The sequence below is a fragment of the Embleya sp. NPDC020630 genome, assembly GCF_044334985.1.
Classification (GTDB): Bacteria; Actinomycetota; Actinomycetes; order Streptomycetales; family Streptomycetaceae; genus Embleya.
In genome coordinates, this window is the sequence record NZ_JBIRUB010000005.1 from 309,001 (window position 1) to 366,671 (window position 57,671).

Annotated in this window: 49 protein-coding genes (2 of these 49 only partly in view); 29 read left to right on the forward strand and 20 right to left on the reverse strand. The window is 71.0% G+C overall.

Annotated features, from left to right (window positions below; translation table 11 throughout):
* Positions 1–918 carry the 3' portion of a RimK family alpha-L-glutamate ligase gene (locus tag ACH4XV_RS20175; protein ID WP_395791582.1) on the forward strand. The gene continues 36 nt to the left of window position 1, outside the view, so 918 of the gene's 954 nt are visible here — the last part of the coding sequence; its start codon lies beyond the left edge, outside the window; it ends in the stop codon at positions 916–918.
* 16 nt (positions 919–934) lie between these two features.
* Positions 935–1,801 (forward strand): RimK family alpha-L-glutamate ligase, encoded by an 867-nt coding sequence (locus tag ACH4XV_RS20180; protein WP_395791584.1) that lies wholly within the window; start codon positions 935–937, stop codon positions 1,799–1,801.
* Between the two features lie 159 nt (positions 1,802–1,960).
* On the opposite strand, the gene ACH4XV_RS20185 is transcribed toward ACH4XV_RS20180, so the two are convergent.
* The 4 genes from ACH4XV_RS20185 to ACH4XV_RS20200 form a co-directional block, all read right to left on the reverse strand.
* The gene (locus ACH4XV_RS20185) at positions 1,961–2,917 is read right to left on the reverse strand and encodes an ABC transporter substrate-binding protein (RefSeq protein ID WP_395791586.1); all 957 of its coding nucleotides are present in this window, start codon (positions 2,915–2,917) and stop codon (positions 1,961–1,963) included.
* A gap of 77 nt (positions 2,918–2,994) precedes the next feature.
* Complete coding sequence (locus ACH4XV_RS20190) at positions 2,995–3,792, reverse strand: ABC transporter ATP-binding protein (RefSeq protein ID WP_395791588.1); 798 nt, start codon at positions 3,790–3,792, stop codon at positions 2,995–2,997.
* Positions 3,789–4,925, reverse strand: a complete 1,137-nt coding sequence (locus ACH4XV_RS20195) for a FecCD family ABC transporter permease (protein ID WP_395791590.1) — start codon at positions 4,923–4,925, stop codon at positions 3,789–3,791. The genes ACH4XV_RS20190 and ACH4XV_RS20195 overlap by 4 nt, the downstream gene beginning before the upstream one ends.
* On the reverse strand, positions 4,922–5,893 hold the full coding sequence (locus tag ACH4XV_RS20200; RefSeq protein ID WP_395792004.1) for a FecCD family ABC transporter permease: 972 nt from the start codon (positions 5,891–5,893) through the stop codon (positions 4,922–4,924). The genes ACH4XV_RS20195 and ACH4XV_RS20200 overlap by 4 nt, the downstream gene beginning before the upstream one ends.
* 210 nt (positions 5,894–6,103) lie before the next feature.
* Between ACH4XV_RS20200 and ACH4XV_RS20205 the strand changes: the two genes are divergently transcribed.
* Positions 6,104–7,786 carry an amidohydrolase gene (locus tag ACH4XV_RS20205; protein WP_395791592.1) on the forward strand — a complete coding sequence of 561 codons (1,683 nt, stop codon included), beginning with the start codon at positions 6,104–6,106 and terminating at the stop codon, positions 7,784–7,786.
* Positions 7,787–8,121: 335 nt separating this feature from the next.
* Here ACH4XV_RS20205 and ACH4XV_RS20210 read toward each other — a convergent pair whose 3' ends face one another.
* Entirely contained in the window at positions 8,122–8,619 is a 498-nt protein-coding gene (locus tag ACH4XV_RS20210) for a hypothetical protein (RefSeq protein WP_395791594.1), read from the reverse strand.
* Between the two features lie 163 nt (positions 8,620–8,782).
* Here ACH4XV_RS20210 and ACH4XV_RS20215 point away from each other — a divergent pair, with 163 nt between their 5' ends.
* Positions 8,783–9,544 carry a DUF4239 domain-containing protein gene (locus ACH4XV_RS20215; protein ID WP_395791596.1) on the forward strand — a complete coding sequence of 254 codons (762 nt, stop codon included), beginning with the start codon at positions 8,783–8,785 and terminating at the stop codon, positions 9,542–9,544.
* Positions 9,545–9,685: 141 nt separating this feature from the next.
* On the opposite strand, the gene ACH4XV_RS20220 is transcribed toward ACH4XV_RS20215, so the two are convergent.
* The 7 genes from ACH4XV_RS20220 to ACH4XV_RS20250 form a co-directional block, all read right to left on the reverse strand.
* Positions 9,686–10,495: an ABC transporter permease gene (locus ACH4XV_RS20220; protein ID WP_395791598.1), complete on the reverse strand. Its 810-nt coding sequence runs from the start codon at positions 10,493–10,495 to the stop codon at positions 9,686–9,688.
* Positions 10,492–11,403, reverse strand: a complete 912-nt coding sequence (locus ACH4XV_RS20225) for an ABC transporter ATP-binding protein (protein WP_395791600.1) — start codon at positions 11,401–11,403, stop codon at positions 10,492–10,494. Before ACH4XV_RS20225 ends, ACH4XV_RS20220 begins: the two co-directional genes overlap by 4 nt.
* 1,797 nt (positions 11,404–13,200) lie before the next feature.
* Entirely contained in the window at positions 13,201–13,872 is a 672-nt protein-coding gene (locus ACH4XV_RS20230) for a response regulator (RefSeq protein ID WP_395791602.1), read from the reverse strand.
* Complete coding sequence (locus ACH4XV_RS20235) at positions 13,869–15,032, reverse strand: sensor histidine kinase (RefSeq protein WP_395791604.1); 1,164 nt, start codon at positions 15,030–15,032, stop codon at positions 13,869–13,871. The genes ACH4XV_RS20230 and ACH4XV_RS20235 overlap by 4 nt, the downstream gene beginning before the upstream one ends.
* A gap of 163 nt (positions 15,033–15,195) precedes the next feature.
* Positions 15,196–16,683: an MFS transporter gene (locus tag ACH4XV_RS20240; protein WP_395791606.1), complete on the reverse strand. Its 1,488-nt coding sequence runs from the start codon at positions 16,681–16,683 to the stop codon at positions 15,196–15,198.
* A complete protein-coding gene (locus tag ACH4XV_RS20245) occupies positions 16,680–17,165 on the reverse strand; it encodes a nuclear transport factor 2 family protein (RefSeq protein ID WP_395791608.1) in 486 nt (161 codons plus the stop codon). Before ACH4XV_RS20245 ends, ACH4XV_RS20240 begins: the two co-directional genes overlap by 4 nt.
* A gap of 161 nt (positions 17,166–17,326) precedes the next feature.
* The gene (locus ACH4XV_RS20250; protein ID WP_395791610.1) at positions 17,327–18,007 is read right to left on the reverse strand and encodes a spermidine synthase; all 681 of its coding nucleotides are present in this window, start codon (positions 18,005–18,007) and stop codon (positions 17,327–17,329) included.
* 470 nt (positions 18,008–18,477) lie between these two features.
* Between ACH4XV_RS20250 and ACH4XV_RS20255 the strand changes: the two genes are divergently transcribed.
* The 6 genes from ACH4XV_RS20255 to ACH4XV_RS20280 all read left to right on the forward strand — a co-directional run bounded on the left by ACH4XV_RS20255 (position 18,478) and on the right by ACH4XV_RS20280 (position 24,880).
* Positions 18,478–20,049, forward strand: a complete 1,572-nt coding sequence (locus ACH4XV_RS20255; protein ID WP_395791612.1) for an ABC transporter substrate-binding protein — start codon at positions 18,478–18,480, stop codon at positions 20,047–20,049.
* Positions 20,050–20,322: 273 nt separating this feature from the next.
* On the forward strand, positions 20,323–22,551 hold the full coding sequence (locus ACH4XV_RS20260) for an ABC transporter permease (protein WP_395791614.1): 2,229 nt from the start codon (positions 20,323–20,325) through the stop codon (positions 22,549–22,551).
* The gene (locus tag ACH4XV_RS20265) at positions 22,541–23,302 is read left to right on the forward strand and encodes an ABC transporter ATP-binding protein (protein WP_395791616.1); all 762 of its coding nucleotides are present in this window, start codon (positions 22,541–22,543) and stop codon (positions 23,300–23,302) included. Before ACH4XV_RS20260 ends, ACH4XV_RS20265 begins: the two co-directional genes overlap by 11 nt.
* Positions 23,299–24,042, forward strand: a complete 744-nt coding sequence (locus tag ACH4XV_RS20270; protein ID WP_395791618.1) for an ABC transporter ATP-binding protein — start codon at positions 23,299–23,301, stop codon at positions 24,040–24,042. The genes ACH4XV_RS20265 and ACH4XV_RS20270 overlap by 4 nt, the downstream gene beginning before the upstream one ends.
* Before the next feature lie 59 nt (positions 24,043–24,101).
* Positions 24,102–24,626, forward strand: a complete 525-nt coding sequence (locus tag ACH4XV_RS20275; protein WP_395791620.1) for a hypothetical protein — start codon at positions 24,102–24,104, stop codon at positions 24,624–24,626.
* A gap of 107 nt (positions 24,627–24,733) precedes the next feature.
* Positions 24,734–24,880 carry a hypothetical protein gene (locus ACH4XV_RS20280; protein WP_395791622.1) on the forward strand — a complete coding sequence of 49 codons (147 nt, stop codon included), beginning with the start codon at positions 24,734–24,736 and terminating at the stop codon, positions 24,878–24,880.
* 91 nt (positions 24,881–24,971) lie between these two features.
* On the opposite strand, the gene ACH4XV_RS20285 is transcribed toward ACH4XV_RS20280, so the two are convergent.
* A complete protein-coding gene (locus ACH4XV_RS20285) occupies positions 24,972–26,117 on the reverse strand; it encodes an acyl-CoA dehydrogenase family protein (protein WP_395791624.1) in 1,146 nt (381 codons plus the stop codon).
* A complete protein-coding gene (locus ACH4XV_RS20290) occupies positions 26,114–27,286 on the reverse strand; it encodes an acyl-CoA dehydrogenase family protein (RefSeq protein WP_395792006.1) in 1,173 nt (390 codons plus the stop codon). Before ACH4XV_RS20290 ends, ACH4XV_RS20285 begins: the two co-directional genes overlap by 4 nt.
* Positions 27,287–27,663: 377 nt before the next feature.
* On the opposite strand from ACH4XV_RS20290, the gene ACH4XV_RS20295 reads away from it, so the two are divergent.
* Both ACH4XV_RS20295 and ACH4XV_RS20300 read left to right on the forward strand, forming a co-directional pair.
* Entirely contained in the window at positions 27,664–29,505 is a 1,842-nt protein-coding gene (locus tag ACH4XV_RS20295; RefSeq protein ID WP_395791626.1) for a class I adenylate-forming enzyme family protein, read from the forward strand.
* A gap of 139 nt (positions 29,506–29,644) precedes the next feature.
* On the forward strand, positions 29,645–30,358 hold the full coding sequence (locus ACH4XV_RS20300) for an HdeD family acid-resistance protein (protein WP_395791628.1): 714 nt from the start codon (positions 29,645–29,647) through the stop codon (positions 30,356–30,358).
* Positions 30,359–30,531: 173 nt separating this feature from the next.
* On the opposite strand, the gene ACH4XV_RS20305 is transcribed toward ACH4XV_RS20300, so the two are convergent.
* From ACH4XV_RS20305 to ACH4XV_RS20315, 3 genes are all read right to left on the reverse strand, one after another.
* Positions 30,532–32,046, reverse strand: coding sequence for a DHA2 family efflux MFS transporter permease subunit (locus tag ACH4XV_RS20305; protein ID WP_395791630.1), 1,515 nt, complete (start codon positions 32,044–32,046; stop codon positions 30,532–30,534).
* Positions 32,047–32,092: 46 nt separating this feature from the next.
* A complete protein-coding gene (locus tag ACH4XV_RS20310) occupies positions 32,093–32,719 on the reverse strand; it encodes an NADPH-dependent FMN reductase (protein ID WP_395791632.1) in 627 nt (208 codons plus the stop codon).
* A 139-nt stretch (positions 32,720–32,858) separates the two neighbouring features.
* Positions 32,859–34,076, reverse strand: a complete 1,218-nt coding sequence (locus ACH4XV_RS20315) for an MFS transporter (RefSeq protein ID WP_395791634.1) — start codon at positions 34,074–34,076, stop codon at positions 32,859–32,861.
* Between the two features lie 185 nt (positions 34,077–34,261).
* On the opposite strand from ACH4XV_RS20315, the gene ACH4XV_RS20320 reads away from it, so the two are divergent.
* The 8 genes from ACH4XV_RS20320 (at position 34,262) to ACH4XV_RS20355 (ending at position 41,054) form a co-directional block, all read left to right on the forward strand.
* Complete coding sequence (locus tag ACH4XV_RS20320; RefSeq protein ID WP_395791636.1) at positions 34,262–34,615, forward strand: hypothetical protein; 354 nt, start codon at positions 34,262–34,264, stop codon at positions 34,613–34,615.
* A gap of 161 nt (positions 34,616–34,776) precedes the next feature.
* Entirely contained in the window at positions 34,777–35,466 is a 690-nt protein-coding gene (locus ACH4XV_RS20325; protein ID WP_395791638.1) for a dual OB domain-containing protein, read from the forward strand.
* A gap of 10 nt (positions 35,467–35,476) precedes the next feature.
* Positions 35,477–36,067: a DUF488 family protein gene (locus tag ACH4XV_RS20330; protein WP_395791640.1), complete on the forward strand. Its 591-nt coding sequence runs from the start codon at positions 35,477–35,479 to the stop codon at positions 36,065–36,067.
* Positions 36,064–36,501, forward strand: a complete 438-nt coding sequence (locus ACH4XV_RS20335) for a DUF488 family protein (protein ID WP_395791642.1) — start codon at positions 36,064–36,066, stop codon at positions 36,499–36,501. The genes ACH4XV_RS20330 and ACH4XV_RS20335 overlap by 4 nt, the downstream gene beginning before the upstream one ends.
* A gap of 80 nt (positions 36,502–36,581) precedes the next feature.
* Positions 36,582–37,190, forward strand: a complete 609-nt coding sequence (locus ACH4XV_RS20340; RefSeq protein ID WP_395791644.1) for a dihydrofolate reductase family protein — start codon at positions 36,582–36,584, stop codon at positions 37,188–37,190.
* Between the two features lie 166 nt (positions 37,191–37,356).
* The gene (gene lon, locus ACH4XV_RS20345) at positions 37,357–39,774 is read left to right on the forward strand and encodes an endopeptidase La (RefSeq protein WP_395791646.1); all 2,418 of its coding nucleotides are present in this window, start codon (positions 37,357–37,359) and stop codon (positions 39,772–39,774) included.
* A gap of 264 nt (positions 39,775–40,038) precedes the next feature.
* Positions 40,039–40,656 (forward strand): hypothetical protein, encoded by a 618-nt coding sequence (locus ACH4XV_RS20350; protein WP_395791648.1) that lies wholly within the window; start codon positions 40,039–40,041, stop codon positions 40,654–40,656.
* 107 nt (positions 40,657–40,763) lie between these two features.
* A complete protein-coding gene (locus ACH4XV_RS20355) occupies positions 40,764–41,054 on the forward strand; it encodes a YiaA/YiaB family inner membrane protein (RefSeq protein WP_078974632.1) in 291 nt (96 codons plus the stop codon).
* Positions 41,055–41,141: 87 nt separating this feature from the next.
* On the opposite strand, the gene hrpA is transcribed toward ACH4XV_RS20355, so the two are convergent.
* On the reverse strand, positions 41,142–45,095 hold the full coding sequence (hrpA, locus tag ACH4XV_RS20360) for an ATP-dependent RNA helicase HrpA (RefSeq protein ID WP_395791650.1): 3,954 nt from the start codon (positions 45,093–45,095) through the stop codon (positions 41,142–41,144).
* Between the two features lie 126 nt (positions 45,096–45,221).
* Here hrpA and ACH4XV_RS20365 point away from each other — a divergent pair, with 126 nt between their 5' ends.
* The 3 genes from ACH4XV_RS20365 to ACH4XV_RS20375 all read left to right on the forward strand — a co-directional run bounded on the left by ACH4XV_RS20365 (position 45,222) and on the right by ACH4XV_RS20375 (position 48,131).
* Positions 45,222–46,013, forward strand: a complete 792-nt coding sequence (locus ACH4XV_RS20365; protein ID WP_395791652.1) for a dioxygenase — start codon at positions 45,222–45,224, stop codon at positions 46,011–46,013.
* A gap of 120 nt (positions 46,014–46,133) precedes the next feature.
* Positions 46,134–46,643 (forward strand): hypothetical protein, encoded by a 510-nt coding sequence (locus ACH4XV_RS20370; protein WP_379996888.1) that lies wholly within the window; start codon positions 46,134–46,136, stop codon positions 46,641–46,643.
* A gap of 66 nt (positions 46,644–46,709) precedes the next feature.
* Positions 46,710–48,131, forward strand: coding sequence for a selenium-binding protein SBP56-related protein (locus ACH4XV_RS20375; RefSeq protein WP_395791654.1), 1,422 nt, complete (start codon positions 46,710–46,712; stop codon positions 48,129–48,131).
* Between the two features lie 73 nt (positions 48,132–48,204).
* Here the strand turns inward: ACH4XV_RS20375 and ACH4XV_RS20380 are convergent, their stop codons facing one another.
* Positions 48,205–49,101 carry an alpha/beta fold hydrolase gene (locus tag ACH4XV_RS20380; protein ID WP_395791656.1) on the reverse strand — a complete coding sequence of 299 codons (897 nt, stop codon included), beginning with the start codon at positions 49,099–49,101 and terminating at the stop codon, positions 48,205–48,207.
* Positions 49,102–49,316: 215 nt separating this feature from the next.
* Between ACH4XV_RS20380 and ACH4XV_RS20385 the strand changes: the two genes are divergently transcribed.
* From ACH4XV_RS20385 to ACH4XV_RS20410, 6 genes are all read left to right on the forward strand, one after another.
* Complete coding sequence (locus ACH4XV_RS20385; RefSeq protein ID WP_395791658.1) at positions 49,317–50,624, forward strand: glycosyltransferase; 1,308 nt, start codon at positions 49,317–49,319, stop codon at positions 50,622–50,624.
* Positions 50,621–52,759: an ArnT family glycosyltransferase gene (locus ACH4XV_RS20390; protein ID WP_395791660.1), complete on the forward strand. Its 2,139-nt coding sequence runs from the start codon at positions 50,621–50,623 to the stop codon at positions 52,757–52,759. The genes ACH4XV_RS20385 and ACH4XV_RS20390 overlap by 4 nt, the downstream gene beginning before the upstream one ends.
* Positions 52,760–52,826: 67 nt before the next feature.
* A complete protein-coding gene (locus ACH4XV_RS20395; protein ID WP_379996898.1) occupies positions 52,827–54,101 on the forward strand; it encodes a VWA domain-containing protein in 1,275 nt (424 codons plus the stop codon).
* Positions 54,098–54,895 (forward strand): peptidase, encoded by a 798-nt coding sequence (locus tag ACH4XV_RS20400; protein WP_395791662.1) that lies wholly within the window; start codon positions 54,098–54,100, stop codon positions 54,893–54,895. The genes ACH4XV_RS20395 and ACH4XV_RS20400 overlap by 4 nt, the downstream gene beginning before the upstream one ends.
* 182 nt (positions 54,896–55,077) lie before the next feature.
* Positions 55,078–55,386 (forward strand): antibiotic biosynthesis monooxygenase family protein, encoded by a 309-nt coding sequence (locus ACH4XV_RS20405; protein WP_395791664.1) that lies wholly within the window; start codon positions 55,078–55,080, stop codon positions 55,384–55,386.
* A gap of 112 nt (positions 55,387–55,498) precedes the next feature.
* Positions 55,499–56,956, forward strand: coding sequence for a protein kinase (locus ACH4XV_RS20410; protein ID WP_395792008.1), 1,458 nt, complete (start codon positions 55,499–55,501; stop codon positions 56,954–56,956).
* A gap of 603 nt (positions 56,957–57,559) precedes the next feature.
* Here the strand turns inward: ACH4XV_RS20410 and ACH4XV_RS20415 are convergent.
* Positions 57,560–57,671: the 3' portion of a sensor histidine kinase gene (locus ACH4XV_RS20415; protein WP_395791666.1), read on the reverse strand. Its footprint extends 1,286 nt past the window's final position; the window shows 112 of its 1,398 coding nt (coding positions 1,287–1,398); its start codon lies off the right edge, out of view; the stop codon is at positions 57,560–57,562.

Here is a 57,671-nt window from a genome sequence, read left to right on the forward strand (position 1 = left end):
CATGACGGCATGCCGCTCGACGTGATCCGACAGCTCGACGCGTGGGGGCACCACGTCGACATCGTGCGTCCCGGCAGCTCGCTGATCGGCCTGACCGACCTGATCCGGGCCGGCTCGCACGATGCGTGGGTGCTCAAGACCGTCTCCGGCGGCCCGGGACTGGGTCTGCTGGAGGCCGCGGCGGCGCTCGGGCTCACCACGATCAACGACGCGCGTTCGATCCGGTCCGTCCGCGACAAGGCGGTGGCCGCGGTGATCGCGCGCGCCCACGGGCTGCCCATGCCGGACACCTGGTTCGCCGCGATCCCGGACCTGCTCGGCGCGATCCCCGCCGACCGCTACCCGCTCGTGGTCAAGCCCGCCGACGGCAGCTCCGGCCGGGCCGTGCACCTGGTGTCCGGCCCCGAGGACCTGGCCGCCCTTGCCGCCGAACTGGTCGACGAGGGCCCGCTGTTGGCCCAGGAATACGTGCCCAATTCCGGGCAGGACCTGAAGGTGTACTCCGTCGCCGGCGAGCTGCACGCGACCGTGCGCCGCTCGCCGCTGCATCCGCAGCAGCCCGTCCGGGAGAGCCGGGTGCCGCTGCCGCCCGGAACGGCCGCGCTGATGCAGCGAATCGGCGCCACCTTCGGCCTCGACCTGTTCGGGGTCGACATCATCGAGGGGCCCGACGGTCCGATGGTCGTGGACGTCAACGACTTCCCCAGCTTCCGGTGCGTGCCCGACGGCGTCGCCCGGGTCGCTCGCGCGGTACTCGACCTCGCGGCCGGAGGCACCGGCGTCGGCACCGGGGCGGCCCACGGCACCGGCCTGGTGACCGCCGTGCGTCCGCCGCTGCGCGCCAGGTCCGTGGCCACCCCCGCCCACGCCGCCGCGAGCCCGATCGTGGACGCCGCGCCGGCCGCGTACGTCGGCTGACGGGGCGCGTGCACACGTGCGGATCTGCCTCGTCACCGACCGCCCCGACCACCCGCTTCTCGCGGACACGCGCGTCCTGTTGACGCCGCGTCACGAGGTCGTCGCGGTCGACCCGGACACCGTCACCGCCGACCACCCGATCACCGCCGACGTCTACCTGCTCAAGGCCCGTACCGCCCGGGCGCTCGCGTTCGCCGAACGGGCCGAGCGGCACGGTGCGCGGGTGCTCAACTCGGCGGCGGCCACCCGCGCCTGCCAGGACCGGGTCCGGATGGCCGAACTCGCCTGGGCCGCCGGACTGCCGTTCCCGGACACCACCGCCTTCGCCTCGCCCGCCGAACTGCGCGACACGGGACCGGCGTTCCCGTTGATGGTGAAGAGCCGACACAGCCGCAGGGACGACCTGGTGGCGCGGGTCGACGACGCGCCGGTGCTGCGGGCGATGGCCCGGGAGTGGCCCAACGAGCCCATCGTGGCCCAGGAGTTCGTCGACAACGGTGGCTGGGATCACAAGTTGTGGGTGGTCGACGGGCACGTCTTCGCGGGCCTGCGCCGCACCGCGCTCGACGGCCCCGCCGAGACCAAGCCGATCGCCCCGCAGGACCTGCCGACCGGCTGGGCCGCGCTCGCCCGCCGGGTGGGCGAGGCGTTCGGTCTCGACGTCTACGGCGTGGACATCCTGGAGGTCGACGGCGTTCCGTCGATCATCGACGTCAACGCCTTCCCCGGCATGCGCAACATGCGCGGCGCGCCCGAGGCCCTGGCGGCATTGGCCACCGGATCCGGGATGCGGCCGAGTACCCGAATGTCGGCCGAGGCGGAGTTGTCCGCCTCCTGTCCGACCGGCGCAATGCACGTGGAGCGGGCAGAACCCATCCGCTGATCCCCGGCCACTGCACACGTGTCGAAGCCGGTGCGCCGAGACGTCCAAGGCGGCCCGGACGGTGTGGTCGCCGTCCGGGGCCAACGCGCCCAGGCGCCCACGCTCGTCGGCCGGGGCGCGCACCATCGTGGTCGTCGACGCCCGACACGGCCCGAGGCCTCAACCGCGCTTCGGCAGCAGCCGTTCCAGATCGGTCAGGACATGGTCGGCGGCCGTGTAGCCGGTGCCGACCATCCAGTATTCGTCGTCCACCTCGTGCGCCCGACCGGCCTTGACCGCGCTGAGCGTCTTCCACAGCGGGCCGCCGGTGACCTTGTCGTGGTCGGTCCTGTCCTTCGGACCGAATGTGGCCACGAAGATCACGTCGCCGTCCGCCTGTTCGATCCGCTCGGCGCTCACCTCGACCATGAAGGTGTCGACGTTCTGCGCGGCCGGGCGGCCCAGGCCGATCTCGCTCAGGATGGCGCCGACGAACGTGGCCTTCCCGTACAGCCGGTTCTGGCCCGCGACGAAGCGCAACACGCTCACCTTCACCGCGCCCGGGTCGCCCTGCGCGCTGCCCAACGCCTTGGCCCGCGCGGTGAACGCGGCCACCACCCGGTCGCCCTCGGCCTTCTTGTTCAACGCGTCGGCGTCGAGCAGGAAGTTCTGCCGCCACTGGGTGCCGGCCTGCTCGGAGAAGACCACCGGGGCGATCCGGCTCAGCGCGTCGTAACGATCGGCGTCGCGGACCATGCTGCCCAGGATCAGATCCGGCTTCAGCGACGCGATCACCTCCAGGTTGGGTGCCCCGATCGCGCCGACCTCCCTGATCCCCGCCGTCTTGTCGCCGTGATACCTCGGGAACCCGGCGCCGGGACTGCCCACCACCGAACCCACGGGTTTGACGCCCAGGGTGAGTGCGGTGTCCAACTCGCCCATGTCGAGGGTGACCACACGCTTCGGCGTGACGGGGACCTTGACCACGCCCTTGGCGGTGCGCACCTCGCGGGTGTCGGCCGAGCCGGACTCGGTGCCCTTGCCGCCGTCGGCGCCCTCGGAGGAGCACCCGGTCAGAACGAGCGCGGTGACCACGCCCAAGACGGCGGCGACGCGGGACAGGGAGGCGGATCTCATCGGAACTCCTCGAAGAACGGCGGCGGGCGGCGACCGTGATCGCGCACGACCGGCGGGCCGAACGGGAAGCGCGTTCGCTACCCGATCTTTCGGGGTTGCCCCGGAACCACCATCGGCGCACCCGTCACCGGGCAGGGGATGACCACACAGTCGAGCCCGAAGACCTCGCCGACCAGATCGGCCGTGACGATCTCGCCCGGCGCGCCCTGCGCCACGATCGCGCCGGAGCGCATCGCGATCAGGTGATCCGCGTAGCGGCACGCCTGGTTGAGGTCGTGCAGCACGGCGACCACCGTGCGCTCGCGCGTGACGTTGAGCTCGCGGACCAGGTCGAGCACCTCCACCTGGTGGGCGATGTCGAGGAACGTGGTCGGCTCGTCGAGCAGCAGGATCCCGGTGCCCTGGGCGAGCGCCATCGCGATCCACACCCGCTGGCGCTGCCCGCCGGAGAGTTCGTCCACGTAGCGGTCGGCGAGTTCGACCACGTCGGTACGCCGCATCGCGTCGGCCACCACGTCCTCGTCCTCGTCCGACCACTGCTGCCACCAGCGCTGGTACGGCTGCCGGCCGCGCGCGACCAGGTCGGCGACGGTGATTCCCTCCGGCGGCACCGGGCTCTGCGGCAACACGCCGATCCGCCGGGCGATTTCCCGGGTGGGCAGGTCGCGAAGCGCCGCGCCGTCGAGCAGCACGCTGCCGCCGACCGGCTTGAGCAGCCGGCCGAGCGAGCGCAACAGGGTGGATTTGCCACAGGCGTTCGGGCCGACCACCACGGTGACCCTGCCCGCGGGCACGTCCAGGTCCAGGTCGCGGACCACGATCCGGTCCTCGTAGCCCAGGGTGAGCTCCCGGGCGGCGAGCTGATGGGTGGTCACGAGGCGCCTCCGGAACGGGATCGGGTCAACATCCACAGCAGGTACGGGCCGCCGACCGCGGCGGTGAGCACGCCCACCGGCAACTCGGCGTCGGAGATCAGCATTCGTGCGCCGATGTCCGCGACCACCACGATCAGCGCGCCGAGCAGCGCCGAACACACCAGCGGCACCTGGGGGGTTCGGGTCAGCCGGCGGGCCACCTGCGGCGCCACCAGGGCGACGAAGTCCACCGGCCCGGCTGCCCCGGTGGCCACCGACGCGAGCAACACGCCGACCACGACCAGGCCGAGCCGGATCCGACCGAGCCGGATGCCGAGGGCGATCGCGGTGTCGTCGTCGAACCCGGCCGACCGCGACGCTCGCGCGGCCCACACGATCGCCGGGGTCAGCGCGAGCAACACCCAGAACAGCGGCTCGCCCTGGGACCAGCCGCGCCCGTTCAGGCTGCCCGACATCCACACCTTGGCCTGCTGGGCGAGGGCGATGTCGGCCTTGGTGAGCAGCAGGTTGGTGACCGAGTACAGGGCCACCGACACGCCCACGCCGATCAGCACGAACCGCTGCGCGTTCAGCCCGCGACGCCAGGCCAGCACGTACACCAGGAAGGCGGCGATGGTGCCGCCGGCCACGGCGGTGAGCGGCGTCGCCGTGGGCCCGCCGTAGCCGAAGACCAGGCCGAACACCACGGCCGCGGCGGCCCCGTGCGAGACGCCGATCACGTCCGGGCTGGCCAGCGGGTTGCGCGCGACGGTCTGGATCAGCGCGCCGGCGATGCCGAAGGACAACCCGACCAGGAGCCCGACGGTGGCGCGCGGCAGCCGCAACGTCTCGACCACGAAGCTGTCGTCGGTGCCGACGAGCACCTTGAGCACGTCGCCGGGAAGGATGAAGCGCTCGCCCACACAGAGGCTGAGCAGGAATCCGGCTGCGAGCAGCACCGCCACGATGCTGGTCACCACGACGGAACGGCGATGCAGGAGGAAGGAGAAGCCGGGGCGACGGACCAGAAGGTGACCGTAGGGGCGGTAGCTCGGGTGGCCGGGGCGACTCGGGTGGCCGGGGTTGTATTGGCGGCTCGGGCGGCCCGGATTCTCCTGGCGGCTCCGGCTGCTCTGGGTGCTCGGCTGCTTCATCCGGACACCACCGGCTTGCGGCGCACCAGCGCGACCAGGATCGGTACGCCGATCAGCGCGGTCATCGCGCCCACCTCGACCTCCGCGGGCGGGAACAGGACCCGCCCCAACACGTCGGCGACCAGCAGCAGGATCGGCGCGAGCAGCGCGGACATGGCCAGCACCCACCGGTGATCGGTGCCCACCAGGGCCCGGGCGGCGTGCGGAACGGCCAGGCCGACGAAGGAGATCGGGCCGGTCGCGGCCACCGCGACGCCGGTCAGCACGGTCGCGCCGAGGCCGCCGAGCACCCGGATCCGGTTCACCTTGTGGCCCAGGCCCTTGGCCACGTCGTCGCCGAGCGCGAGCGCGTCCAGACCGCGCGCGGTGGCCGCCACTAGGAGCACGCCCACGCCGAAGAACGGCAACATCTGCCAGGCCACCTCGTCGGTACGCCCGGACAGCGAGCCGACCAGCCAGAACCGGTACTGGTCCAGCGTGCCCTGATCGGTGGTCAGCACCATGGTGATCACCGCGCCGAGCGTGGCCGCCAGGGCCTGCCCGGACAGCGCCAGCTTCACCGGCGTGGCGCCACCGCGCCCCCGCGCCGCGACCGCGTACACCAGTACCCCCGTGCACAGCGCACCGGCGAAGCCGAACCAGACGTAGCCGGTCAGGCTGCTCACCCCGAACACCGCGATCGCGGTCACCACGCCGGCGGCGGCGCCGGTACTGATGCCCAGGATCCCGGGCTCGGCGATCGGATTGCGGGTCAGCCCCTGCATGCAGGCGCCGGCGATACCGAGGGACGCGCCGACGAGCAGGGCCACGACGGTACGCGGCACCCGCATCGAGTTCACCACGATGGCGTCGGTGGAGTCGCCGCCGTGCACGAGCGCGTCGAGCACCACGCTCGGGGCGATGCCGCGACTGCCCACGGCGAGGCTGAGCAGACACGCGGCGGCCAACACGAGCAGCACCGAGACCATCAGGAGGGCTCGGCGCCGCGTCGTTCGACCCCGCGTCGGGAGGACGTTCACTGGAGCAGGTTAGGCTGGCCTAATATGTCCGGCCCAGGCGGGGGGCGGGTTCGGCGCGGGTCTTACGCAGGGTCGCCGGACGACTGCGCCCTACGCGTGCGCGCGGATCGTGGGCGGGGGGGTTGCGTCGATCGGTGTGAACGCCTAGGAGTGGGCGTCATGACGACGACCTTGTTCCGCGGCACCATTCGCACCGGCGCGGGCGCGGATATGAGCGCGGGTACCGGCGCGGATACGAGCGCGGGCACGGGGTCCGGCTGCGGCTCCGGAGTCGGAGCCGGCTCGGGCTCGGGCGACACCGATGCGCTGGCGGTGCGGGACGGGCGGGTCGTTGCGCTGGGTGCGGATGCGCTCGCCCTCGCGGCTGTCGCCGACGAGATCGTCGACCTCGGCGACGGCCTGCTGCTCCCGGCGTTCGGGGATGGGCACGCACACCCCCTCTTCGGCGGCCTCGAACACTTCGGGCCGCGGATCAAGGGACTGACCGGTGTCGAGGCGATCGCCGCCGAGGTGGGGTGCTGGGCCGCCGAACACCCGGACGAGGAGTGGATCGTCGGCGCCAGTTACGACCCGACCCTGGTCCCGGACGGCGAGTTCGACGCCCGTTGGCTGGACGCGGTGGTAGCCGACCGGCCGGTGGTGTTGCGGGCGTACGACTATCACACGGTGTGGTGCAACACCGAGGCGCTGCGCCGGGCCGGGGTCGGCGACGCGACGCCGGAGCCGCGACTGGGCCGGATCGTACGGCGCCCGGACGGCTCGCCGATGGGCACGCTGCGCGAGTGGCACGCGTGCGACCTGGTGCTGGATCGGGTGCCGGGCCGGCCGTTGGACGAACTGGTCGACGCGCTGCGGGTGGCCGGCGAGGCGTACGCGAGCGCGGGGCTGACGTGGGTTCAGGACGCCTGGGTGGAACCGGAGATGGTGCCGGCCTATGTCGAGGCGGCGCGGCGTGGGGCGTTGGCGTTCCGGGCCAACCTGGCGTTCCGGGCCGATCCGGATCGTTGGCGCGCGCAGCGGGCCGAGTTCGTCGCGGCGCGGGCGACGGTGGCGGCCGGGGGCGGGCCGCTGTTGTCCGCGCGGACGGTGAAGTTCTTCGCCGACGGGGTGATCGAGGGCGGCACGGCGGCGATGCTGACGCCGTACTGCGATGCGCCGCACAGTTGTGGGATGCCGGTGTGGGCGCCGGCCGCGTTGGCCGAGGCGGTTGCCGCATTCGACGCGGACGGGTTCCAGGTACACATCCACGCGATCGGCGACGCGGGGGTGCGCGCCGCGCTCGATGCGATCGAGGCCGCCGCGTCGGCCAACCCGGAATGGGACCGGCGGCCGGTGATCGCACACGTGCAGATCGTCGATCCAGCCGACCTGGGCCGGTTCGGCCGGCTCGGGGTGATCGCCAACTTCGAGCCGTTGTGGGCCCAACTCGACCCGCTGCAAGTGGAGTTGTCGATTCCGCGCGTGGGCGCCGAGCGAGGCGGACGGCAATACCCGATGCGCGGCCTGCTCGACTCGGGTGCGCCGGTGTCGTTCGGCAGCGACTGGCCGGTGAGTTCGCACCGGCCGATGGAGGGCATCCAAGTCGCGGTCACCCGAAGGACGTTCGAGGGCGCGCCGGAGCAGGGCTGGGCGCCCCATGAGCGGTTGACGGTGGATCAGGCGCTGGACGCGTATACCGACGGGGTCGCGTATCAGGCGTTCGCGGACGACCGGCGGGGTCTCGTGGTGGGCGCGGCGGCCGATGTGGTGTGGCTGAGCGCGGATCCGCGTGGGGTGGATCCGATGACACTGCGGGAGATCGCGGTGCGGGGGACGTGGTTGGCGGGGGCGCGGACGTACTGAGCGGGGTTGCCCTGCCTCTCTGAGCAGTTCGCCCTACCTGTGCCCTTCTGCCTTGGGGCGCCCCCAACTCTGCCCTTCGGCCTTGGGGCTCTCGCTCCCAAATCAACCGGTTGTTGGGTAACTTTCGGATGGCTGTGCATATTTGGTCGGTGGATGACCCGTTCGAGTGAATCGAAGGGCTATTCGGGCCAAAGCCGGTGATCTGACGAGACGATCGCTCCCATGAGCGCATGGGGTCGGGCGCGCCGGTGGGGGTGCGTGGTCGGGGCGGGGGCCTTGTTGGCCGCTCCGGCGAGTGTCGCGTGGGCGGGGTCGGGGTCGGGTGCCGGCGGTGGTCATACGCCCGGTGCGCATGTGGATGTGTGCGTTTCGATCGGTGGGTCGCCCGGGGCGAGCGTTCGGGTCGATGTGACGCCGGCCACCGGGCCGCCGACCGGGGGGATCGGGCTCGCGGTCGATTTCCGGTTGGTGCGCAACGGGTCCTGCCGGCCCACGTCAAGCCCCAAGCCGTCGCCGACGCCCACGGCGCCCAGGCCCACCACGCCCAAGCCGACGCCGCCTCCGACGAAGCCGACACCGGTGCGGAGCACGCCGGCTCCGCCGGTGGAGCGCGCGACGCCGATGGCGGTGGTCGTACCCAAGGCGACGCCGCCTCCGGTGCGGACGACGCCACCACCACCGCCACCGCCGACCACTCCGCCGCCGACGACCCCGCCGGTGGTGGCCCCGCCGCCGCTGCAACCGATCGCGGTGCGGCGGCCGTTGGCGCGGCCGGCGCCGGCGCCGCCTCCGGTGCGGGGGAACTCGCTCGTCACCACGACGTTGCTGATCACCGCGCCCGCGATTTTGGCCGGTGCCGCGCTCAAGCCGCGCGGCCGGGCGGGGGCGCGCGGATCGGGTGGCGGTGGCGGCGGGCGCGGCTGAGGCGCCGGGTTTGCCGCCTCTCCGGCTTCCGACTCCCTGGATTTCTTGCCTTTTTTGCCCCGGAGGTCATCCGTGACGCATTGGGTTGTACTGGCACTCGCGATGGTCGCGGTGTGCGCGGTCGTCCTCTCCGTCGTCGTGCTCAAGCAGCGGCGGTTGCCGGACGACGACGACCCGTCGGCCACGCCCGACGTGCTCGAATACATGACGATGATGATCGGCGTCGTCTACGCGATCGTGCTCGGTCTCGCGATCGCCGCCGTGTGGGAGGGGCGGAGCGCGGCCGAGGAGGAAGTGCGGCACGAGGCCCAGGCGTTGCACGAGGTCAGCGAGCGGGTTCGGGTCTATCCGCCGCAGGTGCGCGATCAGATCCGAGCGGACATCGACGCTTATGTGAAGTACGTGGTCAAGAACGAGTGGGGCTATATGGCCGACCACGGCGAATTGTCCCCGCGTGCTTCGCAGCTGTTCGAGACCGTACGCAACGAGGTGACGGACTACGCGCCGCAGGGCGACCAGGAGACGCAGATGTACCAGCCGATCCTGGACCAGGTCGCGATCGCGGACGACGCGCGGCAGGCGCGGGGTGGGCAGGCGGGCACGTCGATGCCGGGGCTGGTGTGGTTCGGCCTGATCACCGGGGCGATTGTCACCGTCGGGATGATCTTCACGCTGCAGATCCGCAGATCCGCACCGGAGTTGATCGTTGCGGGGTTGTTCAGTGCGTTGATCGCGTTCCTGCTGTTCCTGATCTGGGACCTCGACGCACCCTTCGGGCAGGGGATGACGGCGGCCTCGGACGCGTTCGTGTCGTTGTTCCCGGGGGCGAAGTAGGGGCGGGGAGGAGAAGGGGTCTGATAACGGGCCCACTGGATTCGCCAAGGCCCCGCTACCCCGCCGAGGCCCGCTGCCACGCCGACGAACCCGCCGTGCGGCGCGATCACCTGCTCAGCGGGCCGTCGATCGTTCGGCGGGTCAGTGCACCTCGGTATGGATGACGCGATAGGTACCGATGGCCAGTGGAGTGAGCAGCCAGATGGCCATCGTGGTGGCCAGCCTGGCCCACTCGACGCCGCTGATACCGGTGTCGTAGAGCGGGTCGAGAGCCGAGCCCGGGTTGACCCAGCGATTGACGGACTCCATCGCGGAGACGAGGCCGGCCAGGATCCCCAACACGCTCGGCACCATGAAGAAGGTGACGATCGCGAGCGGGGCGTTGAGGAACAGCACGCCGAACCCCACACCCAGGGTGATGCTCAGGATCGCGGCGAGCAGCACCGAGGCGAGCATCGGGCCTGGGATGGACCAGTTTCCGGCGCCTCGGTCGGTGAAGTCGGCGACCCCCCGACCCAGCGTGGCGCACAGCAGCCCGAACACGACGCCGAACAGGGCCAGGATCACCCCGGCGGCGGCCTTCGCGCCGAGCACGCGACGTCGATCGGGGACCAGGGCGAAGGTGGTCAGTGCCGTGCGCTGGGACCATTCGGAGGTCACGGCCAGGATCCCGACCACCGGGAACAACACCGCCACGCCGGCCTGCGAGGAGGTGAGGAACGACCCCCAGGTGCGGTCCTCGCGGGGCGCGGCGGTCAGGGTCACGACGACGAGCGCAACGGCGGCGAACGCGACCACGGCGAGCAGCCAACGGCCCGCGCGGGTGTCGGTCGTCTTGCGCAGCTCGACCTCGGTCAGCCGGAGGAGCGTCGGTGCGGCGGCGGGCGCGGCGATGGTCGGGGTATCGGGTGCGGTAACGGGTGCGCTACCGGATGCGGCGACGAAGGTCACGACCCGACCTCCTGCGGGGCGGAGCCGAGTCGGCTCAGGAACATCTCCTCGAGTCCTTCGTGTTCGGCGGGGCGCAGTTCGCGCAGTACGACGCTGGCACTCGCGGCGGCGCGGCCGACCGCCTCGGCCGAGGCGTCGACCAGGAAGGTGCCGGCCGGGTCGGCCGGGGCGGTCGGGTGGTGGGACAGGCCGGCCGCGGTGAGCGCGGCGTGCAGCGCGGCGGGGTCGAGGGCGGCCACCAGGGTGCCGGCGGGGGCGGTGAGGAGTTCGCCCTTCGTGCCGTCGGCCACGACACGGCCCTTGGCGATCATCACGATGCGATCCGCCATCGCCTCGATCTCGCGCAGTTGGTGCGAGGACAGCAGGACGGTGCCGCCGCGGTCGGCGAAGTCGCGTAGCAGGGTGCGCATTTGGAAGACCCCTTCGGGGTCCAGGCCGCTGGTGGGCTCGTCCAGGATCAGGACGGTGGGGTCGCCGAGCAGGGCTTGGGCGACGCCCAGCCGCTGACGCATCCCGAACGAATAGCCGCCGACGCGACGCCGCGCCGCGGGTCCGGACAGGCCGACCAGGGCGAGCAGTTCGCCGACGCGGGCCCGGTCCACGTCCAGGATGCGGGCACACAGGGCGAGCGTCTCGCGCCCGCTGCGCCCCGCGTGCTGGGCACTGGCGTCCAACAACACGCCGACGTGGCGTCCGGGATTGGCCAGTTGTCGATACGGGACACCGTGGATCGTCGCGCCCCCGCCGCTCGGCGGCGTGAGCCCGCAGATCATCCGCATCGTGGTGGACTTCCCCGCCCCGTTGGGCCCCAGGAACCCGGTCACGGTCCCCGGCTCACACCGAAAGGAAACCCCATCGACGGCAACGTGCTCCCCGTAGCGCTTGGTCAATCGCTCAACACTGATCATGCCTCCAGCCTGACCACCCAAGACGGCCCTCACAGCGCCCAACGGTCCACACTCGCCGGCCTTGGTCTACACCTCACCCAACCAAGGACACGCCGGAAACTGCTGGATGGCGCGGTCGGTTGCGCCGGTGGGGCGGGGGGCGGGGGAGGCCCTGAAGGAAGGGCGTGACCAGAGGACCTCGAGAGCGCGAGCGAAGGGCGGCCTGAAGCGGGGCGCGGGCGTCGAGCGGCGGGATTCTCAGGCGAGAGGTTGCGTTGCCTCGGGGAAGGGCACCGGCGGTAGCGGTGGCGGCAGGCTGGGCGGGCGGCCGGGTCGAGCGCCCTGGGAGGTGTCCCCGAGTGGGTCGGGAGTTTCCGGCGGGCGTTGCGCTTTTGGTTGCGGGTGGCCGGTCCGGGGTTGGTCAGAGTCGGTGGTGGGCCGCCGCCGGCGTGCGGGGCTCCGAGACCCGGGGCTTCCGACGAGGCGGGCGCGTTGGTCGGCGAAAACCGGCCGGCAGCGAGGGAGCGGGAGGGCAGCCGGGTTGAGCCCGCCGGGGTGCCTTTCCGACTGGGTCGAGTGCTTTCGGCCTGGGTTGCGCCATGGGTGGCCGGTGCGGGGTTGGTCTGAGTCGGTGGTGGGCCGCCGCCGGCGTGCGGGGCTCCGAGTCCCGAAGCTCTCGACGAGGCACCGCGTGTTGGTCGGCGGAAAAACCGGCTGGCAGCGGGGGCGGAGAGGGCGCTCGGGTTGAGTTCGCCGGGGAGCGTTCCCGAGTGGGCCGGGGTGGTTGGGGGCGGTTGGACAAGGTTGGGGTTCGGAATCGGATCGCGGTGCGTGGTTTCGGGCTTCGCGCTTCGGTGACCTGCGGTTTTGCGGGGTCGGGGGGCACGGTCGGGCGTCGAGTGCCGGTTTCGCGCGCTCCGACCCCTCGACGTCGGTGTGGGGCCGAAACTGCTCAGTGGGGGTCGGCTTCGCGTACTGCGCCCTCACAAAGGCTGTCGAGGAGACCGAAAGTGCCCAGTGGAGGTCGAAACCGGATCCCGAGACACCCGCAAACCACTCCCAGCAACGCTGACCTGCGGTTTTCTCTCACTCAAAGGCTGCGGCACCCCACGGGATCCGGTTTCGTGAACCGACGCCACCCACCACCCATCGAAATTGCCCGACCCACCCGGGACGCCTCCCCACAGACCTGACCCGAGCCCCCCGCCGCTGCCAGCCGGTTTTCGCCGACCAACACACCCATCTCGCCGCGAGCTTCGAGTCTCGGAGCCCCGCACGCCGGCGGCGGCCCACCACCGACTCAGACCAACCCCGCACCGGCCACCCGCAACCAAAGACGCAACCCCGGCCGAAAGCACTCGACCCAGTCGGAAAGGCGCCCCGGCCGACTTAACCCGGTTGCCCACCCGCTCCCCCGCTGCCGGCCGGGTTTCGCCGACCAAATTACCTATCTCGTCGGGAGCCCCCGCCTTGGAGCCCCGCACGCCGGCGGCGGCCGACCGCCCGACTCCGACCAGCCCCGGACCAGCCCTCCGCAACCACAAGCGCGACTCTCGCCGAAGGTGCGCGACCCACTCGGGAAGGCCCCCGGGGAACCCGACCGGACCATCCACCCGCTCCCTCGCTGCCGGCCGGTTTTCCGCTGAGCAACACACTCGTCTCGCCGGGAGCTTCGGGACTTGGAGGCCCGCACGCCGGCGGCGGCCCATCACCGACTCTGACCGGCCCCGGACCCGCCACCCGCCACCCGCCACCACAAGCGCAACGCACGCCGGAAATCACCCGACCCGACCACCCAGCCACCCCGCGCCCGCCGCCCTACGTGTCGTTCGATGCGTCGTGTACCAGCAGCGCGATCTGTACGCGGTTGTTGAGGTCCAGCTTGGTGAGTAGTCGGGAGACGTACGCCTTGACCGTGGCGATGCTGATGGAGAGTTCCTTGCCGATTTCGGCGTTCGTGTGGCCCTTGCCGACCAGCGTGGCCACGGCGCGTTCGCCGTCGCTCAGGTGGGCGAGGGCGGATTGGGCTCGGGCTCGGCGGGGGTCGATGGTCGTTGTGGCGACGTAGGTCATCATGCGGCGCAGCACGTCGGGGGAGAGCATCGGTTCGCCGGCTGCGACGCGGCGGATGGCCTCGACGATGTCCGGGGGCGGGGTGTGTTTGAGCAGGAAGCCGCCGGCGCCGGCCCGCATCGCCTTGAGGATGTGGTCGTCGGTGTCGAAGGTCGTCATCACGATCACCTCCGGCGCCTCGGGGCGGGCCCGTAGGGTCGCGGTGGCGGCCAGGCCGTCCACGCGGGGCATCCGGATGTCCATCAGCACCACGTCGGGCCGGTGTTCGTCGACCGCGCCGAGTACGTCGGCGCCGTCGGACACCTCGCCGACGACGCGGATGTCGGGCAGCCCGGACAACATCATGGACAGTCCGGCTCGAACCAGTGCGTCGTCGTCGACGACGAGGACCCGGACACAGCCTTCGGTGCTTTTCACTTGGCCAACGGTAGCCACACGCGCAGGCTGAAGTCGCCGTCGGTGGTGGGGCCGTGGTCCAGGCGCCCACCCACCAGGGCGACGCGTTCGCGCAGGCCGATCAGGCCCGCGCCCGCGCCGGGGATGGCGGTGGGGCGGTGGCCGTGGGGGAGGCGGTTGACCACCTCGATGGCGAGGCCGTCGTCGGGGGCGGGGGCGACGAGGACCCGGACCCGGGCGCCGGGGGCGTGTTTGCGGGCGTTGGTCAGCCCCTCCTGGACGATCCGGTACGCGTGTCGGCCGGTGCGTCCCGATACCGACGGCAGGTCGGCCAGGTCCAGGTCGACGGTCGCGCCGGCCAGTCGCGATTCCTCGATCAGCGCGGGCAGGTCGTTCAGCACGGGCTGGGGCCGCTCGGGCTCGCCGTCGCCGTCGTCGTCGGGGTGGGCCCGCAGGACGCCGATCACCTCGCGCAGGTCCTCCAGCGCCTCGAACGCGCATTGGCGGATCACCTCGGCGGCGCGGGCCTCCTCCGGCGAGGCGCCGGCCCGGTACTCCAGCGCGCCCGCGTGGATCGCGAGCAGCGAGATCCGATGCGCGAGCACGTCGTGCATCTCCCGGGCCAGCCGCTCGCGTTCGAGGTGGCGGGCCTCCTCCACGCGCAGCCGCTGGCCCTCCTCGGCCTGCCGGGCCCGCTCGCGCCAGGACGCGGTCAATTCGTGTTGGGAACGGATCAGCATCCCGGTGGCCACGGCGGTGCTGACCAGCAGCGTCATGGCCAGGACCGACGACCAGTAGGAGCGGGTCGATTCGGCGCCCACCCAGAACGTGCCGGAGACGAGCGCGATTTCCAGGCCGGCGACGGACGTGGTGACCCGCCACGGTCGCCGGATCGCCAGGCTGAGCAGGACGACCGGCGCGGACCCGGTGATCGCGGCGGAGAAGAAGCCCACGAGTACCCAGGTCACCGCGAGCCCGGTCGGCCGGTTGCGGCGCTGCAGCAGCATGGCCACGAGCATGATCCCGCCGAGGACGGTCTCGATCACGACGTTCGGCGGGTGGTCGTCCTCCTGGATGGCGGTCACGAGGATTATCGCGCCGAGTCCGAACGCGCCGAGCGCGTAGCCGAGGTCGATGCCCCATTCGCGACGGGTCCGCTCGGGAACCAGGGTGCGGAGCACTGAGGTACGCGACACGGAGGTGCGAGCCCCCGTGGTGGGGGCGGCTCGGCGGAGGCGGCTCTTGATCACGCTCCAGCCTAGGCAGCGCCGTCGGTGCTCCGGCAGTGACCGGGAGTCGACGCCGCCATCGACTTTGGTCGGTCGTTCGCCGGCCGTCGGGCCGCTACCGTCCCGCCTCCACCCGATCCGGCTCCACCACCGCCCGCGCCCCGCTTACGCTCCGCCGCGCCCCCGGGATCGACCACGCCAGCACGGCCGCCAGGAGGCAACCGGCCCCGAGCATGCCGAAGCAGACCAGGTAGCCCGTCAATCCCGGCGCGTGGGCGACGCCCGCCGCCCGGGCCGTGGCCGCGCCTGCCGGGCTCGCGCTCAGGATCGCGCCGAGTACCGCCGTCCCGGTCGCGCCGCCGACCGTGCGCAGCACCGCGTTCATCCCGTTGGCCACCCCGGTCATGTCCGCCGGCACGTGCTCGTTGATCAGCGCCGGCATCGCCGAGAAGGCCAGTCCCAGGCCGAACCCGAACAGCACGCCGACCATCGAGAACGCCCACCAGTGCCCGTGCAGCGGCAACAGCAGGGCGAACGCCGTGCCGCTGAGCACCGGCCCCAGGACCAGCGCCGGTTTGGGGCCGTGGCGATTGGTCATCCGGGCGGCGACCGGCGCGGCGGCCAGGTTGCCGAGGGTGCCCGGGAGCATGATCAGGCCCGCGATCAGGACCGACTTGCCGAAGCCGTAGCCGAGCGCCGGCGGCGCCTGGATGAACGGCGGGAACAGCAGCGACGAGCCGTACATCGCCATACCCGTGAAGATCCCGGACAGGTTGGCCAGCAGGACCGGACGGCGGGCCATCACCCGCAGATCGACCAGGGGTTCGGGGTGGTGCAGGGCCCAGCCGATCCAGGCGGCGAACAGCAGTACGGCCAGGGCCAGCCCGCCGACGACCAGCGGATCGCCCCACCCGGATCGGCTGCCCGTACTGACCGCGGCGAGCAGCGCGGCCAGCCAGCCGGACAGGGTCAGCGCGCCGATCAGGTCCACGTGGCCCTGCCGCCGCTCGGCGGTGTCCGGCACGACGCGCCACACCATGACCATGGACAGCAGCGCGACCAGCGCGGAGAGCCAGAACAGCAGGTGGTAGTCCCAGCGGTCGGCGATCAGCCCGGTGCTGACCGAGCCGAAGGTGGCGCCGACGCTGATCGTGGCGCCGATGGTGGCGATGCTGCCGGCGGAGCGTTCCTTGGGGAACTCGTCGCGGACCACGCTGAGCGCGAGCGGGACCACGCCGCCGCCCATGCCCTGGAGCACGCGCCCGGCGATCAGCATCACGTAGGAGGTGGTGCACGCGGCCAGGATCGAGCCGAGCGCGACCGCGGCCAGCGCGTACAGGAGGAAACGTTTGCGCCCGCGCAGGTCGCCGAGCCGGCCGAGCAGCGGGGTGGCCACGGCCGAGGCGAGCAGGTTGCCGGTGAGCACCCAGGCGATGGCCGAGCTGGAGACGCCGAGCCGGTTCTGCAGTTGGGGCAGGATCGGCGAGACCACGGTCTGCATGACCGCCATCGTGGTCGCGGCGAAGGACAGGGCGACCAGGATCGTGGTCGGGCCGTGGCGTTTGGTCGATGTGCGCCCGGCCCCCTTCGGATCGGTGCTCATGCCGTCAGCGGCCGGTCCTCGACCCAGTCACAGTGCAGCGTGCGGGTCTCGATGCGCCAGCCCTCGTCGGTGCGCACGAACGTGTCCAGGTAGCGGATGGACATCACCCGGTCGCGGCGCACGCCGTCCGACTCGTAGATGTGGTGCGCGGTGCAGTACGTCTCGCCGTCGGCGTGGTCGCCGTCGGGGGTGAAGGTGATCAGCTGATTGGCGATCAGGTGGGTGGTGACCAGGTAGCGGTCCAGGCTCGCCAGCGCCCGGGCGATCTCGGCGCGGCCGGCGCGTACCGCGGGGGGTTCGGTGGATCCGGGGTCGCGGTGGATCACCAGCCGGCCCTCGGGGGTGAACATCGAGGCGACGAGGTCGGGCTTGCGGCGGTCCGCGCCGTGTGCGTAGGTCTGCACCACATCGCGGAGTTCGCTGCGATCGCGCAGTCGGCTCGGCGTGTGCGCAGCGGGCGAATCCGCCTCGTCGTCGTGCATGTCCACCCTTTCGGCAACCGTGTTCGCATGCTGGCAGCAGTTGGATGACACACGCAAGTTAATCTGACGTTGCGTCAGTTACACTCCCCGCGCCATCGCACCACGTCACGGCGGTACGCCGGCCCCGAACCCCCGGAATCCCCCGACCCCCCCGGCCCGCCTCACCCCTCCTGCGCCACGAACACCACATCCGGCTCGCCCCGAACGACCGGCACCCGCTCCACCCGCACCCGCCCGAAGTGCTCCCGCAGCCGGTCGGCGAAGCCGGGGGAGGCCGTCGCGCTCCACACCGTCAGTACGCCCCCCGGCGCCAAGCGCTCGCGCAGCGCGGCCAGTCCGGCGTCGTCGTAGAGCGAGGCGTTGCCGTCGGTGACCGTCCAGTCCGGCCCGTTGTCGATGTCCAGGCACAGCGCGTGGAAACGTTCGTCGCCGGCCCCGGAGCGCACCCAGCCCACCAGGTCGGCGGTGACCACCTGTACCCGCGCGTCGTCCAGCGCGTGGCCGGAGAACGGCGCCAGCGGTCCGCGCCCCCAGCGCACGACGGCCGGTTCGCGCTCGATCACGCGCACGTGCGCGACGCGCGGGTCGGCCAGCGTCTCGCGCAGGGTGAAGCCGACGCCCAAGCCGCCGACCAGCACGCGCAGGTCCCCCGGCGCGGTCACGGCCGCGAGCGCGGTGCGCGCGAGCAGGCGCTCGGAGGCGCCCGCGCGGGTGTCCATCAAAAAGCACCCGTTGCTGATGATTTCGTAGTGCTCGCCCGCGCGACGCAGGGCGAGTTCGCCGTCCGCCGCCGGAACGCGTTCGATCTCTTCCGCGCCGGTGGTCGACTCGAACGTATGCATCGGTTCACTGACTCCTTGTCGCTTTATGGAGAACGGGTGTCGTCGTGTCGCCTTTTCCCTGCCGCCGTATCGCTTCGAATGCCTCACGAACCCCTCGGGTATCTCCCGGCACCAATTCTCCGCACCTCGTAACAGTGCCATCACGAAGCCCGGAAACGACCGTCCGTACGGTCCGATCGGTGACACGTGTGTACTCGTGCACGCCACCTCGCATCCGGCTTCGTCAGGGCTGCCGGCCAGCGGTTTTCGCCGGTTCGGTGACCCTTGCACCCTGTAGGACACCCGGTTAAGGTCCCGGCCATTGCTTCATGGCCCATTAACTGATGGCATGTCAGATCCAGTCGCGAGGATGCCTCGCAGACGGGGCGGAAGCACAAGACGTGAACAACGCGAGCACAGCGCAGGAGAAGTACGTGAGAGCGCACCGGGCCCTCGGCCCGGCCCGCGGAAACGAAGTGTCGGGAGGGCTGATGGCATCAACTTCCGCCGGGCGGCGTGGGATGCGCCGACGAGCGGCGGCCGGCTTGCTGGTCGTGCCGCTCCTTGTGGCGGTCGGCTGTAGCCGCTCGGGCGAGGACGCGGTGGCCAAGGGACCGGGATCGGGTGGCGGCGCCCCCGCGGCCACCGGTACCAAGGACGGCAAGGCCCCCGTCGGCACCGGCGCGCCGGGCGACTTCGGCACGCTCAAGGACGTGTGCGGCAAGGGCGACGGCAAGCCGCTGACCAAGAAGGCCGATCGGGGCGTGACCGAGAAGCAGATCTCGGTGAGCGTGACCGGCGACCCGGGCGCTCCCGCACAACCGGGCCTGGGCAAAGAGTTCTTCGAGATGGCCGACGGCTTCACCAAGTGGTGCAACGGCCTCGGCGGGATCAACGGCCGGACCATCAAGCTGACCCAGCGCGACGCCGCGCTGAGCAACGTGGGCACCGTGATGACCGCCGCCTGCCAGAGCGACTTCATGGTCGTCGGCGGCGGCAACCCGTTCGACAACGACGGCGTCAAGGCCCGTACCGGGTGCAAGCTCGGCGCCTTCCCCGCCTATGTGGTGGGCGAGGAGTCGGCCAAGGCCGACCTGCAGGTGCTCGCGGTGGGCCTGCCGACCACCACCACCGTGGTGGGCGCGTACAAGGCGGTCTTCGCGGCGCGTCCCGAGGTCAAGGCCAAGGTCGGCCTGCTCGGGCAGAACATGGCCTCGCTGCGGCCCGCGATGGCCCGCTACAAGGCCGGCGTGGAGGCGGCGGGCGGCACCGTCGTCTACAAGGAGGACGTCCCCGTCATGCCGCCGCCGGGGCGCACGACGCTGGAGAAGATGAAGCAGGCCGGCGTCGAGATGCTGATCACCACCTGGCTCGCGGTGGACTCGGCGTCGATGTTCCGCGAGATGGACGCGATGAACTGGCACCCCAAGGTCATCGTCAGCGACGCCTCGGCGTACAACCGCTACACCCTGGCGTCCGCCAAGAACTCGAAGATCCCGGACACCTACATCTACCCGACCTACGTGCCGCAGTCGCTCGGCGACAAGAACCCGGCCGTGCAGAAGGCGCTGGAGATCCTGCACCTCGCCGAGCCGAGCAAGGACCTGGAGTTCTTCCACATGTCGGGGATCAACTCCTGGCTGCTGTGGGCGAGCGCGGTCAAGGAGTGCGGTACCGAGCTGACCACCGAGTGTGTGCTGGCCAAGGGCAAGCGGGCGAACTGGGACGCGGGCGGCCTGTTCGCCCCCGGTCCGATCGTGGAGACCAAGGACGTACGCGCCTCGGACTGCTTCACCATGGTCAAGGCCACCGCCAAGGGCTTCGAGTACGACGCCGCGCTGACCAAGCCGAACAAGGCCGAGTTCTTCAACTGCGACCCGGGCAACGTGGTCGCCGTCGCCGCGGGCGCGCCCAGTGCGCCGCCGTCGGCCCCGGCCACGACCCCGCCCGGCGACGGGGGAACCACTCCGCCGCCGGCCGGTGATTCGGGCACCGGCAACCCGCCGCCCGCCGACGGGGGCGAGCCGCCGCCGGCCGCGCCGCCGGAGGAAGTGACCTCCTAGCCCCGGCCCACGGTGACCTCCCGAGCCCACCGGGCGGGGAGCACACCCCCACTCCACGCGTCACCGGAAGCACCGGAAGCACCGGAAGCCCTGGATGTACGCAGCACCCGAAGGACCGGCAGCACCCGCACCACCCGCGACACCCCGTCGCCCTTTCGCCCCGCACCGGGCGGGAGGGCGGCCCCGCGGCCCTGACGACCTGTCAGGCGCCGTGCCGCACCAGTCTCCGAGACCGATCGCCCCGCGACACGGCCCGGCCCGAACGGAGGGCGCGTGCACGAGTTCATCATCCTCACCATCAGCGGCCTGGTCACCGGCGGCATCTATGCCATCACCGCCGGTGGCCTGACCCTGACCTACACCACCACGGGCATCTTCAACTTCGCCCACGGCGCCACCGGCGCGCTCGCCGCCTTCACCTACTGGCAGCTGCACTTCGACTGGGGTTGGCCGGTGTGGCTGTCCCTGCTGGTCGTGCTCGGCGTACTGGCCCCCGCGTTCGGGGTGTTCCTGCACTTCGCCATCATGCGCAGGCTGGAGGGCACGTCGGAGACCACCCGCCTGATGGTCACCGTCGCGGTGCTGCTGAGCCTGCTGGCCGCGGTGATGTGGATCTGGGATCCGCAGACCCCGCGCAACGTGGTCAACTTCTTCCCCGGCGAGTCCGTGGACATGGCCGGCACCCGGGTCTCCTACCACGACCTGATCACCCTGGCCGTCGCGCTGATCGTGGCGGTCGGCCTGTGGGTGCTGCTGCGCTCCACCCGCGCGGGCGTGGCCATGCGCGCCACCGTCGACGACCGCAACCTGGCCGTGCTCAACGGCTCGCGCCCCGAGGTGCCCGGCATGCTGGCCTGGGCCACCGGCACCATGCTGGCCGCGGTCGCGGGCATCCTGATCGCCCCCAAACTCTCCTTCGCCGCGCTGCCGCTCACGCTGCTGATCGTCAACGCCTACGCCGCGGCGGTGATCGGCCGGCTCAAGAGCCTGCCGTGGACGTTCGTCGGCGCGATGATCATCGGCCTGGTCACCGAGTACGGCAAGGGCTACCTCACCGAGACCCGCTTCCCGACCGCCGGCCCATACCTGTCCGGCCTCAGCGACTCGATGCCCGTCCTGGTGCTGTTCGTGGCGATCATGCTGCTGCCCACCTCCCGGCTGCGCGGCCACGCCTCCTCCCGCACCCGGGAGATCTCGCACCGCCCCACCTGGACCGGCTCGCTGGTCTTCGCCTCCATCGTGATCGCGGGCGCCGTGGTCGCCGCCAACTCCCTCGCCCCCGCCGACCTGTTCGCCAGCACCCGGATGTGGGGCTTCGCGCTGATCGGCCTGTCGGTGATCCCGCTGGTCGGCTACGCCGGGAAGATGTCGCTGGCCCAACTGGGCTTCGCCGGCATCGGCGCGATCTGCGTCTCGCACCTGGGCTCGGGCGGCAACCCGCTGGGGTTGTTGTGGGCCGCGCTGATCTGCGCCGGCATCGGCGTGCTCGTCGCGCTGCCCGCGCTGCGCCTGTCCGGGATCTATCTCGCCCTGGCCACCGCCGCGTTCGCGGTGATGCTGGACCGGTGGATCTTCGGCCTGCCCGCCTTCACCTGGGGCGACACGAAGATCGACCTGTTCAACAGCGGCACGCTCAACTTCGAGCGCTTCGACTGGCCCGGCATCGACATCTCCTCCGACCGGGCCTACTTCATCTTCGGCGCGGTCTTCTTCGCGCTGTCCTCGCTGGTCGTGGTGTGGATCCGGCGCGGCGAGTTCGGCCGCAGGCTGCTGGCCATGAAGGACAGCCCCGCGGCCTGCGCGACGATCGGGATGAACCACAAGCTGACCACGCTCACCGTCTTCGGGCTCTCCGCCGCGATGGCCGGCGTCGGCGGCGGCATCCTGGGCGGCGCGGCCGGCACCCTGTCCCCGGTCAACTTCGACTTCACCGCCGGGCTCTCGGTGCTGATGCTGATGGTCATCGCCGGGCTCACCTCCCCGGGCGCCGCGCTGTTCGCGGGCATCTTCCTGGGCACCCCGCTGATGACCAACCTCTTCCCCGACTACGCCCAGCTCACCACCATCCTGATCGGCCTCAACGGCATCGCGCTCGGCAAGAACCCGAACGGCTTCATCGCCGCCAAGATCCGCCCCGAGTGGGAGCCCGCGCTGCGCCGCCCGGTCGTCCTCGCCGGCAGCGCCGCCGCCCAACTGGCGCTGATCGTGCTGCGGTTCACCGACGTGATCGGCAACTGGCCGTTCGTGATCGGCATCCTGCTCGCGGTGATCGGCATCCCGGCCGCGCTCAAGATCGAGGTGATGATCAAGGCGCCGCGGACCGAACCGGAGGTGCCCGAGGGCCTGTCCGGGCAGCCCGAGGGCCTGGGCCTGAACGGAAACCGGTTCAAGGCCGCCGACATCGAGGCCCTGGACAAACTCATCGCGCTGCCCTCGCTGCCCGCGGCGGCGACGGCCGCGGCACCGTCACCCATCCTGCCGGGAGCACGTCATGGGGCTTGAGGTCGAGGGCGTCACGGTCCGCTTCGGCGGCCACACGGCCCTGAACAACGTCGACATCTGGGCCCACGAGGGCAAGGTCACCGGCCTGATCGGGCCCAACGGCGCGGGCAAGACCACCATCTTCAACGTGATCACCGGCCTGCAACCGCCCTCCTCGGGACAGGTGCGGATGGACGGGCGCGACGTCAGCAAACTGGCGCCGTACCGCCGGGCCCGGCTCGGTATGGCCCGCACCTTCCAACGCCTGGAACTGTTCGGCTCGTTGTCGGTCCGGGAGAACATCCAGGTCGCCGCCGCGCAGTACCGCCGGCTGCACCGGGGCACCAAGGAGACGCCGCAGGACACCGCCGCGCGCCTGCTGCACCGCCTCGACCTGACCGCGATCGCGCACGTGCGCGCCGACCAACTGCCCACCGGGCAGGGCCGCGTGGTCGAGTTGGCCCGCTCGCTGGCCTGCCGGCCCAAGATCCTGCTCCTGGACGAGCCCGCCTCGGGCCAGGACGACGAGGAGACGCGCGGCTTCGGCCAACTGCTGCGCGAGATCGCCGCCGACGGCGTCGCGGTACTGCTCGTCGAGCACGACATGGACCTGGTGATGAACACCTGCGACGAACTGCACGTACTTGACTTCGGCAAAAAAATCGCCAACGGTACGTGCGACGAGATCCGCAACAACGCCGCCGTCCAGGCGGCCTACCTCGGTACCGCGGACGCGGCGGAGGCCGACGAAGTCCTTCAGGAGACGGTATGACCCTGAATGTGGCCGACGCGCAGCCGGCCGGCGCGCCGAGCGCCCCGCCGCTGCTCGAACTGCGCGGGATCAGCGCCGCGTACGAGCAGGTCGAGGTGCTGCACAAGGTGGACCTCGCGGTCCCCACCGGCAAGGTGATGGCGGTGCTCGGCCCCAACGGCGCCGGCAAGACCACGATGCTCAAGGTGATCACCGGGCTGCACCCGCCCACCGCCGGCGACATCCACCTCGCCGGCCGGTGCGTCACCGGGGCCGCGCCCGTGGACCTGGCCCGGATCGGCCTGTGCAGCATCCCGGAAGGCCGCGGCGTCTTCCCCAATCTCACCGTGTCCGAGAACCTGTGGATGGCGACCTATCGAGGAGTCTCCCGCAAGGAGATCGAGGAGAAGGTCTTCCCGATCTTCCCCCGCCTCGAACAGCGCCGGAACCAGGCCGCGGGCACGATGTCGGGCGGCGAGCAGCAGATGCTGGCCGTCGCCCGGGCGATCGCCACCAACCCGGCCATCATCCTGCTCGACGAGTTGTCGATGGGCCTCGCGCCCCTCGTCGTCGACCAGCTGTACGACGTGGTCGGCAAGATCGCCGAGACCGGTGTCACCGTGCTCCTGGTCGAGCAGTTCGCGCGCACGGCCCTGGCCGTCGCCGACCTCGCCGCGGTCATGAGCGGTGGCCGGATCCTTCAGGTCGGCACCCCGGACGAGATCGCCGGCGACCTGCACAGCGCGTACCTGGGCGGCTGATCGCACATGGCCGTCGGGTACGCATCAACCTCACGGCGACCCACGAGGTGAGCACTTATATGAGTATGAACAGCGTGAACGCCGACGGGCAGCCCCCCGCACCCGCGGGCCCGCCCCCCGGCGTGCCGCCGACGGTTCCGCAGGGCGTGCCGACCGCCGGGTCACCGGCGTACGCACCGCCGCGCCACGCGGCCGTCCCGGCGGCCACCCAGGACCGGACCCGGCAGTTCACCGCCGACGTCGGGGCCCTCAAGCTGCGCGCGCCCAAGACCATGCTCGACACCCAGCTGATGTGGCTGGGCGTGGGGCTGATGGTGCTCGGGATCGGGATGGGCTTCGGCGCCTACTTCATGTCCCACGGCACGACGCTGATCCTGACCCAGAACGACGCCATCACCCTGGGCATCTCGGCGATCCCGGTCTCGCTCCTCGGGTTCGCCCTGTTCCTGCGCTTCTCGCTGTCCACCTTCATGCGGTTCTGGCTGGCCCGGCTGATCGCCGCCCAGCAGAGCCCGCAGCAGGGGCCGGCGGACGCGGGCACGGACACCACGGCGGTATTGCCGACCACACCGGCGAAGCACTGAACGATCGTGGCCCTCGACCGCTTCGGGGGCTCCTCAACGGGCCGCGCGCGGTGTCATCCTGAACGGGACGGACGCCGCGCGCAGCACCCGTGGAGGGCAGCGAGGACATGAGCGAGAACCCACCGCCGGGAGATGCCGTCCCGCCTGACACGACCACACCGCGCGACGGCCGCCGCCTGCGCCTGGTCACGACGGTGTGGGCGGTGCTGATGGCGCTCGCGATCGTGATGATCGTCCTGATGTTGCGCAGCTAGGGCGTGTCTTGGAGCCGTTTCCGGCAGCGCACCCACACGTGCCGATGGCCGGTCCCGAACGGGGCCGGCCATCCGCACGTGCGCGGGGTGCTCAGATCGCCGGCGGCAGGTCCACCAGCGCGCCGAGCGTGGCCCGGTGTCGGTCCGCGGTGCCCAGGAGCAGCGCCGAGGACATCGCCCGCTTGAGGTACAGGTGCGCCGGGTGCTCCCAGGTGAAGCCGATCCCGCCGTGCATCTGCACACACTCCTCCGCCGTACGCACCGCCACCTCGGAGCAGTACGCCTGGGCCAGCGCGGTGGCCACCGCCGCGTCGGGGGAGTCCTCCGCCAGGCACGCCGCCGCATAGCGGGCCGCGGCCCGGGCCGACGCCAGGTCCGACCACAGGTCGGCCGCACGATGGCGCAGCGCCTGGAACGAGCCGATCGGCCGGCCGAACTGGTGACGCACCTTCAGATAGCCGACCGCCTTGGCCAACGCCTGCTCGGCCACGCCCAGTTGCTCGGACGCGAGCAGCGCCGCACCGTAGCGCACCGCGTGCCCCAAGGCCCGCTCGGCGTGACCGGGGCCGGCCACCACCCGGCCGCGGACCTGATCCAGCGTCACCTGGCCCACCGGGCGCGTCGCGTCCAACGAGGTCACCGCGCCGCGCGACAGGTTCGCCGCGTCACCGGCCACCAACGCCAGATGCGGCTCGCCGGACACGATCACCGGCAGCACCAGCAACTCGGCCCGATCCACCGCCAACACCCCGGTCATCGCACCGGTCAGGGACAACTCCTCGCCGTCCCACGCCCCCGTCACCGACAGCGGGAAGCCCGCCTCCGGCCAAGTGGTCGCGGTCACCGCGAGGGTGGCGGTACGGGTCCCCTCCGCCAGCGCGCGCAGCGCGGCATCGCGCGCCGCACCGGCCGGGCAGGCGAGCAGCGCCGAGGTGGCCAGCACCGCGCTGGCCAAAAACGGCACCGGCGCCACCGCGCGGCCCAGCTCCTCCAACGCCACCGCGACCTCCCGCGGCCCCGCGCCGGCCCCGCCGAACTCCTCCGGGATCAGCAGCCCGGCCAGCCCCAACTCGGCCGCCACCGCCTTCCACAGGCCCTCGTCGTACGCCTCGTCGGTGTCGATCCGGGCCAGCACGTCGTGCCACCCGCACCGGTCCCGCAGCAGCTCGCGCAGCGTCGCGCGCAACTCCTCCTCGATCTCGCCGTACAGCAGCGAGGGAATCGTGGGTTCGCTCACCGGGGCATCTCCTTCCACGCCACCTTCGTATCGGTGCGCGGCTCGCGCGGCAGATCCAGCACCCGGTCCGCGATCACGTTGCGCAGCACCTCCGAGGTGCCGCCCTCGATCGAATTGCCCTTGGCCCGCAGGTAGTAGTAGCCCGGTGCGCGCGCGCCGAGCGTGGCCTGGCCCATGTCGCTGCGGCGCATGGTCCACTCGTCGTAGCCCAGGCCCTCCTCGCCGGTCAGCTCCAGCCACAACCGGGTCACGTCCTGGTTCAGCCGCGCGTAGGCGATCTTGGCCGCCGACCCCTCCGGCCCGGGCGCCCCGACCGCGAGCTGCTGGCGGATGCGCTCGTTGCCCAGCCGGGCCACCTCGCACTCCACCCAGGCCCGAAGCAGCCGGTCGTGCAGGCCGGGAGTGCGCAACTCCGGCCGGTCGCGCCACATCCGCGCCACCGCGCCGATCGCGTTCGCCTCGCGGGGCGCGGCGCCGCCGCCGATGGCCACCCGCTCGTTCATCAGCGTGGTGTTCGACACCGCCCAGCCCTGACCCACCTCACCCGCGCGATGCGCGTCGGGCACGCGTACGTCGGTCAGGAACACCTCGTTGAACTCGGCCTGTCCGGTGGCCTGGCGCAGCGGGCGCACCTCCACCCCGGGCGAGGTCATGTCCAGGAAGAAGTAGGTCAGCCCCTGGTGCTTGGGCAGGTCCGGATCGGTCCGGGCGAGCAACATCGCCCAGCGCGCCTTGTGCGCGAGCGAGGTCCACACCTTCTGGCCGGTCACGATCCAGTCGCCGTCGCCGTCGCGTACCGCCCGGGTGGCCAGCCCCGCCAGGTCCGATCCCGCGCCGGGCTCGCTGAACAGCTGGCACCAGACCTCCTCGCCGGTCCACAGCGGGCGCAACAACCGCGCGCGCGACTCGGCGTTGCCGTGCGCGACGATCGTGGGCGCGCCCATCCCGAGGCCGATCGGATTGCGGTACGCGCTCACCACCTTGGCGCCGGCCGCGATCAACGCGTCCTCGACCACCTGTTGCAGTGCCCGCGAGGCGCCCAGGCCGCCGCAGCCGACGGGGAAGTGCACCCAGGCCAGGCCCGCGTCGAAGCGGTGCCCGAGGAATTCCACCGAGGACATCGTGGTGGGATCGTGCGCCGCGACCAAGTCGGCCACCCGCCGCCGCAGTTCCGCCGCGTCGAGCGGGCCGTCCGCGGCCGGTGGGCCGTCGGGAGCGGTGCCCGATGCGGCCCGGGGTTCGTTGCCGGGCCCGTCGTCGTGCCCCTTGTCGGGCTGGTTGTCCGTATCGCTCACGCCGCCCCGCTCTCGCACAGGAGGTGCCTCCGTTCGCCACCATGACGCCCTGTTCCCGTCGCACGACACACCGTCGACAACCGGGCCACCTGGATGCTAAGTGCTGAACTCACCGGTAGGAAGCCCGTGCCCGGGCCCCCAAGCCGCACGCGCAGGCGATATGTTCTTGTCCCCGTGTGATCGAGTACACGCACGGTCTCCAGCCGCCGGCTTCCGGGTTTCTGCGTGTCGCAAGGGGGTTGTCACAAGCCATGACCGCCGAAGAACTCGAGGCGGGTCTCGCCGCCGAACTCGCCGCGGACGGGGAGTCGGTCACCGAAGCACTGGACCGGTGGTCGGCGCACACCCCGATGCGGGTCTTCATCCACTACGGCGAGCACGGCCTGGACCTCAGCTACGCCGAGGCCAAGCGGGCCACCGACACGATCGCCGGCAACCTGGCCCGCGCGGGCGTGCGGCGCGGCGACCGGATCGCGGTGCACTGCCGCAGCTCGTACGCGGCCGCGCTGTGGATGTTCGGCATCTGGAAGGCGGGCGCGGTCTACTGCCCGATCGACCCGGACCTGATCGGCGACCCGCTGGTCGAGCAACTGGAGTCCACCACACCGCTGCTCGTGGTCACCGAGCGCATGCTGGTGCAGTCGCTGGAGGCGGTGCGCCCGCACCTGGACCGGCTGCCCCGGCTGACCGTGCACGACGCGGTCGGGCCGCGTCCGCCGCACGGCTATCCCGAGATCGCCTACGCCAACTTCCTGGCCCGCGCCGAACCGCCGGGCGTGGTGAACGACCCCGCCGACGTCGGGATGATCGTGCACACCGCAGGGGTGACGGGCCGGGCCAAGGCCGCCGTGCTGCCGCATCGCTGGCTGGCGGCGTACACCCTGCTGCTGCGCCGGTTGACCACGCCGGACGACGTCGTGCACGTGGACCTGCCGATGCACTCGCTCCAAGGTGCGTTCGCCGGGCTGGCCCGGGCGGCCTGGACGGGCGCCGGGGTGTCGCTGTGGGACCGGTTCCACCCGGTCGACTTCTGGCGCCGGGTGACGGCCGCGGGGGCCACCAGCGCGGTGCTCACCGAGACGATGGTGGGCTGGCTCTCCGGCGCGCCCGAGCGGCGCGGGGAGCGGGACAACCCGCTGAGCAAGGTGCTGATGCAGCCGCTGCCCGCGATCCACCACTCGTTCGCGCGCCGCTACGGCATCGACACCGTGGTGGCGGGCTACGGGCAGGTCGAGACCGGGCTGCCGATCGCCGCCGTGCTGATCGGCGCCGAGCCGGGCGAGGGCACCCCGGAGGCGCTGCGGCGCGGGCTGGGGGCGAAGGAGGTCAAGCGGGTGTGCGACCGCCTGGGCGTACCGGTGCTGCCCGCGTCCCGGATCGTGCGCCGGGGCTGTCTGGGCGCGCCGCTGCCGTTCACCCGGGTGGCGATCCTGGACGAGCACGACCGGCCGGTGCCGCGCGGGGTGGTGGGCCACCTGGCGATGCGTCCGCATCTGCCGGGGCTGCTGGTCCAGGAGTACGTGGGCGACCCGCTGAGCATCGCCGAGGCCACCCGCAACCTGTGGTTCCACACCGGCGACGCGGCGGTGTTCGACGAGGAGGACGGGCTGCTGCACTTCGTCGACCGGGTCGTGGACCGGATCCGGATCCGCGGCGAGAACGTGTCGGCGTACCACATCGAGGATTTGGTCAACCAGCACCCCGACATCGCGGTCGGCGCGGTCTTCGGGGTGCCCGCCGACCGGGACGACGAGGACGAGGTGGTGCTGTACGCCGAGCCGGAGCCGGGTCGGCCGCTGGACCCCGACGAGCTACGCGCGTGGTGCACCCAGTCGCTGCCCGCGTACATGCGGCCGGCGTACGTGCGGATCGTGGCCCGGATGCCGCGGACGCCGAACGGGCGGGTGGAGAAGTATCGGCTGCGCCGGCACTTCCTGGGCCTGACGGATCGGCCGGGCCCGGCGGTGCGCGGGGTCACGGTGACCACGGCGACCGCCACGCCGATGCCCACGGCCCGGCCGGCGCTCGCCCCGGCCCTGTCCCCGGTGCGCTCCGCGCTGCCGCCGTCGTTGCCCCCGGGGGCGGGTCGCTGAGCGGTGCGCCACGCGGGGCCGCCCCCGGTCCGTAACGATCATGCGAACAGTCGATCGTGCGGATATGTCGCTTTCCAGCGGGAAGGCGTACCACGCACGCGATTTCGCGGGCGCGGGACGGATCCGAGGAGCGGCACCCATGGAGAGCACGAAGGGCGTCACCGGTCCCTCCGCCGAACCCGGCGTGGGACGGCATCGACGCAGCGGCAAGGGATTCGGGTTCGGTCTGCTCGTGGTGCTCGGTGTGGTCCTGATGCTCGGCGGGGTCGTCGGCCTGATCTACACGGGCTTGGCCACGCTCACCACGATGGTGCTGTTCGGCTGGCTGCTGCTGATCGGCGGCGTGGTCGGCTTCGTCCAGGCCATCCAGGCGCGCAAGGAGAACGCGTTCTGGCTCGTGGTCGCGGTCTCGGCGCTGAACATCGCGGCGGGCGTGGTGCTGCTGCGCCGACCCGAGGTGGGGGCGCAGGCGCTCACCCTGTTCGTGGCCCTGCTGCTGCTGGGCGCGGGCATGTTCCGCATCGTCGGCGGCGTGGCGAGCATGTCGGCCAAGATGATCTGGACCATCGTCGTCGGCGTGGTCGACCTGGTCCTGGGCCTGCTGGTACTGGCCGAATGGCCCAGCAGCAGCCGCTACGTGATCGGCACGTTCATCTCCCTGGCCCTGCTCTTCGACGGCCTGAGCCTGGTCAGCCTGGGCCTCACCGGCCGCCGAATCGTAGGCATGGTCCGAGACGCGGAAGTCCCCGAGCCCACCCGCCCGACCGAATGGACAGCCGAAAAGCCCCCCACGAGGGAGGGCACATACAAGGGCCCGGACGCGATGACAAAGCAGCCGACCGAAGACCAATAACAGCACAAGAAACAACCCAAACGCCGGACGGGCCATCGAGCCCGTCCGGCGTTTGAGGACATTCAGCCCGTCCGGCGTTTGAGGACACCCGAGCCGGGCCGCCACCCCCCAGCCCGTCCGGCGCTTGAGGACCAGCCCGTCCGGCGTTTGAGGACGGCTGCCCCGACCCCGCCCTACTCGCCCACCGGCCCCGTGGGCCGACCGCGGCTCATCAACAGCGCCGGCAGGAACGCCAGCCCCATCAACGTCACGGCCCACCAGTACGTCCCCTGAAACGCCTCGGCCAACGCCGGCCCGACCGCCACCACGACATCCGGCGACAACGTGTGCAGTTCGCCCAGCCCACCGGCCCCCTGCCCGGCCGGCAGGCCATCCCGCATCGACCCGGCCAACAGCACCGACATCAACGCCCCACCGATCGCCGCCGACACCTGCTGGATGATCGTCAACGTCGTCCCCGCGACCGCGACCTGCTCGTGCGACATCGTGCGCAGCGCCGAGGCGGTGGTCGGCATCAGCGTCATCCCCACCCCGACACCGGTCACCGACATGCACGCCATCAGCACCCAGTACGGCGTATCCGCCGCCACCTGCGTGGTGAACGCGAGGAACCCGGACGCGGCGACCACGATCCCGATCAACACGATCCGCCCCGGCGCGATCCGGTCGCTGAGCCGACTGGCCACCTGCATGGACAGCGCCGTCGCCAGCGCCTGCGGCGCGCCCAGCATCCCGGAGGCGGTGGCGCTCTCCCCGCGCACCAGCTGGTAGTACAGCGGAGCCAGCATCATCGAGCCGAAGTACGCGCAGACGAACAGGAACATCGTGCCCGCGGCGGCCACGAACGGCCGACTGCGAAACAGTCGCAGATCGATCAGCGCGTGCTGGACCCGCAACGCCCGGGCCACGAAGCCGATCACCAGGAGCGCACCGAGCACGGCCGGCACCAGCGCCCCGGCGGCGCCGAAGTCGCCCTTCTCACCGCCGGTGGCCAGCCCGTAGATGAGCAGGGCCAGGCCGGGGGAGAGCATCAGCAGTCCGGGCACGTCCAGCGGCCTGGTCGGTTGCGCGGTGTCGCGCGGGAAGACCTTGGCGGCCAGCCCCAGGGCGATCGCGCCGATCGGTACGTTGATGAAGAAGATCCAGCGCCACGAGACGTCGTCCACCAGCCATCCGCCCAGGATCGGGCCGACCAGCGGGCCGATCAGGATCGGGATGCCCAGGATGGCCATCGTGCGGCCCATTCGGCTCGGGTCCGAGGCGCGGGCCAGGATGGTCATCCCGACCGGCATGATCAGGCCGCCGCCGAGCCCTTGCAGGACCCGGAAGACGATCAGCGATTCGGCCGACCAGGCCAGGCCGGCCAGGATCGATCCGGCGGCGAAGGTGGCGATCGAGAACATGTACAGCCGTTTGGTGCCGAAGCGGCCCATCGCCCACGCGGCCATCGGGATGACCGTGGCCAGGGCGAGGGTGTATCCGGTCGCGACCCATTGGATCGTGGCCAGCGGGGCGTCGAAGTCCTGCGCGAGGTGGTTCAGCGCGACGTTGACGACCGTCACGTCCAGGACCGACATGATCGAGCCGAGCACGACGACGAGGGCGATGGCGGCGATGCCGCGGGACGGGGTGTCGTTGGGGGTGGTGGCCGCGGGGGAGTTCGCGGCCGGGGCGGTGGTCGTTGCCATCGCGGGCTCCTGGCGTTCGACGGGGGTTCGAGACACGCGCTGGGGGTCAGACGCCGTACGGGCGGCGCGCGCGCATCGACCGCGTGGTCTCGGTCCACCAGGCGAGCTGGTCGAGCATGACCTTGGCGGCGGCGGCGGTACCGGCCGCGTCGACCGGCTTGCCGTTGGCGTCGAACTTCTCCCACGCCATCGGGAAGGCGAGCCCGTCGCGGGTGGTGACCATGTGCTGCTCGGCGAAGACCAGGCGCAGCTGCTCGACCGCGCGCAGGCCGCCGGAGATGCCGCCGTAGGACACGAAGCCGACGGGCTTGCCCTGCCACTCGTTCCGGAACAGGTCGATCATGTTCTTCAGCCCGGCCGGGAAGCTGTGGTTGTACTCCGGCGTGACCACGACGAACGCGTCGGCGGCGGCGAGTCGGGCGCCGACCCGGGCGACCACGGCGGCGGGCTCGCTGGTGAGCGGGGCCCATACATCGGGCAGGCGGTCCTCGGCCAGGTCGATGATGTCGACCTCGAAGTCGCCGTGCTCCTCGGCCGCGCCGGCGAACCAGTTCGACACCACCGGGGCGAACCGGCCCTGCCGGGTGCTGCCGACGATGACGGCGAGCCGGAACGTGCCGGCGCCGTCGGTGGTGGTGTCGATGTCCGCGACGGTGTGCGTGAGCGTGGTCATGGCGTCCCCAAGAAGAGTTCGGCTGCGCCTCGGAAGCGGTTGCTCCGGGCGATGAGGAAAACGGTAGAAGTTCAAGTCAACTTGAAGTCAACTACCGCTTTTCCGAACCCTTTCGGCCTGTTTCGGGGCAGGTGCCCGGCTACCTCGAAGCCCTGTCGCGGCCGGGCGCGCCGAGGAGCGCGAGGACGGCGACCATCGTCAGGGCGACCGCGCTCGCGCACACCATGACCGTCGAAGGGGACGTCGCGTCCACGACGCCGCCGCCGAGGAGGGCGCCGACGGCGAAGGTGAGTTGGAAGGACGACGTGAACACCACCGTCGCGGCCTCCGGGGCGTCGGGCGCGCAGCGGGCGAACCAGGTCTGCGAGCAGGCCGGAACCGCGCCGTAGGCCAATCCCCACACCACGAGCAGGCCGAGCACGCCCGCGTCCCACCGGCCCAGGACCGGGAAGAGCGCGGTGGCCGAGGCGATCAGCGCGGCGCAGCCGGCGAAGGTGGCGCGCAGCCGGCGGGCCAGGGTCGCGCCCGCGACGAAGTTCCCGACGATGCCGGCCACGCCGAAGGCCAGCAGGTACAGGCCGATCCGGCCGCGGTCGACGTGGGTGACCTCCTCGAGGAAGGGCGTCACGTAGGTGTAGGCCCCGAAGTGCGCGATCACCACGAGGGCGGTGGCGGCGAGGCCGATCCGCACGTCGGCGCCGCGAAGCAGGCCGCGCAGTACCCGGGCCCGGGTCACGGTCGTCGCGGGCAGCGGGGGCAGCAGGACGAGCAGCGCGATCGACACGGCCAGCGCGAGAGCGCCCATGACCACGGACGAGGCCCGCCAGCCGAGGTGTTCGCCGAGTTGGGTACCGGCGGGCAGGCCGAGTACGGATCCGGCCGGCACCGCGGCGAAGATGACGGCGGTCGCCGTACCCACCGCCTCGGGCCGTACCAGCCGGGGCGCCAGGCCCGCCCCGATCGACCAGAAGCCGCCGATGGTGACCCCGACCAGCGCACGCGCCACCAGCACCACCCAGAACGCCGGCGCGAGCGCGGCCAGGAAGTTGGCCACCGCGAGCAGCACGATCAGCGCGACGAGCATGCTTCGCCGATCCAGCCGCCCGGTGGACACCGTCACCAGCGGCGCACAGATCGCGGCCAGGAACCCGGGCACGGTCATCAACCACCCGGCCGTCCCGTCGGAGACCCCGAAGTCGTCCCCGATCGGCGTCAACAACCCGATCGGCAAAATCTCGGTCGTCACGATCGCGAAGATCCCGAGGAACAGACACACAACGGCGGGCCGGTACTGTCGCGGCGGCGTGGGCTCCGGCGACGCGGCCGCACGTTCGTCGACTCGGGCGATGACGGACATGGGTGTCCCTTTCGGCGATGTGGGGGGAGCCCCGGAAGCCGGGGCGTATCCAGTACAGCCACCCCCACCACCCCGGGTCTGGCGGAAACCCGCCCTCAACGCCGAGCCGTCACCCGCCCGAAGCCCGATCGGCCCACGTGGGCCCGCCGTTCCGGCCGCCGGACCCGATTTCGTAGGTTGACCCCATGACTTCTTCGGTTCTTGTACTCGGCATCGACCCGCACATCGTCCCCGGCACCAACGGCGCCGCCCTACTCGCAACCCTGGAGGCGGAGTTGGCCCGATTCGCCGACCACGGCATCCACGCATCCATGACCGTGTTCGGCCCCGACGAGACCGCCGAGCCCACGATCGTCGCCGCCCTGACCGAGCGCGCCTGGAACGTGGTCCTGATCGGCGGCGGCATCCGCAAGTCGGAAGACCTCCTCCCACTCTTCGAACAGACCGTCAACCTCGTCCGCACCCACGCCCCCGGCGCAGCCATAGCGTTCAACACCACCGCGGACACCATCGTCGAAGCCGCCCGCCGCCACCTCTGACCCGCCCCGTTCGACGGCCCCGATCGCGGACGGTGCGCCCGAAGTGCGCCGACAGTACGCCGAGTTCGTGCCCGCTAGAAGAGCGGGCGAGGCTTGTGCTTCCGTCATGGGCTTCGAGACGATCCGTACAACCGACAATCCGTTCGGATCGGGGGACGAACGTGGAACGGACGAACAAGACGCTCGTATGTTTGGCGAATTCCCGCAAGCATTCGGCCCGGTGCGTGGCGGGCATCGTGGACGGCGGCTCGGGGGAGTGGATACGCCCGGTCGGCGACCGCCCGAAACACGAAGTCTCCGAGCGCGAACGACGGTACCCGGACGGCACCGAACCGAATGTCCTCGATGTCGTCTCGGTGTCGCTGCTTCGACCTCAGCCGTACCGGTTCCAGACCGAGAACTGGCTCCTGGACCCCGACTGCCGTTGGCGAAGGACCGGCAGGATCGGGTGGAGTGAATTGCTGATGCTGGAGCAGCGCCCCGACACGCTGTGGATCAACGGGTCCCATACCTTCCACGGCACCAATGATTGCGTCCCGACCGAAAAGACGGTCGCCCTGCGGGACTCGCTCAAACTGATACGCGTCACCGACCTGACGTTACGGGTGAACACTCCCAGAGCGAGGTTCGGAGATCCGAGCAAGGCCCTGAGCGCCTGCTTCTCCCACGCCGGGTACCCGTATATATTACGGGTGACCGATCCCACGTATGAGCAGAAATATCTGATCCGGCCGGAAGGCACCCACAAATTGGGCGAATCCTTCCTCACGATAAGTCTCGGAGAACCATTCGGAGATCATTCCTACAAATTAGTGGCAGCCATCATCGAACGAGCGCGGATCCAAGTGTAGGCGGCAAGCTGTGACAGCCAATAAACTATTCACCGTCGGCCACTCCACGCACAGCATCTCAGGTTTTCTGAGCCTGCTGCAAAAGCATGGAGTCACGGCGGTCGCCGATGTGCGGTCGATGCCGGTCAGCCGATTCACGCCCCAGTTCAACCGCTACGCCGTCGAGCGCAGCCTGCGCGAAAGCGATATCAAGTACGTCTTCCTGGGAAAAGAGCTCGGTGCCCGCGCCGACGACCCCGCCTGCTATGTCGACGGGCGAGTGCAATACAACCTGCTCGCCCGGACCCCGGATTTCGTCAACGGCATCGAACGTCTGCGGAAGGGTTCGCAGAGCGAGCGAATCGCCGTCATGTGCGCTGAACAGGAGCCGCTCGACTGCCATCGTTGTGTGCTCGTCGCACGAGTGCTCGACGAGCACGGGATCACCGTCCAACACATTCACGGTGACGGGCACGTCGAGGACCATGCTTCGACGATGCGACGCCTGATGGCCAAATTCGGACTGGATCGGGAGGATCTCTTCCGGACCGCGGCCATGCGCCTCCAGGAAGCTCTCGACCGTCAGGAGCGACGGATCGCGTATGTCAACGAGGAAAAATGAAACTCTACACGATCGGGTTCACGAAGAAATCCGCCGAGAAGTTCTTCGGACTATTGCGTGGAGCCGAAGTGACGGCGTTGGTCGATGTTCGACTCAACAACGTCTCGCAGCTGTCGGGTTTCGCCAAGCGTGATGATCTGAGGTACTTCCTGGGCGAGCTCTGCGGCGCGCGTTACAGCCATCGCACCGAGTTGGCGCCGACCCAGGAGATGCTCGACGCCTACAAGAAGCAAGGTGTCGGCTGGGCGGCCTACGAGGAACTTTTCCTCGAGTTGATGAGGGCTCGCCGGATCGAGGACGTCGTCCCACGGGAAGCGCTCGACAACGCGGTCCTGCTCTGCAGCGAGGAAACCGCGCACCACTGCCATCGCCGACTGGTCGCGGAGTACCTCGCACGGCATTGGGACGACCTCACGATCGAGCACCTGGCCTGAGCGGCGCACGAGGGTTCCGGTGTGGCGATGAGTTTTCGGCGGTGGTGGGGTCTACCCGTTGACGACATAGGGAGCACACCATGCGCAAGATCATCGTTTGTACGTTCCTGACGCTCGACGGCGTCATGCAGGCGCCGGGTGGTCCGGACGAGGACGCGGAGAGCGGCTTCGAGCACGGCGGCTGGCAGAAGCCGGTGGCCGACGAGGAGGTCGGCGCGGGCATCGCCGAATGGTACGAGGACTCCGACGCGATGCTGCTGGGCCGCAAGACGTACGACATCTTCGCGTCGTACTGGCCGACCGCCGGTCCCGACAACCCGTTCACCGAGCGGATGAACAGCATGCGCAAGTACGTGGCGTCTCGGACCCTGACGTCCGTCGAGTGGCGGAACTCCACGCTGTTGGAGGGCGACACCGCCGATGCCGTCCGCGCGTTGAAGGCATCCGAGGGCGGCAACATCAACGTCGTCGGCAGCGGCGACCTCGCCCAGACGCTCATGCGGCACGACCTCGTCGACGAGTACCGGCTGACCATCCACCCGGTGATCATCGGCACCGGTAAGCGGCTGTTCGCCGACGGAGCGATCCCCACCGCGCTGGAGCCGGTCAGCGTCTCGACGACCAAGGGTGGCACCGTCCTCGGCATCTACCGACCGAAGGGCAAGCCCACCTACGACAGCTACCAGTAGGTCACAGACCGCCTCCGCCGCGTCGAACCTCGCCGGCGTCCGAGGCGCAGCGCGACTTCGCCCAGGGCGAACAGGGATCGAGGAGGGTGGGGAACAAAGAGGGGCTCGTGTTTCTTGAGTCGGTACAGCGCAAGTTTTTCGACTGTGGCCACTGAAGGGGCATGACATGAGCGAGACCATCGGGACCCTGACCCTGCCGGTTCTTCCGCTGGACGACGTCGTCGTCCTCCCCGGCATGGTGGTCCCGCTCGAACTCGACGACGCGGAGACCCGTGCCGCCGTGGATGCCGCGCGGGCCGCCGCGGGGCGGTCCACCGGGCCCGGCGTCCGTAGTGAGAGCAAGGCGCGGGTGCTGCTTGTTCCGCGTGACGACGGGCAGTACCCGGCGGTGGGCACGCTCGGCGTGATCGAGCAGGTCGGCCGGCTGCCCGGGGGTGAGTCGGTCGTGGTGGTGCGCGGCGAGGGCCGGGTGCGGATCGGCAGCGGCACCACCGGCCCCGGCGCGGCGCTGTGGGTCGAGGCGACCCGGGTGCCGGACGTCGAGGCCGACGAACGCACCCTGGAGCTGGCCCGGGAGTACAAGGCCCTGGTCACCACCGTGCTCGGCAAGCGCGGTGCGTGGCAGGTGGTGGACCACGTCCAGGCTCTGGAGGACGCCGGCGACCTGGCGGACAACTCCGGCTACGCCCCCTACCTGAGCCTGCAGCAGAAGATCGAGGTGCTCCAGACGATCGACGTCCAGGAGCGGCTGACCAAGGTGGTCGGCTGGACCCGGGACCACCTCGCCGAGCTGGACGTGGCCGAGACGATCCGCAAGGACGTCCAGGAGGGCATGGACAAGCAGCAGCGCGAGTTCCTGCTCAAGCAGCAGTTGGCCGCGGTGCGCAAGGAGCTGAACGAGCTCAACGGCACCCCGGACAGCGAGGAGGAGGACTACCGGGCGCGGGTCGAGGCCGCGAACCTGCCGGAGAAGGTCCTGGAGGCCGCGCTCAAGGAGGTCGACAAGCTGGAGCACGCCTCCGACGCGTCGCCCGAGGGCGGCTGGATCCGGACCTGGCTGGACACGGTCCTGGAGATTCCCTGGAACGAGCGCAGCGAGGACGCGTACGACGTCGCCGAGGCGCGCGCGATCCTGGACGCGGACCACTCCGGTCTGGACGACGTCAAGGAGCGCATCGTCGAATACCTGGCGGTCCGCAAGCGCCGCGAGGAGCGCGGCTTGGGCGTGGTCGGCGGCCGGCGCTCCGGCGCGGTGCTCGCCCTGGTCGGCCCGCCCGGAGTCGGCAAGACCTCGCTCGGCGAGTCGGTGGCCCGCGCGATGGGCCGCTCGTTCGTCCGGGTCGCCCTCGGCGGCGTCCGCGACGAGGCCGAGATCCGCGGCCACCGCCGCACCTACGTCGGCGCGCTGCCGGGCCGGATCGTCCGGGCGATCAAGGAGGCGGGCAGCATGAACCCCGTCGTCCTGCTCGACGAGATCGACAAGGTCGGCTCGGACTACCGCGGCGACCCGACCGCGGCGCTGCTCGAAGTGCTCGACCCGGCCCAGAACCACACCTTCCGCGACCACTACCTGGAGGTCGAACTCGACCTGTCCGACGTGGTGTTCCTGGCCACCGCCAACGTCCTGGAGACCATCCCCGAGCCGCTGCTCGACCGGATGGAGCTGGTCCGCCTGGACGGGTACACCGAGGACGAGAAGGTCGTCATCGCCCGGGACCACCTGATCAAGCGTCAGTTGGACAAGGCGGGCCTGGACGCCACCGAGGTGTCCTTCACCGAGGACGCGCTGCGGCTGCTCGCGGGCGAGTACACCCGTGAGGCGGGCGTTCGCACCCTGGAGCGTTCGATCGCCCGCGTGCTGCGCAAGGTCGCGGCCCGGCAGGCGCTCGACGCCGCGTCGCACCCGCTGCCGATCACGGTGGACGCGGGCGACCTGCGCGACTACCTCGGCCGGCCCCGGCACACCCCGGAGTCGCTGCTGAGCAAGGCCGAACAGCGCACGGCGGTGCCGGGCGTGGCCACCGGCCTGGCGGTCACCGGCGCGGGCGGCGACGTGCTCTACATCGAGGCCTCGCTCGCGGATGCCGAGACCGGCGGTACCGGATTGACCCTGACCGGCCAACTCGGCGACGTGATGAAGGAGTCGGCCCAGATCGCGCTGTCCTACCTGCGCTCGCGCGGGGCGGAGCTGGAGGTGCCGGTGGGCGACCTCAAGGACCGCGGCGTGCACATCCACGTCCCGGCCGGAGCGGTCCCCAAGGACGGCCCGAGCGCCGGTGTCACGATGACCACCGCGCTGGTGTCGCTGTTGACCGGGCGGCCGGTCCGCTCCGACGTGGCGATGACCGGTGAAGTCTCGCTCACCGGCCGGGTGTTGCCGATCGGCGGCGTGAAGCAGAAGCTGCTCGCCGCGGAACGCGCCGGTGTGACCACGGTGTTGATCCCCAAGCGCAACGAGGCCGACCTGGACGACGTGCCCGAGGAGATCCTGAGCCGGCTCACGGTCCACGCGGTCGCCGACGTCCGCGAGGTCCTGCACCTGGCCCTCGAACCCGCCAACGCCGAGCACGCAGTGGCTGCCTGATCCTCCGTCAGGTTCCCACGATCCGCCGCACGAGCCGTCCGAAGGGGCGGCTCGTGCGGCATTTTCCGGCCACACGAGGACAACCCGGTTGGCGCCGAATCTCGATTCGATCACGCGGCGGAATCTTCGTTTGGTTGCTGTCAGTATTCGCGCATGTCATATGGAACGGGTGGGGGCCCGGGGTGGGGAAACGGTTCGTACGTTCCGCCACAACCCGGGTTTCCGCCGCAACCTCAGCCGCAACTTCCCTGGTATCGACGCACGGTGTGGATCGTCGTGCTGCTGATCGTGTTCGCCCCGGTGGGCATCTTCCTGATGTGGAAGTACACGAACTGGCAGCGCCCCCTGAAGATCGGTGTGGCGATCGTCGCGGGTGTGTTCTTCCTGGCCGCCGCGACGGGTTCGTTGTCCGACTCGAAGGGCGGCTCGGAGGCGGACAAGGTCACGCCGGCCTCGACGTCGACCCCGACGCCCTCCGGCGCGACGACGACGCCCCCGCCCGCCGCCACCACGACGCCACCGACGAGCGCGCCGCCCGAGAGCGGTACACCGCCGCCGGCCGCGACCACGGCTCCCGTCGAACCGCCGCCGCCGGCGGCACCGGCGCAGGACGAGGTGAACCCGCCGAAGGCGGATCCCCCGAAGGCGGACCCGCCCAAGGCCGATCCTCCGAAGGCCGATCCTCCGAAGGCCGACCCGCCCAAGGCGGACCCGCCGAAGCAGGATCCGCCGAAGAACGACCCGCCTCCGGCGAGCGGCAACATCGTGCACCCGGGTGCGTTCTGTTCACCGGTCGGAGCGATGGGTGTGACCGACAAGGGCACGGCGATGGTCTGCTCGGTGAAGGCCGGCGACTCCCGTGCGCGGTGGCGCGCGGCCTGACCGAGCACATCGCGCATCCACTCGGCCCCTCGGCTTCCGCCGGGGGGCCGACTACCTGAGTACACCTACTCATGTGCGCGACACCCGTCCGGCCCAAGACTGTCGTCATGACTTCACCGCTGCGCACCAACAACACCCAAGGGTTCTTCGTCCAGGCCGCACTGTCCTTCGGGGTGTCCGTGAGCGCGGTTCTGATCGGGATCGTCTATCTCCCGGTCGACCGCTGGATCCGGGCCTTCCTCGGCATCGGCGTGCTCTACGTGGTGACCTCCAGCATCACCCTCGCCAAGGTGGTCCGGGACCGGCAGGAGAGCGAGGCCGTGGTCAACCGGGTCGACCAGGCTCGCCTGGAGAAGTTGCTCACCGACCACGACCTGTTCAAGAACGACCTGGTCTGAACACGGATCCGAGTACGGATCCCGAACACGGATCCGCACGCCGAGCGGCGGTGCCCGAGGTCCCAAGCCCCGTCGCACCGCCCGCCGCTACCCGCCCAGTTCCTCGATCGTCTTCAGGATCCGCTTGTCCGACACCGGTTGCGGGGTGCCGAGGGATTGGGCGAAGTAGCTCACCCGCAGCTCTTCGATCTGCCAGCGCACCGCCGCCACCTCGGCCGGAATCGGCGCACCCTTTGCCTGACGGTCCATCAAATCCCGGTATGCCGCCTGGATCTGATGGACCTTCTGCATGCGCTCGCGATCGCGCACCGGGTCCGCCTCCAGCCGCTGCAACCGGCGCTCCATCGCCTGGAGGTAGCGGTGCACGTCCGGCAACCGGCGCCACCCCGCCTCGGCCACGAAGCCCTTGTGCACCAGCGCCGTGTACTGCGCCTTCAGGTCGGCCAGCGCCGGGGCCAGCGCCGGACTGCGGGTCGCCTTCAGCCGCCCGGCCACCCCGTGCGAGGCGCCCAGGATGCGCTCGACCTTGACCACCGTGTCCTCGGTCAGCCGCGGCAGGCCCGCCTTGACCCGATCGCGCAGCCGTACGAAGCCCGCCTCGTCCCAGGCCGGCCCGCCCGCGTCGCGGATCAGCATGTCCGTCGCGCACGCGAGGATGTCCTCGAAGAGCGCGTCGATGCCCCCGTGCGGGTTGTGACTGAGCGTCAGCTTGGCCATGTTCGGCAGCCGACCCTGGATCTGCTTGACCGGCGACTGCACGTTGAGCAGCACCAGGCGCCGCGTCCCGCCCCGCATCGCGCGCAACTGCTCCGGCTCGCTGTCGAACAGCCGCACCGCGACCGAGCCGCCCTCGTCGACCAGCGCCGGATACGCCTTGACCACCAGCGGCCCTCGCCGCTGCTCGACCACGCGCGGCAACTCGCCCAGGTCCCACGCGGTGACGCCGGCGCGCTCGATGTCCAGCGTGCTCGCCGCCTCGGACACCGCCGCCCGCATACGCTCGCGCAGCTTCAGCTTCAGCGCGTCCAGGTCCTTGCCCTCGGCGAGAACGCGCCGGTCGTCGTCGAGCACCCGGAAGGTCATCCGCAGATGCTCGGGCACCTTCGTGAGGTCCCAGCCCTCCCGCTTGACCGGCATCCCGGCCATCCGGCTCAACTCCCGCTCCAGGCCGTCCACCAGGGAGCCCTTGCGCGGGGTGAGCCGGCCCAGGATCGCCCGCGCGTAGTCCGGCGCCGGCACGAAGCCGCGCCGGATGCCCTTGGGCAGGGCCCGGATGTAGGAGGTCACCAACTCCTCGCGCAGCCCCGGGATCTGCCACTCGAAGCCCTCGCCGGAGAGCTGGTTGAGTACCGCGACCGGGATGTGCGCGGTCACCCCGTCGGCGTTCGAGCCGGGCTCGAACTGGTAGGTCAGCGCCAGCTCCAGACCTTCCTCGACCCACGTGTTCGGGTAGTCCTCCTCGGTGATCCCGCCGGCCTTGGCGTTGATCAGCATGGACTTCTCGAAGCTCAGCAGGTCCGGATCGGTGCGTTGGGCCTTCTTCCACCACGCGTCGAAGTGCCGCCCGGAGACCACGTCGGCCGGGACCCGCTCGTCGTAGAAGTCGAACAGGGTCTCGTCGTCGACCATGATGTCCCGTCGCCGGGCCCGGTGTTCCAGCTCCTCGACGTCGGCGAGCAGTCGCCGGTTGGCCGCGAAGAACTTGTGGTGCGTGCGCCAGTCGCCCTCCACCAGGGCGTGCCGGATGAACAACTCCCGCGACAGCTCCGGATCGACCTTGCCGTAGCCGACCTTGCGCGCGGCCACGATCGGCACGCCGTAGAGCGTGACCTTCTCGAAGGCCATCACCGCGGCCATCTTCTGTTCCCAGTGCGGCTCGCTGTAGGTGCGCTTGATCAGGTGCCCGGCCAGCGGTTCGATCCACTCCGGCTCGATCCGGCCGGCGATCCGGGCCCACAGCCGGGACGTCTCGACGAGTTCGGCCGCCATCACCCACCGCGGCGGCTTCTTGAACAGCGCCGAGCCGGGGAAGACCGAGAAGCGGGTGCCGCGCGCACCGCCGTACTCGCGCTTGGCCGGGTCCATCAGGCCGATGTGCGAGAGCAGACCGGACAGGATCGCGGTGTGGATGTGCTGGGTGTTCGGCTCCTTCGGCTCGCCGGTCGCCTCTATCCCCAGCGACTTGGCGGCGGAGCGCAACTGGCTGTGCAGGTCCTGCCATTCGCGTATGCGCAGATAGTGCAGGAACTCGCTCTTGCACATCTTGCGGAACCGGCTGGAGGACAGCTCGTCACGCTGTTCTCTGATGTAGTTCCACAGGTTGAGATACGCGAGGAAGTCGGACTCCTTGTCCGCGAACCGCGCGTGCAACTGGTCGGCGTGCTGCTGGTGTTCGGTGGGCCGCTCGCGCGGGTCCTGGATGGACAGCGCGGAGGCGATGATCAGCACCTCGCGGACCACGCCGATGCGGTCCGCCTCCAGGATCATCCGGGCCAGGCGCGGGTCCACCGGCAGCTGGGACAACTTGCGCCCGATCGGGGTCAGCCGCTTGCGCACGTCCGGCTCGTCGGGGTCGAGCGCGCCCAGCTCCTGGAGCAGTTGTACGCCGTCCTTGATGTTGCGCCGATCCGGCGGCTCCACGAACGGGAACGCGGCGATGTCGCCCAGGCCGAGCGCGGTCATCTGCAGGATGACCGAGGCCAGGTTGGTGCGCAGGATCTCCGGATCGGTGAACTCGGGCCGCGACTCGAAGTCCTCCTCGGAGTACAGTCGGATGCAGATGCCGTCGGAGGTGCGCCCGCTGCGGCCCTTGCGCTGATTGGCCGACGCCTGCGAGACGGCCTCGATCGGCAGCCGCTGCACCTTGGTGCGCAGGCTGTAGCGGGAGATGCGCGCGGTGCCCGGGTCGATCACGTACTTGATGCCCGGCACGGTCAGCGAGGTCTCCGCGACGTTGGTCGCGAGCACGATCCGCCGGCCGGTGTGCTGCTGGAAGACCCGATGCTGCTCGGCCGCGGACAGCCTGGCGTACAGGGGCAGCACCTCGGTGTTGCGCAGCTGCCGCTTGTTCAGCGCCTCGGCGGTGTCCCGGATCTCCCGCTCGCCGCTGAGGAAGATCAGGATGTCGCCGGACGCCTCGCCGAGCAGCTCGTCGACCGCGTCGCTGATCGCCTGGACCTGGTCGCGGTCGTCGGGTCGGCGCTTGCCGCCGCCCTCCTCGTCGTCCTCGTCCTCGTCGACCTCCGCGACCAGCGGGCGATAGCGCACCTCGACCGGGTAGGTACGGCCGGAGACCTCGATGATGGGCGCGTCGTCGAAGTGCTGCGAGAAGCGCTCGGGGTCGATCGTCGCCGAGGTGATGATCACCTTGAGGTCGGGGCGGCGCGGCAGCAGCTGTTTGAGGTAGCCGAGCAGGAAGTCGATGTTGAGGCTGCGTTCGTGCGCCTCGTCGATGATCAGCGTGTCGTATTGGCGCAGCAGCCGGTCGTTCTGCACCTCGGCGAGCAGGATGCCGTCGGTCATCAGCTTGACCAGGGTGTTGTCGCTCGACTGGTCGTTGAAGCGGACCTTGTAGCCGACCACGTCGCCGAGTTGTCCGCCCAGCTCCTCGGCGATGCGGTCGCCGACGGTGCGGGCGGCGATCCGGCGCGGCTGGGTGTGGCCGATCAGGCCCTGGACGCCCCGGCCCAGCTCCAGACAGATCTTCGGGATCTGGGTGGTCTTGCCCGAGCCGGTCTCGCCCGCCACGATCACGACCTGGTGGTCGCGGATCGCGGCGAGGATGTCGTCCTTCTTTTGGCTGACCGGCAGCGCCTCGGGGTAGCCGATCGTGGGCACGGCGGCGCGCCGGTTCGCGACCCGCGTCTCGGCGGCGTCGAACGCGGCGATCAGGCTCTCGGTCTCGGCGACCTGCTGCGGGCCCTTGCGACTCTTGCGGGTCCGGTCCAGGCGACGGCGCAGACGGTCCTGATCCCGAAGCATCAGGTGGGGCAGGCGCGCCTGGAGGTCGGCGAGCTGAGATGTGGCTACTGGCGTTCCCATTACGGGGTCAAGGATAAGTGGCACCCCGGGGGCGACGGCCAGTGGATTACTCCCGGGGGTGTTGGCAGCGCCGATCCCTCTGCCGGATCAATTGTTGAACATAGAACTACTTGGTATCCTGGGCCTATGGAGACCACCCCGTCGCGGCCCGTCGCGCCGCGCATGCCCGTCGTCTATCTCGGTCACGGCGCGCCGCCGCTCGCGGACGACGCGTTGTGGACCGGCCAGCTGGCCGCGTGGGCCGCCGACCTGCCTCGGCCCACGGCCGTGCTGATGGTGTCCGCGCACTGGGAGGACGCCCCGATCGCACTGGGAGCCACCCGCACCGTCCCGCTCGTGTACGACTTCGGCGGCTTCCCCGAGCACTACTACCGGGTCACCTACCCGGCGCCCGGCGCGCCGGAGCTGGCGGCGCGGGTACGGGCGCTGCTCGGGCCGGACGTGCGGGACGCGCCCGAGCGCGGCCTCGACCACGGCGCCTACGTGCCGCTGGTGGAGATGTATCCCGACGCCGACGTGCCCGTCCTGCAGATGTCGCTGCCCACGCTCGACCCCGTGGAGCTGTACCGGGTCGGTCGCCGGCTCGCGGATCTGCGCGACGAGGGGGTGCTGATCGTCGGCAGCGGCTTCTTCACGCACAACCTGCGCGGCCTGGACCCCCGGGCCGAGGCGCCGGTGCCCGGGTGGTCGGCCGAGTTCGACCACTGGGGCGACGAGGCTTTCCGCGCGGGCGACCTTGACGCGCTGCTCGATTTCGCGCACAAGGCGCCGGCCGCGCGCCTGGCCCATCCGCGCACCGAGCACTTGGCCCCGCTGTTCGTCTCGCTCGGCGCCGGGCACGAGAACCTGGACACGCTGCGCCAGGTGATCGACGGCTTCTGGTTCGGGTTGTCGAAACGATCGATCCAGTTGGGCTGAGCCGGGCGGGGCCGGCCCGAAGGTGGTGGTCGTACGGGCGTACCGTCGTCATAAAGGGGCCATTGTCGTAAATAGCCGAAACCGCGCCACGGCGCGCCACCGGAGCCGTACCGTAGCGGCATGGCTGCCAGAACCCTGCCGCAGAGCTGCGTGGGCGTCGGCTGCATGCTCGTGCGCGAGCACCTGAACGCCGAACAACACTTCTGGGACGCGAGGTTCTTCCCGTCCGGGGGAGTGCGCGAGGACAGCGGGTTGCTGGTCGCGCTGTTGATGGCCTCGGCGCTGCACCGCGTCGCGCGCGGCATGGGCATGTCGGACGGCGATCCCGACGCGGTGATGCGCGTTCCCGTGGTCCCCACACACGCCCTCCTGCGCACCGACCGGGATGCGATCGAGGCCGCCCGGAGCTTCACCAACCCGGCCGAGCTCGACGAGTTCCACACCCGCCTGACCCGGTTGTGCCCCGGCCGCGACGCGGTCTGGCCCTCGGTCCGCTGGACCGCCGAGGACCTGCTGCTCGTCTACGCGCACGCCGCCGCGACCCACCGCGTCCTGCCCACCCTCGACCCGACCAGCGCGCTCGCCGACATCGACCCGGGCCTGACGGTGGCGGGCCTGTGGGAGGAGTGAGAAAGAGTCCCGCCCCGCCGAGGAATTGCGTGTCCATCTTCGACATATGCACCGAGGAGACAAGGCATGACCGAGACCGAGCACGGTGACCCCACTCTCTACCGCACACCGGCGGACGCGATCGCCGCGCCGCCCGAGAAACTCGCCTACATCGTCGGCTTCGACCGCACCGAGCAGCGCCCCGACGCGCTGTTCACCGTCGACACCGACCCCGAATCCGCCTCGTACGGGCGGGTGTTGAGCCTGGTCGAGGTGAGCGGGACAGGCGACGAGCTGCACCACTTCGGCTGGAACGCCTGCTCCAGCGCACTCGCGCACGCCTGCCACGAGCATCCCGAACGGCGCTATCTGCTCGCGCCCGGGCTGCGATCCTCGCGCCTGCACGTGTTCGACACCCAGCCCGATCCGACCCGTCCGACCCTGCTGAAGACCATCGAGGCCAAGGAACTCGCCGACCGGGCCGGCTATTCGCGCCCGCACACGCTGCACTGCGGTCCCGACGGGGTCTTCCTGTCCTGCCTGGGCGGCGCGGGCGGAGCCGAGGGCCCCGGCGGGGTCGCCCTGCTCGACCACGACACGTTCGAGGTGCGGCGGGCCTGGGAGAGCGATCGCGGCCCGCAACACCTGGCGTACGACGTGTGGTGGCACCTGAACCACAACGTCGCGATCACCAGCGAGTGGGGCACCCCCTCGATGATCGAGAACGGTGTCGACGCCGAACTGCTGCTCGGGCGGCACTACGGCCATGCGCTGCACTTTTGGGAACTGGACTCCGGCCGGCATCTCCAGCGGCTGGAGCTGGGCGATCAACACCAGATGGTGCTGGAGTTGCGGCCGGCCCACGACCCGCAGGCGACCTGGGGATTCGTCGGCGTCGTGGTGGACGTGACGGACCTGTCGGCGTCGGTGTGGTTGTGGCACCGAGACGGCGGCGAGTTCACCGTCCGGAAGGTGATCACGATCCCCGCCGAGGCCGCCGAGCCGGACCGACTCCCGCCGGTGATAAGGCCGTTCGGCGCGGTGCCGCCGCTGATCACCGACATCAACCTGTCCGTGGACGACCGCTGGTTGTACATATCGGCCTGGGGGACCGGCGAGTTGATCCAGTACGACGTCACCGACCCGTTCCACCCCCGGCGCACCGCGTCCGTCCGGCTCGGCGGCATCGCCGGCCGCGTGCCGCACCCCCGGGCGCCCGAGGTCCCGCTCACCGGTGGGCCGCAGATGGTCGAGATCAGCCGGGACGGACGGCGGCTCTACCTGACCAACTCGCTGTACGGCTCGTGGGACGACCAGTTCTATCCGGACGGCGTCGAGCCGTGGCTGGTCAAGCTCGACGCGGACACCGCGCACGGCGGCCTGTCGGTCGACGAGCGCTTCTTCCCGCACGGGGAGGAGTTCCGCGGCCGGCGGGTGCACCAGACCCGGCTCCAGGGCGGCGACGCCTCGTCCGACTCCTACTGCCACCCGTCGGATTCCCGGTCCTGAACCCGCGTCCCGCCCGCCCGGCGCGGGTGGGCGGGCGCTGTTCGTGCCGCCTGCCCCGGAACGCGCGGCCGCCTCACCGCGCCGGGAAGGCCGCCAAGTGCTCGAGGAGCAGCCCGGTCAGGGCCTGTGCGCCGTTCTCCGGGACCCAGTGGTCCACGTCCGCGAGCACCTCGAAGCGGTACGGGCCGATGACCGAGTCGGCGGTGGCCTCCGCGGCGGCGCGGCCGAAGGCCTGGTCGTGGTCGCTCCAGACGTACAGGGTCGGGATGTCGATGTCGCCGATGTCGCGCAGGACCTTCGGGTCGATCGCCCGGTACCAGTTCAACGCGCCGGTGAGCGCGCCCGGTTCGCGCAGTACCGCGAGGTAGCGTTCGGTGACCTCGGTGGGCAGCGAGGCGTAGACCTCGCGCAGATAGGCCGCGTCGTCGGCGAGCAGCTTCTCCTCCGCCGCGCCGCGCGTGCGGAACAGCCGGATGTACGAGGACTGTTCCCGCTGGCCCGACGCCTCGTCCCGGACCGCCGAGGCCAGCGCGACCGGATGCGGCGTGGAGACCACCGTCAGCGTGTGCAACCGCTCCGGCGCCAGGCCCGCGACCTGCCAGGCCAGCGCGCCGCCCCAGTCGTGCCCGACCAGGTCCACCCGCTCCAGGCCGAGGGCGTCCAGCACGGCGAGCACGTCGCCGACCAACTCGTCACGCCCGTAGGCCGATTCCTGCGGCGGCCGGGCACCGGGCGAGTAGCCGCGCTGGTCGAAGGCGATCGCCCGGTGGCCGGCCCGGGCCAGGCCCAGGAGTTGCGCGGTCCAGGAGGCGGAGGTCTGCGGGAAGCCGTGCAGGAACAACACCGGCCGCCCGGCGGCCGGTCCGGCCACGCGGGCGTTGAAGACCCAGCCGCCGGCCGTGATCTCGGCCGCCTCCACGAACGGTTGCGGGGAGTCCGCGCCGACTGATCTGCCCGCCGAGGTGTTCATCCGACCTCCGGATCGCTGTGTCGCGCTGTGCCGGTCTTCCGATCGGCAGCATAGGCGTCTCGGTACGCGAGATTCGCATCCCATGCCCGTCCCGCGCCAGTCCCCCCTCGGCCACATCCGGGCCCGGCCCGCCACGCGCTCGCGGTCGCGCGTTTCTCATCGCACCTTAAGAAACGCCTCATCCGGCTCCCAGGCCGCCCCGACACCGTCCGACCATGAGCCTGACGACACCCACGCGCACCCGGATCGTGGACGTGGTGGTGCCTGTGTACAACGAGGCGCACGTGCTGACCGCGAGCATCCGGCGCCTGCACGCCTACCTCCTGCGCGGATTCCCGTACGCCTTCCGGATCATCGTCGCGGACAACGCCAGCACCGACCGCACCCATGCGGTGGCGCGCGAGCTGGCGCGCGAACTCCCTCACGTACGCGCGGTGCACCTGGACCGCAAGGGGCGCGGCCGGGCGCTGCGCAAGGTGTGGACCGAGTCCGACGCCGACGTGGTGGCCTACATGGACGTCGATCTGTCCACCGACCTGGACGCGTTCCTGCCGCTGGTCGCGCCGTTGGTCACCGGACACAGCGATCTGGCGATCGGCACCCGCCTCGCCCGCTCGGCCGACGTGGTGCGCGGGCCGCGCCGGGAGGTGGTTTCCCGGTCGTACAACCTGCTGCTGCGTGGGGTGTTCGCGGCGCGCTTCTCCGACGCCCAGTGCGGCTTCAAGGCCGCCCGCACGGTGGTCGCCCAGGCGCTGCTGCCACACGTGCACGACGAGGAGTGGTTCTTCGACACGGAACTGCTGCTGTTGGCCGAGCGCAACGGGCTGCGGATCCACGAGGTGCCGGTGGACTGGGTCGACGATCCGGACAGCCGGGTCGACGTGCTGCACACCGCGATCGACGATCTGCGCGGCATGGCCCGCGTCGCCCGGCGGATCGCGGCCGGCACGTTTCGGGTCCCGGTCCCGGCCCGGGTGCGCGGGGCCCGGCTGCCGAACGGGATGCGCGCCCAGCTCCCGCGCTTCGCGACGATCGGCGTACTCAGCACGCTGGCCCATCTTTTGCTGTACGTCCTGCTTCGGGACGTCCTGGGTGCACTCGCCGCGAATGCCCTCGCGCTGACCGTCACCACGATCGCCAACACGGCGGCGAATCGGCGCTTCACTTTCGGGGTACGCGGGCGCGCCGACGCCTGGCGCCATCAGGCCCAGGGCGGCCTGGCGTTCGTGGTGGGCCTGGGCCTGAGCAGCGCCGTACTGGCCGGATTGCACGCCGCCGTCGCGGATCCGTCCCGAAGGGTCGAGTTGACCGCGCTGGTCGGCGCCGGCGTGATCGCCACCGTGGTGCGCTTTCTACTGCTGCGGGCCTGGGTCTTTCGACGCCCGTCGGCCGCGACGGTGGCTGATCCACCCTCCGGCACGGCCGCAGCGGATGCGACAGGCCCGAACGCACCCATTGCTTCGGTGATTTCCGTCACGTCGGTGAGCACGGCCGAGAGCACGTCTCGTGAGGAGGACGCATGACCGCCGTGGTGGTTCCGCTGCCGATCCCCGCTCCCGGGGTCGGGGGTACGGTCGATCGGCCCTGGTATGTCCGACTGGTGCGCGGACGCGAGGCGGACGCGCCGTGGGTGCGCGCCGCGCTGCTTGCGCTGCTCGTCGGCACCGGCGTGCTCTACATCTGGGGCCTGGGCGCCTCCGGGTGGGCCAACTCGTTCTATGCGGCGGCCGTTCAGGCGGGGACGGAGAGCTGGAAGGCGTTCTTCTTCGGCTCCTCCGACGCGGGCAACTCGATCACCGTCGACAAGACGCCGGCGGCGCTATGGGTGATGGGCCTGTCCGCCCGGATCTTCGGGGTCAACGCGTGGAGCATCCTGATCCCGCAGGCGCTGGAGGGCGTGGCCACGGTTGGCGTGCTGTATCTGGCGATCCGGCGCCGATTCCCGGCCTGGGCAGGGCTGTTGGGCGGGGCGGTGCTGGCGCTTACGCCGGTCGCGGCGCTGATGTTCCGGTTCAACAACCCGGACGCGCTGCTTGTGCTGCTGCTCACCGTCGCCGCGTACGCGGTGCTGCGGGCGCAGGAGAGCGGCGCCACCCGCTGGTTGGTGCTGGCCGGGGCGTGTGTGGGGGTCGGGTTCCTGGCCAAGATGCTCCAGGCGTTTTTGGTCGTGCCGGTGCTTGCGGCGGTGTACCTGGTGCTGGCGCCGGTGGGCTTTTGGCGGCGGGTGCGGCAACTGCTGTGGTCGGGGCTGGCGTTGCTGGTCGCGGGTGGGTGGTGGATCGCGATCGTGGAACTGTGGCCGGAATCCTCGCGCCCCTACATCGGCGGCTCGCAGCACAACTCGATCCTCGAACTGACTCTGGGCTACAACGGACTCGGTCGGCTCAACGGCGACGAGACCGGCAGTGTGGGCGGCGGAGGGCCCCGGGGCGGCGGCTGGGGCGCCACCGGCTGGGACCGGATGTTCAACCCCGAAATGGGCGGCCAGATGTCGTGGTTGTTGCCCGCCGCGCTGATTTTGCTGGTGGTGGGCCTGTGGTCGACCCGACAGGCGCCACGCACCGATCCCGCTCGGGCGGCGATCGTGTTGTGGGGCGGATGGTTGCTGGGCACCGGGCTGACGTTCAGTTATATGGCGGGCATCTTCCACGCCTACTACACGATCGCCCTCGCGCCGGCGATCGCGGCGCTGGTCGCGATGGGCGCCGCGCTGTTGTGGGAGCGGCGTCGGGTGTTGCGGGCGGCGGCGGTCGCGGCGCTCACCGTGGCGGTGAGCGCGTGGTGGTCGTACCACCTGCTGGGCCGTACGCCGGAGTGGCATCCATGGTTGCGGCACGGCGTGCTGATCGGCGGAGTCGTCGGCGCGCTGGGTGTGTTCGCCGTCGGGCTCACGGCGCTGCGCGGGCTTGCGCCGGTGGCGGCCGGGGTGTCCGTGGTGGCGTTGCTGGGCGGGCCGGCGGGCTATACCTGGGCCACTGTGACCACGGCGCAGCGCGGGTCGATCCCGAGTGCGGGGCCGGTGGGGGCGGGCTTCGGGCGGGGGTTTCCGGGTGGTCCGGGTGGTCCGGGTGGTCCGGGGGGCTTGGGTGGGCCACGGGGCCTTCCGGGTGCGCCGCCCGGGCAGGTGCCGGGACAGGTTCCGGGCGGTCGGGCGCCCGGTGGGCAACCCGGCGCTGGGGCGCCGGTGTTCCCCGGTGGCCCCGACGGCGCCGGCCGTACCCGGGGGCAACGCCCGGGCGCCGGCGGCGGCGGCATGGGCGGCCTGCTCAACGGCAGTACGCCGGGTAAGGAGGTCGTCGCGACGCTGAAGCGGGACGCCGGCCGCTACACCTGGGTGGCCGCCTCCGTCGGCTCGAACAGCGCCTCCGGCTATCAACTGGCCACCGGCGACCCGGTGATGCCGATCGGCGGCTTCAACGGCAGCGACCCGTCGCCGACCCTGGACGAGTTCCGCAAGCTGGTGCGAAACGGCCGGATCCACTACTTCGTCGGCGGCGGCCTCGGCGGGATGCGTGCCATGGGCGGCGGCAACACCGCGCAGGAGATCGCGACCTGGGTCGAGCGCACGTTCATCGCGACCACCGTCGACGGGGTCACCCTCTACGACCTGACCGCGCCGGAAGGGAACGTTACCGACGAATCGTCACCAACCGCCTGACGGGTTGTCAATCGACCCGCCGCGTGCGGCAAACGGCGGGCGCGGATGATCCGTAGGATCCCTCCCCGTGACGATCAAGATGCGAAAGGTCGGGGCCGGGTTGATCGGCCTGCTGACGACCTTGGCTGTCGTGGGCGGTTCCGCGCCGTCCGCGATGGCCGACGAGACGAATTCGACCGCGCCGCCACCGAAGGTCGAGTTGATCCTCGACGTGAGCGGCTCGATGAAGGCCAACGACGCCGGCGGGATGACCCGCATCGACGCGGCGAAGAAGGCCTTCAACGAGGTCGTGGACGGCGTCCCGGAACCGGCCGACTTCGGCGTCCGGGTGCTGGGTGCGACGTACCCGGGCAACGACAAGGCGAAGGGGTGCGTCGACACCCAGCAGCTGGCCCCGGTCGGCAGACCCAACAAGGTCGTGATCAAGAACGAGATCGCCAAGTTGCAGCCGACCGGCTGGACGCCGATCGCGCTGTCCCTGCGTGAGGCCGCCAAGGACCTCGGCACCGGTACCGGTACCCGGCGCATCGTGCTGATCACCGACGGCGAGGAGACCTGCGCGCCGCCCGACCCGTGCGACGTGGCCCGCGAGTTGGCCGCCTCCGGCCTCAACCTCGTGGTGGACACCCTCGGTCTGGTGCCCGACGAGAACACCCGCCGGCAGCTGTCCTGCATCGCCGAGGCCACCGGCGGTACGTACACCTCGGTGCTGAACGCCGACGAGCTGTCGCAGAAGGTCCAGCAGATCGTCAAGCGCGCGGTGCGCGAGGTGGACGAGACGCCCGCTCCGGTCAAGGGCAGCCCGAACGGCTGCCAGGATGCCCCGCTGCTCGGCCCCGGGGTGTACAGCGACCGCGAGGAGTTCGGCCAACACCTCTGGTACAAGGTCCCGGTCAAGCCGAACCAGGAGTTGCGCACCACCGCGACGGTCGGCGCCGACCGCAAGGTGGCGCGCGACTACGACGTGACGGTCACCGCGTTCGGCGAGGACGGCCGCGAACTTGTCGGCAACGCCGGTGCGGGCAACGGCCGTACGGACGTGCAGTCCGCCGGGTTCCGCTACCCGTACAAGACGGACAAGGACCACGCGAAGACGAAGACGGTCTGTCTGGTCGTCACCAACGCGTTCGCCGCGCAGCCGAACGTGGCCACCAAGCCCGGTCTGCCGCTGGAGTTGACGGTGGACCTGGTCAAGGCCACGGACAGCAAGGCGGCCAACGTGCACGGCCTGGGCCGCGGTTGGGTGTTCCTGGGGGTGCTCGCAGGATTCGGCCTGATCTCGGGCCTGTTGGCGGGCTGGCTGCGCCGGGCGTTCAAGGCTCTCGGGAAGGCGATGTCATGACGGCGATCCGTACGATGAGGCGGGCACTCGCGGCGGTCGCCGCGGCGTTCGTCGGGGTGACGCTGTTCGCGGGCGCGGCGGCGGCCGATCAGGACGTGCCGCCGGGGACCACGTTCCTGGCCGCGGGCACGCTCAAGCTGGGCCAGGACGCACGCTGGTCGGCGTCCGAGGGCGAGTACCTGTACTGGCAGTTCCCGGCCAAGGCGGGCAAGGAGATCCACGCCAAGGTCGATCTCGACCTGGCGTCGGGCAATGCCCGTACCGGTCCCGTGACCTACCGGATCGAGATCTACGACGGCCTGCGTCGACGCCAGCCGTGCGTCGAGGGCAAGCAGGTCGCCACCGCGCAGAAGGCCGACACCAAGCTCGCGCTCACGTGCGTGCCGAGGGTGGTGCGCGACTGGGCCGAGCCGTGGTCCACCGACCCGTTGCCCGGGATGTACTTCGTCCGGATCGCCGCGATGGACGTGCCGGACCTGGACGCGGGCGCCGCGGTCAAGGTCGCGGTGCGTGTGGACACCGAGGACGGCGACGACCAGGTGCCGACCTCGGACCGCAAGCTGGCCGATCCGCTGGTGCCGATCACCAAGGCCGGCGCGGTGCTCAAGAGCGGGCAGACCGCGGACACCCGGTCGGTCGCGTGGGACCAGGAAGAGGACCACTGGTACCAGTGGGACTGGATGGACGGGCCGAACGCGCGGTGGTTCTGGACGGCGATGGCGACGTTCGTCGCGGTCGTGTTCGGGATCCTGGGCTACCAGCTCACCCGGAAGAAGCGGCACTGGTTCAGCTGAGCACGCCCGGCCCGGTTCGGGCCGGTTCGGGCCCACGGCGTGGCGACCCGCCCCGACGCGACTCGCGTCGGGGCGGGTCGCCATGATTCGGGAGTCAGCCCGACACCGGATCCGACCCGGATCCGATCGACATCCGACCGGGGTCCGCCGCGGATCCCGATTCGACGACGCGAGGAGCAGCCATGATCATCGAGCACGCGGACATCACCGTCACCGCCGGCCGCGAGGCCGACTTCGAGGCCGCGTTCCTGCGCGGCCGCGAGGTGGTGGCCAAGTCGCCCGGTTACCGCTGGGCCCGGCTGGTCCGCCAGGTCGAGGCCCCGACGTCGTACCTGCTGCTGATCGGCTGGGAGACCCTGGAGGCGCACACGGTCGGCTTCCGCGAGTCGGAGCTGTTCCCCCAATGGCGCGCCATCGTCGGCGAGTTTTTCGCGGTCCCCCCGACGATCGTGCACTACGAGAGCGACCTGACCCCGGCCGACGGGGCCTGAGCCGCGGCACGACTCCGGCCCCGGTCCCACCCTCTGGAGGCCGGGGCCGTCGTCGCTTTCGACATCGGCACCAGGACGGGCAGCAATGTTCGCGATGGGGAGAGGCGTGGCAATGCGAGACCAACTCCTCGGGGGGCGTTACCGGTTGGTGCGTGTCCTCGGCGAGGGCGGCATGGGGCAGGTATGGGAGGCTCGGGACGAGACGCTGGGCCGGTCCGTCGCGGTCAAGGTGATCTCCCTGCTCGCCGGCGGCGGAAGCCGAGGCGACGAGGCACGCGCCAGGTTCCTGCGCGAGGCACGGATCACCGCCCAGCTACAGCACCCCAATATCGTGACCATCCACGACCTCGGCGAGACCGGCACCGAGGGCGACAGGGTCCCGTTCCTGGTGATGGAGCTGATCCGGGGCGAGGGCTTGGACGCGGAGCTGCGCCGAGGCGCCGTCGCTCTGCCGACCGCCGCCCGGTGGGGGGCACAGATATACGACGCACTCGCCGAGGCGCACACCGTCGGAATCGTGCACCGGGACATCAAGCCCTCCAACATCCTCATCACGCCGTCCGGCATGGTGAAGGTCCTCGATTTCGGCATCGCGCGGGCGGCCGACGCCCACGCGAGCGCAGACCGTCTCACCCGGACCGGCTTCATCGTGGGCACGCCCGCCTACATGGCCCCAGAACAGGCACGCGGGTACCCCGAACCCCGCAGCGACCTGTACGCCCTCGGCTGCCTGCTCTTCGAACTGGTCACGGGCCGGCTGCCCTTCCAGGCCCCCGACACGGTCGGCTACCTGACGGCTCATCTCACGCAGGAGCCGCCCGCCCCTAGTTCGGTGCGCGCGGGCATCCCGTCCGTTTGGGACGACCTCGTACTGACCCTGCTGGACAAGGACCCCGGCCGGCGGTACCCGAACGCCGCCGACCTCGCCAGGACGCTGCGACAGCTCGACCGGGCCGCCGAACTCGTCTCCGCGGCGGACGAGTTCGCCCCCACGTCCGCCGCGCCCGACGCACGTCCGACCCGGCCCGCCACCGCCGCCCCACCGCCGGTCTCGCGACCGGTCGGGCGGCGGGCGTTCCCCACCGTGCGAGCGCCATCCCCCGGGCGCCGGGCGGCGACCTGGGCCGCGTTCGGCGTGGGGCTGGTCGTACTCGCCGTGGGCACCTTGCTCGTGTACACCCCGTGGGGGGCGATCGCCGGCTGGCTTCCGCTCCTGCTGGGACCGGCGCTCCTGCACGCGCCGTTCCGGGCGTCGAAGGGAAAGCTGGACATCGACTCGCGCCATCTGTGCGTCCACTGGAACTACGGCCGCCGAGTTCACATCCCGTGGCAACGGATCCACGAGGTCCGCGTGATTCCCGTCGACCGCCCCGGACTGTCGACACCACGCTGTGGCATCCGGATCGAACTCGACCCGGTCAATCACATCCCCTTCGCCTCCGGCGGCCCGCTCACCCGGGTACCGAGCCAGGAGCGCCCCACCTACTGGTTCGGCGAAATCGACGTGCCACCGGGTCGCCTGGCCACCGCACTCAAACAACACATACCGCAACGAACCCGGATGGCTTGACGCGATCGCTCGAAAGGCGCCTTGTTCCGGAAGGAGTGAGGCGCCCTTCGAATTCCTGTATGAATCACCGCCGAGTGAGGCCGCCGGTCTTCGCCTCCTCGACGAACATCCACCACCCGTCACCTGCGCGCCGACCTGCCCGTGCGGGGCTCGTGCAACGGGCCGCCACGGCCATCCGGCGTGCAGCGCACGACGATCGATTTCCCTCAGGCGGACGCGGACCTTCTCCGCAAAGTGCTCGCGAGGCTGCAAGCGCTGTGAACGGCGGCCCGGTGCGGGCGGAGGTCCGCATCGAACTCGTTTGCGGCAGCGGTGGATGGGAGGGTCACCGAGTATCGACATGACTCGGGGTGGGCTTCGGGTGGTCGGGAACGTCTTCCGGCCGGTGCCGCCGGCGGCTTCCGGAGTGGGTGGAAGCCCGGTGGAGGGTGCCGAGCGGGTCGTTGGTGACTCGGTGTATCGGGTTGAGCGAATCGTGGGGACGCGGTGCAGGGGGATGGGCCGTGGGGGCGGGTTTGGGCGGTCATGGCGGAGGTCGCGGCCGGGTACGGGTCCGCCGGGGTTCGGCTCGTGGTCTGGTTTGACTGCCGAGTGGGCGTGGGGTCAGGTCGGGGTGCCCGGGAAGCGGAGGGTGGCTACCGTGCCCGTGCCGTCGGCGGCCGGTTCCAGGGTCACCGTGCCGCCGGCGTCGGCCACTGTGCGGGCGACGATGGAC

What these genes read in the sequence shown, in the direction of transcription:
- hrpA (WP_395791650.1), bottom strand. Translation starts at nt 45,095, where the DNA reads ATGGGAACGCCAGTAGCCACATCTCAGCTCGCCGACCTCCAGGCGCGC.
- ACH4XV_RS20335 (WP_395791642.1), top strand. Translation starts at nt 36,064, where the DNA reads ATGAAACTCTACACGATCGGGTTCACGAAGAAATCCGCCGAGAAGTTC.
- ACH4XV_RS20390 (WP_395791660.1), top strand. Translation starts at nt 50,621, where the DNA reads ATGACCGCCGTGGTGGTTCCGCTGCCGATCCCCGCTCCCGGGGTCGGG.
- lon (WP_395791646.1), top strand. Translation starts at nt 37,357, where the DNA reads ATGAGCGAGACCATCGGGACCCTGACCCTGCCGGTTCTTCCGCTGGAC.
- ACH4XV_RS20410 (WP_395792008.1), top strand. Translation starts at nt 55,499, where the DNA reads ATGCGAGACCAACTCCTCGGGGGGCGTTACCGGTTGGTGCGTGTCCTC.
- ACH4XV_RS20270 (WP_395791618.1), top strand. Translation starts at nt 23,299, where the DNA reads ATGACCCTGAATGTGGCCGACGCGCAGCCGGCCGGCGCGCCGAGCGCC.
- ACH4XV_RS20310 (WP_395791632.1), bottom strand. Translation starts at nt 32,719, where the DNA reads ATGACCACGCTCACGCACACCGTCGCGGACATCGACACCACCACCGAC.
- ACH4XV_RS20195 (WP_395791590.1), bottom strand. Translation starts at nt 4,925, where the DNA reads ATGAAGCAGCCGAGCACCCAGAGCAGCCGGAGCCGCCAGGAGAATCCG.
- ACH4XV_RS20250 (WP_395791610.1), bottom strand. Translation starts at nt 18,007, where the DNA reads ATGCATACGTTCGAGTCGACCACCGGCGCGGAAGAGATCGAACGCGTT.
- ACH4XV_RS20245 (WP_395791608.1), bottom strand. Translation starts at nt 17,165, where the DNA reads ATGCACGACGACGAGGCGGATTCGCCCGCTGCGCACACGCCGAGCCGA.
- ACH4XV_RS20205 (WP_395791592.1), top strand. Translation starts at nt 6,104, where the DNA reads ATGACGACGACCTTGTTCCGCGGCACCATTCGCACCGGCGCGGGCGCG.
- ACH4XV_RS20275 (WP_395791620.1), top strand. Translation starts at nt 24,102, where the DNA reads ATGAGTATGAACAGCGTGAACGCCGACGGGCAGCCCCCCGCACCCGCG.
- ACH4XV_RS20305 (WP_395791630.1), bottom strand. Translation starts at nt 32,046, where the DNA reads ATGGCAACGACCACCGCCCCGGCCGCGAACTCCCCCGCGGCCACCACC.
- ACH4XV_RS20385 (WP_395791658.1), top strand. Translation starts at nt 49,317, where the DNA reads ATGAGCCTGACGACACCCACGCGCACCCGGATCGTGGACGTGGTGGTG.
- ACH4XV_RS20315 (WP_395791634.1), bottom strand. Translation starts at nt 34,076, where the DNA reads ATGTCCGTCATCGCCCGAGTCGACGAACGTGCGGCCGCGTCGCCGGAG.
- ACH4XV_RS20375 (WP_395791654.1), top strand. Translation starts at nt 46,710, where the DNA reads ATGACCGAGACCGAGCACGGTGACCCCACTCTCTACCGCACACCGGCG.
- ACH4XV_RS20355 (WP_078974632.1), top strand. Translation starts at nt 40,764, where the DNA reads ATGACTTCACCGCTGCGCACCAACAACACCCAAGGGTTCTTCGTCCAG.
- ACH4XV_RS20400 (WP_395791662.1), top strand. Translation starts at nt 54,098, where the DNA reads ATGACGGCGATCCGTACGATGAGGCGGGCACTCGCGGCGGTCGCCGCG.
- ACH4XV_RS20280 (WP_395791622.1), top strand. Translation starts at nt 24,734, where the DNA reads ATGAGCGAGAACCCACCGCCGGGAGATGCCGTCCCGCCTGACACGACC.
- ACH4XV_RS20405 (WP_395791664.1), top strand. Translation starts at nt 55,078, where the DNA reads ATGATCATCGAGCACGCGGACATCACCGTCACCGCCGGCCGCGAGGCC.
- ACH4XV_RS20320 (WP_395791636.1), top strand. Translation starts at nt 34,262, where the DNA reads ATGACTTCTTCGGTTCTTGTACTCGGCATCGACCCGCACATCGTCCCC.
- ACH4XV_RS20265 (WP_395791616.1), top strand. Translation starts at nt 22,541, where the DNA reads ATGGGGCTTGAGGTCGAGGGCGTCACGGTCCGCTTCGGCGGCCACACG.
- ACH4XV_RS20340 (WP_395791644.1), top strand. Translation starts at nt 36,582, where the DNA reads ATGCGCAAGATCATCGTTTGTACGTTCCTGACGCTCGACGGCGTCATG.
- ACH4XV_RS20295 (WP_395791626.1), top strand. Translation starts at nt 27,664, where the DNA reads ATGACCGCCGAAGAACTCGAGGCGGGTCTCGCCGCCGAACTCGCCGCG.
- ACH4XV_RS20300 (WP_395791628.1), top strand. Translation starts at nt 29,645, where the DNA reads ATGGAGAGCACGAAGGGCGTCACCGGTCCCTCCGCCGAACCCGGCGTG.
- ACH4XV_RS20240 (WP_395791606.1), bottom strand. Translation starts at nt 16,683, where the DNA reads ATGAGCACCGATCCGAAGGGGGCCGGGCGCACATCGACCAAACGCCAC.
- ACH4XV_RS20225 (WP_395791600.1), bottom strand. Translation starts at nt 11,403, where the DNA reads ATGATCAGTGTTGAGCGATTGACCAAGCGCTACGGGGAGCACGTTGCC.
- ACH4XV_RS20380 (WP_395791656.1), bottom strand. Translation starts at nt 49,101, where the DNA reads ATGAACACCTCGGCGGGCAGATCAGTCGGCGCGGACTCCCCGCAACCG.
- ACH4XV_RS20365 (WP_395791652.1), top strand. Translation starts at nt 45,222, where the DNA reads ATGGAGACCACCCCGTCGCGGCCCGTCGCGCCGCGCATGCCCGTCGTC.
- ACH4XV_RS20370 (WP_379996888.1), top strand. Translation starts at nt 46,134, where the DNA reads ATGGCTGCCAGAACCCTGCCGCAGAGCTGCGTGGGCGTCGGCTGCATG.
- ACH4XV_RS20185 (WP_395791586.1), bottom strand. Translation starts at nt 2,917, where the DNA reads ATGAGATCCGCCTCCCTGTCCCGCGTCGCCGCCGTCTTGGGCGTGGTC.
- ACH4XV_RS20200 (WP_395792004.1), bottom strand. Translation starts at nt 5,893, where the DNA reads ATGGTCTCGGTGCTGCTCGTGTTGGCCGCCGCGTGTCTGCTCAGCCTC.
- ACH4XV_RS20255 (WP_395791612.1), top strand. Translation starts at nt 18,478, where the DNA reads ATGGCATCAACTTCCGCCGGGCGGCGTGGGATGCGCCGACGAGCGGCG.